The sequence below is a fragment of the Arthrobacter sp. AOP36-A1-22 genome, from assembly GCF_052377615.1.
GTDB lineage: Bacteria > Actinomycetota > Actinomycetes > Actinomycetales > Micrococcaceae > Arthrobacter_H.
The window spans coordinates 1-55,625 of sequence record NZ_JBQSWX010000017.1 but is presented as its reverse complement, the minus strand read 5'-3'; the positions used below and the strand labels follow the sequence as shown (position 1 = coordinate 55,625).

The window sequence follows — 55,625 nt, the reverse complement described above, 5'->3', positions numbered from 1 at the left end:
CACCACTTTGTCGTTGCGGTCGGCGTAGTACTTCTCCGCCATGCGTACCTCCGAGCGAGGCTTCCAATCGCGGTGCCCGACGCTCTGATTCTCACCAACGGCGGCACGGAGACGCTTGAGTTCTCCCTGCTCTTCGCGGTACTGGCGTTCCCACCGCTCCCGAGCGTCCAGTCGGGCATGCAGATAGTCGGTGTAGGTGCCCGTGAAACGAGTGATGCCGATGCCCGCTTCCTCACCGTCCCCGACGAGCGGCCCAGCCACCGCGTGCAGTCTCGGAGCCGGGTCCAGGTCCACGAGGGAGGTCACCGCCTCGTCGAGGAACGCTCGGTCGTGGCTGGCGATCAGCACTGGTCCGGCCCATGAGACGAGCACGCCGCGTAGGTGTTCCGTGGCGGCATCGTCGAGGTGGTTGGTCGGCTCGTCCAGCAGCAGCACCTCCGGGGCGGACAGCAGCAGCCACCCCAGGGCCAGGCGCGAGCGCTGCCCACCCGAGAGGCGCCCGGTCTCGCGTTCGCGCGGCAGATCGCCCAATCCCAGTCCCGTCATCATCGCGTCGATGCGCGCATCGACGTCCCATGCCCCGACCCGTTCGGCGGTCTCCAGAGCGTCGGCGTAGTTGCGTGCCGCGGCCTGGTCATCGGGTGTATTGGCGAGAGCGTGGGCCCTTGCGTCAACCGCGTCGGCGGCCGCGCGAAGTGGAGCGACCGCGGATGCCAGCGCTTCGGCAATCGACATGCTCGCCAGGAATGGTGGTTCCTGGTGCAGTAGCCCGATGCGCGGCGCATGCCCGCCGGGCGCGATGGCACTCACGATGCCACCGTCGGGGCGTGTCAGGCCGGCGATGACGCGCAACAACGTGGTCTTGCCGGACCCGTTCTCACCAATCAAGCCTGTCCGATCCCCGGCGGGGACGGTGAACGACACGTCCGTGAGCACACGCCGGTCTGTGAACGAGATCGAGATACCGTCCACACGCAGATGAGCGGCGGCGCGCGAAAGCGAAGAAGAAGTTGTGATGGCCACAGGTGTCCTCAGAGTCGATCGAACTCCCGCCTGGCACACGCCACGGACGCAGGAGAAGGGCGAGGATCACCAAGTCATGCCACCACTGTAGCCGAACCGGTCCCAACCAAAGCGCGCCCTCAGGTATGCCGGCCTGACCGTCATGGCCAGTGTTGCTAACCCGCACCGCATTGGCCTTGAACGGACAATGAACCTTCATCAGCAACCTCGGCATGCTTTCGAAGAACGACTTCGCCGAGATGGGTACAAGGTCGGGCCGCTGAACGCCCCTCACGGACACCGGAGGTGCGCACCTCGTGAGCATGACGGTGTCGATGCGGGTAATGAGCGCCGGAGACGGCTACAAGTACCTGCTGCGCACAGTCGCCGCCGCTGACGGCGACCGGAGCCTCAGCACGCCGCTGACGAGGTACTACGCGGAGGCGGGAACGCCACCAGGTCAATGGCTGGGCTCCGGTGTCGCCTCGCTCGGGAAGGGTCAGCTCGCGGTGAGTGATCGGGTCTCGGAGGCCCAGCTTCAGCTCTTGATGGGGATGGGTCGTGACCCGATCAGCGGAGATCCGCTCGGTCTGGCGTTCCCGGCCTACAAGTCCCCGGCGGAACGGGTCGAGGCCCGCATCGCGGACCTGGACCCGGCGTTGAGTCCCGGCGCGAAGGGCGAGGCCGTCGGGCAGATCGAGGCTGAGGAAGCCTCGCGGGGGACACGGCGGGCGGTGGCGGGGTTCGACTTCACGTTCTCGGTCCCGAAGTCCGCTTCGGCGTTGTGGGCGGTCGCGGACGCTGGCACCCAAGCTCTCATCGGGGACGCGCATCATCGAGCGGTTGCGGAGGTGGTTGCGTTCATGGAGCGTGAGGTTGCAGCCACCCGCACCGGTGCAACGGCAGGCGGCGGAGCGGTTGCACAGGTCGATGTCTCCGGGGTCGTGGCTACGGCGTTCGATCACTTCGACTCCCGCGCCGGAGACCCCCACCTTCACACCCACGTCGTCATCAGCAACAAGGTCCAGACAGTGCTTGACGGCAAGTGGCGGAGCTTGGACGGTCGGCCGATGCACGCCGCCGTGGTCGCCCTGTCGGAGCTGCACCAGGCGGTGTTCGCCGACCACATGACCCGCACCTTCGGCGTCGAGTGGGAGGCCCGCGACATGGGCCGCGATCGGAACCCGGCCTGGGCGATCAGCAGCGTGCCGGAACAGCTCGTTCAGGAGTTCTCCACCCGTGCCCGGCACATCGACGCCGAGAAGAACCGGCTTATCGCCGAGTACGTCGCCAAGCACGGCCGCCAGCCGTCCACGGCCACGGTCATCAAGCTCCGAGCCCAAGCCACTCTCAGTACCCGACCGGAGAAGGAGGTGCGGTCGTTGGCCGACCTCACCAGCGAGTGGCGCACCCGCGCGACCGATGTGCTGGGTCAGGACGCCACCTCCTGGGCACGCAACGTCACGGACAACGACAAGCCGATGCTGCTGCGAGCCGACGACGTGCCGTTGGACGCGATCGCCGAACTTGGCCAGGCCGTCGTCGGTGTGGTGGGTGAGAAGCGGTCGACGTGGCGGCGGTGGAACCTGGTGGCCGAGGCGTCGCGGCAGACGATGGGCTTGCGGTTCGCCACCATGCAGGATCGTGAGGCGATCGTCGGCATGATCACCGACGCCGCCGAACAGGCATCTCTGCGGCTGACACCGCCCGACCTCGCCACCAGCCCGGTCGCGTTCCGGCGTATCGACGGCACGAGCGTGTTCCGGCCGAAGCACTCGACCGTGTTCTCCTCCGAGCAGTTGCTCGCAGCGGAGGACCGGCTGCTCGTCCGCTCCCGCAGCATGACTGCGCCGACCGCCCGGCTGGGAACGGTGGAGAAGATCACCGCCCGGCCGGATAGGGAGGGGCGGATGCTCGGCGAGGACCAAGCCGACGCTCTGTTGAAGATCGCCGTCTCCGGTCGGATGCTCGATGTGCTTGTCGGCCCGGCCGGTGCCGGGAAGACCACTGCGATGTCGGCGTTGCGCAAAGCGTGGGAGAAGGAGCACGGCACCGGCTCAGTGGTCGGGCTCGCACCGTCAGCGGTGGCCGCGCAGGTCCTCGCTGATGACCTGGGGATCGCGACGGAGAACACGGCGAAATGGTGGCAGAACCACCTCACCCGTGGCACCACCTTCGAGGCCGGTCAGCTCGTTATCATCGACGAGGCATCGTTGGCCGGCACCCTGTCGCTGGACCGCATCACCCACCTGGCTGAGCGGGCCGGGGCGAAGGCGCTCCTGGTGGGCGACTTCGCCCAGCTCCAGTCCGTGGACGCAGGCGGCGCGTTCTCGCTCTTGGTCGGTGATCGTGACGATGCGCCAGAGCTGGTCGACGTCCACCGGTTTGAGAACGAGTGGGAGAAGACTGCCTCACTCGCACTCCGCCACGGTCGAACCGAGGTGATCGACACCTACCTCGACCACGACCGCATTCATGAGGGTGATGCCGAGGCGATGACCGATGCCGCCTACGCCGCATGGCGCGCGCACCACGAGCAAGGGTTGGTGTCGGTGTTGATCGCCGAGACCCGCGACGACGTGACTGCGTTGAACGTCCGTGCCCGCGCGGACCTGATCCTCGACGGCACCCTGAAACCCGGCCGGGAAGTCGAGCTGAACGACGGCACCACCGCCGGAGTGGGGGACACGATCATCACCCGCCGTAACGACCGCCGTCTCCGCAACGGCAAGGATTGGGTGCGCAACGGCGCCACCTGGACCATCATCGGTGTCCGCGACGACGGCTCCCTGACGACCCGCAAGACCGGACGACGGTTCGGCGGCTCGATCGTGCTCCCGGCGTCGTACGTGACCGAGCACGTCGACCTCGGATACGCGGTCACCGCGCACAGGGCGCAGGGTGTCACTGTCGGTACCGCGCACGTCTTGGTCGAACCGACCACGACGCGGGAAAACTTCTACGTCGCGATGACCCGCGGCAAGCAGTCCAACCGGGCGTACGTGATCCTTGACCGCTCCGATGACCACACATACCCGCACCCCGGCGACAACACTGACGCCACCGCCAGAAGCGTGCTGTACGGGGTGCTCCAGCACGTCGGTGCCGAGCTGTCTGCGCACGAGACCATCACCGCCGAACACGAGCAATGGGGATCAATCGCGCAGCTCGCCGCTGAGTACGAGACCATCGCGGCGGCAGCACAACACGACCGCTGGGAGACTTTGATCCGATCGTCGGGTCTCACCGAGGACCAGGTCGACGCCGTAGTCCAGTCGGAGGCTTTCGGGGCGCTCACCACCGAACTACGCCGGGCCGAGGCCAACTATCACGACATCGACCGACTGGTCCCACGCTTGGTCGCCGCACGCGGGTTCGATGACGCCGACGACATCGCCTCCGTCCTGCACCACCGGGTCGCGCGTGCGACCGCACGACCCGCTGGGTCTGGTCGCACGAGGAAGACGCCGCGGTTGATCGCTGGTCTCGTGCCCGCCGCAGACGGGTCGATGAGCACCGATATGCGACAGGCGTTGACCGAGCGGAGGGAGCTGATCGAGCAGCGCGCCGACGTCGTCCTGGACATCGCCTTGGACGCGAAAGCTCCGTGGACGAAGCCACTCGGCATGCCACCCCGCAATCCACGGAAGACAGCGCCGTGGCGGCGGCACGCCCGCACCGTCGCTGCCTATCGGGACCGCTATGGCATCAGCGACGACACAACCCTCGGCCCGGCACCAGAGACCACGGCGCAGAAGATCGACGCCGCCCGCGCACGAACCGCACTCGAACGTGCAAGTGATATTGCTCGTCAGCGCACGAGAGACGCAGAAAGTCGGCCGCTCGAACAGCCCCTCAATCGGAGCTTGTGATCCGAGCCCACGGGAGTGTCGGTGCGGCGACGTAGAATAGTTACATGGATGTAGTTCCCGCAAGTTCGACGGACTCCGGAGCCGAGATGCCAATCGGGCCGGTTGACGTGCCGGGACGGCAGGACGACCCATGGACGACGAACGGGCCAACCGAGCTGCCGACCGATCGCTTCCAGGTTCTCGCTCTCGACGGCGGAGGAGCCAAGGCGCTGTTCACCGCCCACGTGCTTGCGCGACTGGAACAAGACCTCGGTGTCAGCGTCAGGGACTCGTTCGATCTGATCGCCGGTACGTCGGCGGGCGGGATCGTCGCTCTCGGGCTGGGTGCCGGTCTCACCCCGAGCGAGATCGTCGGGCACTACGAGGAACTGGTCATGACGGTCTTCCCGGCCGCGCGGCGGAGCCTTTTGCGGCGGCCGCGCCAACTGGCTGCACCCATCTACGACGGCGATGCATTGCGGACTGCCCTGACGAAGGTGCTCGGAGAGCGGCTGCTCGGCGATAGCACCAAGCGACTGGTCATCCCGGCATGGGATGTGCAACGAGGTGCCGTGCACATCTTCAAGACGCCACATCACACGCGCCTTGCCCGTGACTGGCGCATCCCGATGGTGGACATCGCGATGGCTACTTCGGCCGCGCCCCTCTACTTTCCGGCTGCACGCGTTGACGGACACCGCCTCATCGACGGCGGGGTGTGGGCGAACAACCCTTCCGTCGTCGCGATCGCTGAGGCCGTGAGCATGCTCCACGTACCGCTCAGTTCGATCAGGGTGCTCAACGTGGGCACCATCGATCAGCTCACGAACCACCCCAAGCGCCGCGACCGCGGCGGACTGCTCCAATGGGTGAAGCCGATCACGCCCCTGATCCTTAGCGCCGGTAGCCGCGGCGGGCAGGGCATCGCGGAACATCTGATCGGCAAGTCTGCCTACACCAGGTTCGACGCCTTGGTTCCCGGCGGACTATACGCACTCGACTCAGCGGACCCGAACGACATGGCCGGGCTCGCCGCGTCCGTGAGTCGCGAACTCAGCCCCGTTTATACCGAGCGGTTTGCAGCTCATCGCGCAGCCGAATACACACCGTTGACCGGAGACCGACATCGCGGCCACCGGAACAGCACGTCCCACACGGAGGTCTCCGATGAAGCTCACTGACTACTTCAACGTCCTGCTCAAGGACACCGTCAACCTCAGCCAAGGAAAGCTAGATCTGCTCGACTCTCGCGTCGAGGCGGTCTATAAGGCACTGAAGGCCGATGAGCAGATCGGTTCTCTCATCCTCGGCAAGACGCCCCAGGGCTCCTGGGCACACAGAACCATCATCAACCCGGTCGGCAGCAACGAGTTCGACGCGGACTTCATGCTCGACATGAGCGAGAACCCGGACTGGACGGACAGCCCTAAGACCTACATCGAGGAGGTCTATGCGGCCCTGCACCGCCACAGCAAGTACGGCGACATGCCGCACTCACGCAAGTGCCGCTGCGTCCGACTCGTCTACGCGAACTCCATGCACATCGACATCGTGCCGCACCTGAACCTCGCCGATGGACGCGAAGTCATCGTGAACCGCGACGACAACGACTGGGAGCTGACCGACCCCCAGGGCTTCACCGACTGGATGAAGAAGAAGGACACGCTCGCGAAGGGCAACCTCCGCAAGGTCATCCGACTGATGAAATACCTCCGCGACCACAAGAACTCCTTCATCGGCACGCGGTCAATCCTCCTGACGACACTGCTCGGTGAACAGGTCACCGAACTGCGCACGCTGCTGGACCCCGGCTACTACAGCGACGTCCCCACGACGCTCCTACATATCGTCAAAGACCTCGACACCTGGCTTCAAGCGAACCCAACCACGCCTCCTGTCGCCGACCCGTCCGGGTCAGGTGTCTACTTCGGGCATCGATGGGGTCCTGATCCCGAAAAAGCCCAGGCGACTTACAGCTACTTCCGCGACCGCATCCATGTGCACGCCGCCGAAATTGAGGAAGCGTACGAGGAGGAGGACAAGGAGCGCAGCGTCGAACTGTGGCAGGGCATCTTCGGGAACGGATTCAAGGCGCCAGCCACCACATCGAGCAGCGCGAAGTTCCCGGCAGCAGCCCCAGCCGCCGCCTCCATCGTGGGGCGGTCTGGCCGCGCGGGATGAGCCGCCGCAACAGGGCCAGCCTGTCGGCCTGGCAGAAGCATCTCCTTGGCGAGCTGAGGTCGCTCGTGCGGGAGCGCCCCGACGACGTGCGGGTTATCCAACAGGCCCAGCTCGACGCTAACGGCGACGCCACACTCCGCCTCCGGCTCCACACCGCGGACATCCCGCGGAGCCCAGCGGGGTTGGAACTCGGAGATGACGAGGAGTTCATAGTCCGGATTTGCCCATCGCTGTTCCTGCCCCCGAGCGTTGAGGTTGACCACACCCGCTTTCTCGGCTTCCCGCATGTCCTTCAAGGACAGCGACTCTGCATCTACCTCGACCCCTCGCGCGAGTGGCACCCGTCCGAAGGGGTTGCCGGATTCCTCACCCGGCTCTGGGACTGGCTCACCGATGCCGCCGGCGGAGCGTTCGACCCCTCGACCGCGATGTACCACGCGGTCGGAGGAGTACTGCACCACGCTAACGGTACGACCACGATCGTCGTCCGCGAGGCCGGGCCATCGAAACAGCATCAGGTCGCTCGGCTGATCGCCCGTTCGCCGTACCGCTATGACCTCACCTACTCAACGGACCGCGATGGACACCGCACGCCCGTCTTCGCACTCGCGAGCGACCTTCCGTTTGGCGCCGCGTCCACCCTCGCGCTGTTCCTGACGCTCCTCGATGATCCGTATCTTGACCGCGCGGAAGGACGGTCGCCGCGGGTGTCACCTCAGTCGCCAGCGTTTCTCACGTCGATCCTTGCCAGCGCTCTCCGGAACGCTGACGACACCGAGCAGTACTTCGTCCTGGCCGTACCCCACCCGGCAGGCGGTCCACACCATCTGCTCGGTGGACGCCTGCCAGGGGCAACAGCCAACGTGCTTCGGCGCCTCGCCAAGACGCGCGGCACCGCGGTCAACCTAGACCCCGCGATGGTCAACGCCGATATCCCCATCGAATGGTGCAACATGTCCGACGAACGGCAAGAAGTCACGACCCGACGCGACGACAACCGTCCCGTCAACGGTTTTCAGGGAAAGACAGTTCATGTTTGGGGATGCGGAGGCCTTGGGTCATGGATCGCCGAGTTCATCGCACGGGCCGGGGCCACCACCATTACTCTCTGCGACCCCGGAACCATCACCGGCGGACTTCTCGTGCGACAGAATTACACCGAAGCCGACGTCGGTCAGACGAAGGCGCAGGCTCTTGCCACGCGGCTCGGAGCGATCCGTGACGATCTGACGGTCACCGTCGCCGAAGGAAACGTGCCCGACAACCCAGCATCCTTTCTTTCCGCGGACCTAATCCTCGACGCCACCGTCAGCCACAGCATCACCGCATACCTCGATTCGCTCGTGGGCACAGAACGCAAGGCGCTGATTGCCCAGGTCGCCACCGACGCAAGCTCAGGGACGCTCGGCATCGCCAATATCTGCGCGCCCGCCGCTACGCTCACGCCTTCTGAGATCGACGATCAGGCAGGACGTTCGGTGCTGGCCGATGGCGGGCTTGAGCTGTACCACTCGTTCTGGCAGGAGGCAGCCGATGGTGATGAACTCGTCCCGACGCGAGGATGCTCGGTACCCACATTCCACGGCTCCGCCGCAGACCTCGCAGCGGTCGCTGCGACCCTCGTTAACCTGGTCGGTGCTCACCTCCAGCAGTCACAAGCAGTCGTTTCGGGAACTCACCTCATCGCCCTGCCACACGCCGCAACCGGCCCGCGGCATCACTTCGTTCCGGCCGCGTCCGACAACCTCCAATGACGGGTCATCGCGCGGTTCCCCTCGTCGGGGATCAGGCGTAAAGTTGAGGGCGAAGCGGATTTCTCCTCTGTAACGCGCCGCTCGCGGCAGACCTCCGGGTCACTCTCCAACGCACCGCTTCACCTGACATACCTGTGCGATGGAGAGGAACGAGAGCCATGATCCGTCTGATCTGGGCCGCAAGCGTCCACACCCGCTACTTCATGCGGCGATACATGCCTACGAACATCATGCTGGACGCGATCCGCTCTCGTCGCCGTGGGTTGAAGTGGGGTGTCCCGGCCATGCTGCTCGCGATCCCGTACCTGCTGATCGCGAACGTCTGCATCCAGCTCATCGAGGACGGCATTCCCGGATGGCTGCACTTGGTTGTGTTGTGGGCGATCTGGAACATGCTCAAGATGCTTTGGATCGGGCCGATCAGCGTCGTGCTGCTGAGCCGCGCACGGCTCCGCGAGGCCCGTGAGCGTCGCATCCGGTCAACAGACCACGAAGGCCGGCGCGGCCCGTTGAGCGCTCTCACGTCGTCGTCATGACCGCTTGGAGATTACAGCGCAGAGTCGATCGGCCCGCTCAGCGCATGTTGTGAAACTTGAAGGTCTCTAGCACGACGCGATGATCGATCAGTGCTTGATCGTAGGCGTCTTCTCCTCCGAGAAGACGCACCCACGGCCAGTCTGTGGCGCGCTCTCCGGTGCTGCGGAAAGCGACCTCCGCGAGCGGCTGATTCCGGTCATCCCAGGACCAGGCCCGCTCGCCCACGTACTCACCACTCATCGCGCGGTAGCCCCCTGAGTAGGTGGCATTCGTAATTTCGTGCAGGAGGCTCATCCGGTACTCATAGCCGTGGAAGATGTCCACGTAGTCGGAGTCTTCGGGGATCAGGTCCGCGAAGGTTGCGCGAGCATCGGCTTTGAGTAGGTGGCTCAGCGGATAGGTCCAGTTTCCGGCGTTCCACCTGGGCAGAGCATTCACCGAGTCCTTGTCGAGGACGCGGTAGGGATGGATGACCTGGCAGGCAGGGAGCCGAATCTTCATGCCGGCCTCGACGGTGCCCATCACCTCGATGGCGAGCTTGATGAGCAAAGCGTCCCGTCCGCGTCGCGTCGCAGCGACACCGACGGCAGTCTGAACGAGCAGTGCGGAGTACAACCGCGCCTGTTCGAGCGCTTGTTGGACGGGGACACCCATGCGGGAGGTCGTACCGGCATCGAGCAGGCGTTCAAGGACGTCCATCCAAAGCCGGTCATGGTCGCCGTCCGGGTCGTGCCACACACCAGTCACGAGGAGAGCGCACAACTGCCGGGTCCTCTCCCGATGCGTCGTCAGCACTTCTTGGAGGGATGCTCCGTCGAGTCCATCGATGGAGAGCGGCTGATCCCTCACAGCCTCGACGACCTTGTCTGTTGCTTCCATCACCAGGTCGTGCAGGTCGATGCGACGAATAGGATCGGGCAAATAGCGCTTCAACCGAGCCACCGCCATCGCGGTTGTCAGTGGCGGCTCGGCAAGACGGTCCAGCGCTTCCAATGCGGACGACAGTTCGCTGAACATCTCGTCAGCTCCCGCAGCCGGGACGATCTGACCCGAGCGTGCTGCGAGCAGCTTCTCAGCGTTGACGCCCCTGCCGCTTCGCGCGTCCCAGTACAACGGATACCGACGGCTAGGTATGGACTCAATTAGCCTGACCAGCGCGGTGTCCCACTCCGCTGACCAGCCAGAGATAATGAGGCCGTACTCGTCGAAGACCCGAGCGAGCAGCGTCACCCATTCATCCGGGTACTGGTCCAGTTCGCTCGGAGTGTTCCGGGAACCGAGATCGAGATAGTCCCCGTGGACCTTGATCACTGTTGCCGGAGCGTGTGCGAGCGGCTTCATGCCGTTGACCGCCTCCGGCCGCGCGATCACTTGCGGAGCGATCCCGACCGCGTCGAGCGCCTGCTCCATCAGCCGGTCGAAGTTCGTGGTGACGATGACCCTGACTGATCCCCGCTTTACCAGCTCGGCAATCGCGAGGTGTCCTCTGCTCGGCGTCTTGATCCCTTGCTCTCGTTCCTCATCGGACGGCTCGAAGAAGCCTGCCAGGAGACCCTGCCGAGCCGCGGGCGTGGGTGCGAGCGCTTCAAGAAGCGATGAGTAACCGAGGGGCTCGCTGTGGTGATCGTGCCACCACTTCTCGGGGTTACTGGCGGCGCCTTCTATCGAAGTTGGGTCCTCTACGGCTGCGACCCGGCGCACAAGCTCGGTGACGACACCCCATCCGGTGGGCACGCCGGCGCCCGTGGACACACCGGAGCCCACGAGCAGGGCGTACACGCCGGGTTGTGCCTGCATCGACGTCGCGAGCATCGCCAGCGGTGACAGGGGATTGCTCATGTGCCTTCTTTCAGATGGTTGCTGACGAACCGCTGCGCACCCTGGGGCAGGGACCACCAGTGCCCGCCGAAGCCGAACGACTCGCGCTCTGCACTGGTGAACACCTGTGCCATCGCTTCTGCGATCTTGCGCTCATCGGAGGTGGGGAACATCGCTTCGCGCGCGTCTGCGTCGCTGGCGACGACCTCGAACGCTGGATCAGCTCTGTCTTGGTTCATCGCCGATGCGGCCGGATACCCGCTTCCGTGATGCTGCCCCTCGGCGGCCACGATGAGGCAGTAGAAGATGTCGAACTGACATAGGGAGTTGAGGAGCACATCGTCGTGAGCGAGGTCGCTGGGATCGGGTACCGCGCTGTCGGGGACATCGGGGCGCATGGCTGATTGCTCGCTCATGAGGTTGCGTGCGGCCGAGATCATCAATCCGCCCTTACCTGGCGGAAAGAGGTCAGTTCGGCTTGCGTCGACCTGCCCGTGTCTGATCCAGGAGGAGTAGACGTACACGTCACCGCTGGGCGGGTACGGGCGAAGCGCGAGGTCATGAACGACAGCCCATTGCCGGAGGCGGACGGCGAGGCTGCCGAGTACGTAGACGCGCGTGATGATGTCGAGTCGCGCGGCCGCGTCGCCATGGCCGAGCTTGACGTACGCATCGAAGAGACTGTCGATGGCCTTCTGAGCAACGGCGTCGCGTTCGAAATACATTGCGTGAGCCGCGAGGATCGTGACCTTGTCGAGTGCGGCTCCGCGCTCATCAGGATTGCTCACCAGCGCGGCCGCCTGTCCGAGGAACTGTCGCAGGCGAATGTCGCTGTCGGCTTCAAGGTGGGACACCACACCCTCGCGGAAGGCCTCGTCTGCCATCTGAACCGTCAGCGGAACAAGGGCGGGGCCAGCACCGCCGCCCGCCCGCAGGGCGGCGGCCAGGTCAGCAATCAGCGAGTCGACCTGTGCACGGGTCTCCTCGTGCAGTCGTTGATCGCGACGGCTGAGCAGATCGTTCCAGTGCGCGTGGCGAAGCGGAGAGTTCTTGGCACCTTCACGAACCAGAACATCTCCCTCACGGAACACCACCACCGGTTTGCCGTTCTGACCAGCGAACTGGCCCAGCTTGCTCATAGGCACCGGAAGCCCGTCACGGTGGTGCGGAAAGTAGATCAGAACGACCTCATGCCCATCGACTTCGTGAACCTGCGAGATCACATGGACCTCGCCTTCGATGTACTTCCTGATCAAATCACCAAGCCGGGCACCGTCGAAGAGTGCGCGATCGGTGATCGTGCCGGTAGGAAGAGCCAGGGTTCCGTCGTCGTTGACGCCGACAAGGATGTAGCCACCGGGTGGCCTGTTCGTCATAGAGATCGCATCTTTGACGAAGTTCAACTGGTCCCGATTGTTCGTCAGGTCCAGGACGGCCTTGAACTCCAAGTGCGTCTGCTCCGGCAGTTGGAGCAGCTCCGCCAGCTTCTCTCGGTCAGTGCGCCCATCAACGACGATCACTCCGCGTCACCGTGTCCTTTCAAAGGTGGACACCCAGCGCGCGCCGGTTCCAGTGCGTCGATGCCAGTAAAGACGTAGTAGCTGATCGGGCGCTTTCCTCGCCTTTCCAAAGAGTCCACTTGAAGCAAGCTCCCTGATAAGTGGGACTGCTGCATCGGTCTCTCCTTTGTTTCACGCCTTGTTAGTCTCGCTCGTCGAAGCACCTCCGGTTCGAACGCTCAGCGATCATGGCCCAACTCTACGACGGAGCACTGACAGAGTCGGTGCCTTCACGGCGTTCGATACGCCCAGCGACACTCGCACGGCTGGCGACAGTCGACTCGATGCCGCCGCTGTATGCGATTGCAGTTCCAAGGCGCGCTGCTGCCTAAAGACTGGGAACACGGAGGCGACGGCCGCCGGGGCGGATCGCCCCACCGCACGCAACCACCGCGGACCGGACAGCCTCATTACTGACGCCGAGACGCGCGGCTACCTGCGCGAGCGTCAAGCCGTCGGCATAAACCTTGATCCACCGATCGGCTGTTGCATAAGGCCGTGATTCGAAAAGAGGCGTGGATGGTCACGGTTCGTGCATAAGGGCATGACAACGGGCCCGGCGTCGCATCCGGTGTGTCCACAATTCGGTGTTGCCAGAAGCCTCCTACAACTTCTTCTGGCCGACGAGCCCGGGCCTGGGCGAGATGGTCAGGTCGCCACCGGGACCGGTGGGCTGAACACGGTGTTCCAGAGCCGACCGAACTCGGCCGCCTTGGGCCAGTGGGCTGGCAGGTGAAGAACGATCTTTCGCGCGTGGCAGGCGATGCGGGCCGGGATGCTGATGAGCTTGGCCCGCAGTGTTGGGGCCCTTGACTTCGATAGCCTGCCCCCTGCCAAGAGCGCGCCCGTGCGGGCGAGGTTGTGGGCCATGCAGGCCAGAGCGAGCCAGGCAGCATTGGCGTTAAATGCTCCGGCGGGCATATGCGCGATCGGTCCTGCCTTGAGCTCGGCGTTGACTTGCTCGATCACGGCATGGCGTCGGTGGGCTTTATCGGCTTGGACCGTGTCGAGAACATCGGCTGGAATCGTTGTGAACACGGCGTGGTAGCGCCACACGGTGAACAGGCCCTCTTGTCCGGCTTTGGCGAGTTTCTTCTGGTTCTTCTCCGGGATCCGGCGCACTACCAGACGCCCGGTCACCGGGTTCTTCGTGGTCGTGAACGCGGTATACACGGTTTCGGCGACTTCGGCTTCGGAGATCCATTCCTGGTTGTCTTCGTCCCAGATCGCCTGCGGGTACTGGATGCCCGTCCACGTTGTCTCGTCGATGCTGGTGATGGCTTTGCTAATGGAGGGGTTCATGCGAGCCGTGACCGAAACGTTGGCACCGGCCGACTTCGCCGCGGCGGCGACGTCGGAGGTGTAGTACGCCGAGTCGGCAGCCAACACGACACGCTTACCGGCCACCCCGGGCAGGCGGCCTACCGTCGAGAGTGCGTCTTGGGTGAACTTCTTGGCACCGCGGGCCGAGTGCACGGCTCCTTTACGCAACCGGTTGCCGATGATGACTGGTTGTGACGACGTCGTCGAGGCAACGGCGAGGAGACCGTTGAGCCCGCGCACACCGGTATAGCCGTGTCCGGAGCCTTGTTTGCGGGCGGAGTGGACGGCGATGACGGTGTCGTCGATATCGACAAACACCATCCGGTCGGCCGGATTCGACGAGTCGAGGCGGGTCGGGAAGAAATCGGCCCGTGAAGCCAGGCGTTGCAGGGACTGGTCGCAGGCGGTTTGGAGGGCGCGGACGTGACCGAATGTGAACTTACGTAAGAACTGGCCCAACGTTGACGGGGCGTAGACGCTGGTGGCGAGGTGTTTCATCCCACCGGTACGGTTGCGATTCATGTCGTCGATGCTGTCGGCCCCGGCGAGCATCCCGGCGATCAGGGACATGACTTTCCCGCCCGGGTTGGCGCCCTTGTCGGTGGGGATACGAACGCGGTCGGCCACGGCTGTTGGCAGGCCTGTGTCTTGGGCGAGTCTGACCAACGGGATCAGCCCGGTATCGGCGATGAGGCGTTCGTCGTCGAAGGCGTGGGACAGGCCGGTGGGAGTGTGATTGAATAGCACCTGCGAGGTGCTCCTTCCTTGTGGGTTTGATAGGACTTTAGACATCACTATTTTCCCACGTCAGAAGGGGCACTTCCACTTTATTTAGCCATCAACACCGGCTCATTTATCGGTGGATCAGGGATAAAGCTGAGCGGCGTCATGGCGAATCGCGTCGGGCAACTCCGGTTGGCGTGCGGCCAGTCCCGCCAGCCTGGCTATCTCACGCACCGTGCCGCGGTGCAGCTTGAACCGTGTCGCCAACTCCCGGACAGGCACGCCAGCGGTGTACCCGGCCAGCAGTTCAGCCCGATTGGAGACACTCAAACGGGTTTGAGACTGACGCGAATTTTCTCGTACTGGTCCTCGCTGATCGGTGATCCGAGCGGCCCGGTTACGTGGGCGACGAGTCCGCGATCCCCGTAGAACACGGGATATCAGAGATCCGAGCGGCTTCCGGGGGTTTGAGAAGCTGCTACGGAGGTCCACCCGCATCTCGCCCCGTCCCGCATCAGCGGGGCGGGGCGAGATCCGTTTCGGGGTGTCCCCGGGGTGAACCGAATTGGTCCATCGAGCGAAGATTTCAATACGGCAACGATGCCCAGGCCTCCTGTTTCGTCCAGCGTGGGCTACCGACTGGTAGCCAGATCGCCGGTATCTCGCTGAAGATCGGGCGTGGGGCCGATTCGCCGGTACGGGCCCGCGTCGGATCTCCGGGGGCGGATCGTGCCCAGAAAGCCACAAAGCAGTTCCTGCCGGGGGCCGGACGTCCTACGCTGGTGGGGTGCGTGTCATCAAGAGGGCCCTGGGGGCCGGTCTGCTAGCCGTCGGCCTGACGGCTGCCTCCATGGTGCCTGCGCTCGCCGACGGAGCGGATGCCCCGGACTTCCTGACCCCCGACTATCAGCGCTTCCAAGCCCAGTTGAAGCCCGCGGGAGACTTGGCGGCCCCCACACACGACGGCGCACTGCGAGCCGCCGCGTTCAACTCCTCACTCAGCCGCGGGTACGCCGGCGGGTTGGCCCAGGACCTGTCCCAGCCCGGCGACGAGGCAGCCTCGGCCGTCGCGGAAGTCATCCAGCGGACCAACCCCGATGTCGTCCTGCTCAGCGACTTCGACTACGACGAAGACCAAGAGGCCGCCGAGGGTTTCCGCACCAATTACCTGCAGCAGGACCAGAACGAACGGCATGCCACCGACTACCCGTACATGTACGTGGCACCGACGAACCACGGGATCCCCACCGGTGCCGATCTCGACGGCAATGGAACCGTCGGGGATGCGACCGACGGATTCGGCTACGGCGAGTTCCCCGGACAACACGGCATGGTCCTGTATTCCAAACACCCGATCCAGCGCGACGGGATCCGGACCTTCCAGAACCTGCTGTGGTCATCGATGCCTGACAACGGACTACCCACCGGGGAGTATTCACCGCTGGTCCGAAGCATCCTGCGGCTGAACAGCTCCACCACGTGGGATGTTCCCGTGAAGGTCAAGGGACATACCGTGCACGTCGTGGCCGCAGATCCCAGTGCCCCCGTCGACGAGGAGGGCAACCAGCAACATCTGCGCAACACGGACGAGATCCGGTTGGTCGCCGACTACGTCTCCGGCGGCGAAGATGCTCAATACATCACCGATGATCAGGGGCAGAGCGGCGGCCTGCCCAAGAATGCGCGCTTCGTGGTCCTCGGCGATCTCGGCGTGGACCCGGGCCAAGACGATGCCGCCCGCGGGTCCGTGAACCAGTTGTTGAGCAATCCATCGGTGAGCGATCCGCGTCCGACGTCGGAAGGCGCCGCGGAAATCGGCACCGACGAGTCCGCTACCTCTGAAGCAGGGGAAGCCTCGGCCCCGAAGGCGCGGACGTCGATTGACGATGCTGCCGGCGCCTTGCGCACCGACTATGCCTTGGCCTCGACGACGGTGGACATCGCAGGGGCCGGCGTGTTCTGGCCCTCAGCCAGGCAGTCGGGACGGGCCCTGGTCTACGGCGACCCGGGTCCCAGCGGGAATCACCGTCTGGTGTGGGTCGATATTGACCTCCCCGGCGCGGACTAGGGACGAAATCCACCGATCGGTTGATCACTGATCGGCAGCTGGTGGGAATAGTTGACGGTAGGCAATCAGCCTGAACCATCAACGAAAGGTCACCGAAGTGCTCCGCCTTCTCTACACCTCCTTCACCTTCGCGATCGTTGGCGTCTTTTCCGGACTGTTCTATCGGGAGCTGACGAAGGCCAACGACTTCACGGACCGCTCCGCCACGCAACTACCCCTGGTTCACACCCACTTCCTGGTCCTGGGGTTCATTGTCTTGCTGATCGTGATGGTCCTGGAGCGGGTCCTGCACGTTTCCGCGGCAGCACCGAAGCTCTTTAGCTGGTTCTTTTGGATCTGGACCGTCGGCGTCGCGATCACCGGAGGCCTGATGCTCGTCAAGGGCACCCTGGCCGTGAAGGGTTCAGATGTTTCCTCCCCGGCGCTGAGTGGGATCGCCGGACTCGGCCACATGCTCCTCACCGCGGGTGTCGTTCTACTTTTCCTGGCGCTGCGCAAGGCAGTTCTTTCCGCGCAGCAGGCTCCCCGCGCGTCGGTTTCGCTCTGATGTTCCGGCACGGACGGGCTGTGGCGCCTAAAATCGGGGGATGAAGGAAAAAATTACCGCAGCGGTCCTGGGCCCGGACGGAAAACCCGTAGCCGGTATCCAGGGGGCGATCATCCGGGCCATCGGCGTCCAACGTCCCCTGGTGGTGGCCTACCTGCGCCGATTGCAGCGTAAGCACCCCCGGGCGGACGGCCCGGAAATGGCCCGCCTGCTCCGACGCGACTACCTGGTTGCGGTCACTGGCGGTGGCGCGGCCGTCGGGGCATCGGCGGTGGTTCCCGGGATCGGGACGGCGGCATCGCTGGGCCTCTCGGCCGCCGCTACGGTCGGCTTTCTGGAAGCCAGCGCCCTCTACGCCCAGTCATTGGCCGAATTGCACGGCATCACCACAGAAGACCCGGAAAAGGCCCGGGTGATGGTGATGGCAATCCTGATGGGTGACGAAGGCAGCGCGATGATCGCCGCCCTGACCCACCAGGCGGCAGGGCGTGGTGTCGGCCCGGTGAAGGGTTGGGGGTCGGTCTTCAGCAACGGAAAATCGTCGGGGGCCTGGGGCGCCATCGGCGCCCAGGTGCAGAAACGCTTCCTGCGCAAGATCCTGGCCACCCAGGGTGCCTCGATCATCGGCCGGGCCATCCCCTTCGGGCTCGGTGCCGCCGTCGGCGGGGCCGGAAACCGGTTCCTGGGCCGCAAGGTCGTCGAATCAGCGTCCCTGGCCTTCGGGCCAGTCCCCACCACCATTCCCGGGGAACTGGAACCACGAAAAGTCATCAGCCAGGTGGTGGCGCCGAGCCGCGTCGCGGACGGTGAGGACTTGGAAGCTGCCCGGACCGCCGTCGAACGCGCGATCGAACAGGAGCGGCTCCGCCGCACCTCCGGCACCCCCTAGACGGCCTCAGCCCAACAGCGTGTTGGCGGCAATGAAGATCGCCAGGCCCGCCAGGGAGCCGACGACGGTGCCGTTGATCCTGATGAACTGCAGGTCCCGGCCCACCTGCAACTCGATTTTCCGGCTCGTCTCGGGTCCGTCCCACCGGGCCACGGTGTCACCGATCAGCGCCGAGATCTGCTCACGGTAGGTGTGGATCAGGTAGCCGGCAGCGGTGGTGATCCACCGGTCGATCTTTTCCGCCAGCACGGTATCGGTGCGCAACCGTGACCCCAGGTCCATGACCGCCCGCACGAACCCGGTCCGCAGTTCGGATTCCGGGTTCTCCAGGGCATCGAGCAGCGCCGCCTTGATGGATTCCCAACCGGTGGCCACCGCCTCGTGCAGTTGCGGATCATCCAGAATGCTGTGCTTGAGCCCTTCCACCTTGGCGATCGTGTCCGGGCTGTGCTGCATATCGCGGGCGAATTCGGCCAGCCAGTCGTCGATGTTGCGGCGCAGCCGATGGTCGGGGTCGGTCCGGACGGCGTCGGTGAAAGCCGCCAACTCGCGGTGTAGCCGTTCACCCACGAAGGTATCCATCATCGACGGCAGCCAGGTGGGGGAGCGCTCGGCGACGAGTGTGACCACTGTCTGACGGTTCACCGCCACCCAGTCGGCAACCCGTTCTGCCAGCAGGTCCACGAAGGGGCGCTGGTGTCCGTCGCGCAGGACCAGTTCGAGCATGCGGCCCAGGGTCGGGGACCATTCCGGTGCCAACATGTGCTTGCGGGCCAGGGACTCGGCCAAGGCCAAGACGTCCTCGTCGTTCACCACCGAAAGCAGGGCACGGATCGCCGTCGCCCCTTCCACGGCGACGCGTTGGGCATTCTTGGCCTCGGTGAGCCAGGCCCCGGCGGGCGCGGCGAAGGACAGCGAAGCGAGTTTGCTGCCCACGACCTCATCGGAGAGGAAGTTCTCCTCGATGAAGCCGCCCAGGCTCTCACCGATCTGGTCCTTCTTGCGCGGGATGATGGCCGTATGCGGGATCGGCAGACCCAGTGGGTGGCGGAAGAGCGCTGTGACGGCGAACCAGTCGGCCAGGGCACCGACCATCCCGCCCTCGGCCGCCGCCCTGACGTATTGGAGCCACCCATGGGACTCCTGTAGGGCGAAGGACACGGCGAACAGGACCGCCATCCCGATCAAGAGTCCCGTGGCAATGGTCTTCATGCGCCGCAACGCTGCGGACCGTTCGACGTCGGAGATCAGCTGCATGGTGGTCCAATCGGTGAGGTGTCTCGGTGGCGCGCTTCCACGATAGTTCACCGGCTCGCCAGCGGATCGCAGAAACGAGTCCGGGGCATCGCGTAGCGTATGGAACATGCACCATGTCTACGCACATCGCGGGTCCAGCGCCGCCTACGCGGAAAACACCAGGGCCGCCTATCTACAGGCGCTCGCCGACGGGGCCGATGGGATCGAATGCGACGTCCACCTCACCCGTGACGGCCGGATCGTCTGCCATCACGACCAGACGGTGGACCGGACCTCGAACGCGTCGGGGCGGATCTCCTCGTTCACACTGCAGGAACTGCGCGAGCTGGACTTCGCCTCCTGGAAGGGCCGGGAGATTCCCGCCGACTACGGGACACTGCAGGAACAACTCCTGACCTTGGGCGAACTGGTGGAGCTGGCCGCCTCCGCGGGACGTCCGATCGGCTTGGCCATCGAGATCAAGCACCCCAGCGAATTCGGGCGCCGACTCGAAGACGCCGTATTGGCGGAACTGACCCGGCTGGGTTGGGAGGCGGCCACCTCGAAGATCGGAGATGTCACTCTCAGCTTCATGTGCTTCGATCCCGGATCGGTCCGCCACCTCTCCTCCCGGGTTGCCCCGGACTTCCTGTGCCAACTGGTGACCGGAGCGAACCCCCGAAAGGTCGCAGCCCTCGAAGAGCGCGGGGACCACCTCGGCGCCCAGGTCGCGTCCGTCGTCTACGGGGCCGAGCAGGAAGGCGTTCCGGCCATCGAGGCGGGAACAGCCGGCGTTGCGGGCCCGGGCGTTGCCTGGGTGCGCCGGCACGAGGACACCGTCAGGGCGTGGCTCCATCACGGAACCCGGCTGCGCGTGTGGACCGTGGACCGGGAGGAGGACATCGAATTCCTCGCCGGCGTGGGTGTCCAGGAAATGACCAGCAACGATCCGAAGCACACGCGCGACGTTTTGAATTCACTGGCCCGGGCGTGAACACCGGGTCCGAAAGGGTGCGGGCCGTCGGCATCGACCGGCTGACCGATACCGCGGGCATCCATCAGCTTCGGCTGCCGGCCCCGGAATGTGGGGCCGACCAGGTGGTCCTGGCCGTGGAGGCCGTCGCCGTGAACCACGTCGACACCTTCGTCCGCTCCGGGGTCTACGCCACGGAACTGGACTTTCCCGTAGCGGTCGGCCGGGACGCGGTGGGGACCATCGAGGCCGTGGGCGCCTCGGTGACCGGCCTGCAGGTCGGGCAGCGGGCCTGGACCAACAGCCTCGGTTTCGCAGGCCGGCCCGGAGCGACCGCCGAACGGGTCGGCGTCGACGCCGAACGGGCTTATCTACTTCCCCCTGACGTGGACCCGGTCGCCGCCGCCGCTGCGCTGCATCCCTGCACGACGGCGGCCCTGGCTGTTCAGCGGCAGGGGAACCTCCAGCCCGGGGAGAGTATCTACATTGCCGGGGGTGCCGGGCAGGTCGGCTCGGCGGCCATCGTGCTCGCGGTGGCCCGCGGGGCCCGGGTGCTGGCCTCTGCCTCGGCCGACGATGCAGGCCATTGCCGCGGACTCGGCGCCCAGACGGTGCTGGACTACCGCGACCCCGACCTGGTGCCGCGACTGCTCCAGGCCGTCCCCGAAGGCATCGACGTGCACATCGACACCGCAGGACATAACGACCTGGCGGCGGCGGTGAAACTCGCTGCGCCCCGCGGACGGATCGTTCTCCTGGCCGGGCCCACCACGGAAGCTGTCTTGCCCGTGGGACGGCTCTACATGCGCGACGCGAGCCTGCGCGGTTTCGCGATCAGCAACGCCACTGTCGGCGAACTGGCCGACGCCGCAGAAACCGTCAACATGCTGCTGGCCACCGGGGCCTGGACGCCCCGGCAGGTGAGCCTCGGGTCCTTCGACGACGCCGGGTGGGCCCACGCGCGACTGGAATCGGGGGAGAACCGCGGCACCCGGATCGTTTTGCGGCCGGCACCCTGACTCGGGAGGCCCCGCGCGTGGATAGACTGCCGAGGTGAAGTTCAGCCAGTCCCCGGCCGTGAAGACGGGCCTGTCCATCGCCGTGGCGACGGGCCTCTACGGCATCTCCTTCGGCGCGCTCGCCGTGGCTTCCGGGCTGAGCTTCTGGCAGACCGTGGCCTTAAGCGCGCTGATGTTCACCGGCGGCTCACAATTCGCGTTCATCGGGGTCGTGGCCGGCGGAGGTGCCGGTTCGGCGGCCTTCGGTGCCGCCACCCTGTTGGGGATCCGCAACATCATCTACGGGATGCAGATGAACTCCATGGCCCGCCCCACCGGATGGCGCAAGGCGGCCGCAGCCCACGTGACCATCGACGAATCCACGGCCACCGCCGTCGTCCAGGAGGAGCTGATAGAGGTCCGCCGCGGGTTTTGGACCGCCGGGCTGGGGACCTTCATCCTCTGGAACCTGTTCACGATCGCCGGGGCCCTACTCGGCGACGCGCTGGGAGATCCGAAGGCCTGGGGGTTGGACGGGGCCGCGGTCGCCGCCTTCCTGGCCTTGTTATGGCCCCGGCTGTCCTCGCGTGAACCCGTGGCCATTGCCGTGGTCTGCGCGGCGGCCACCGTGCTGGCCATCCCGTTCGTTCCACCGGGCATCCCGATCCTCATTGCTGCACTCGTTGCCGGGGTGTGGGGTTGGGTTGGACACCAGGGACGGGAGGCCCGCGCATGAGTCTGTGGTGGTGGATCCTGGCCGCCTGCGTGGTGGCCTACCTGTCCAAGCTTTCCGGTTATTTGGTGCCAGCCAGGATCCTGGACAAACCGCGCATGGGCCGGGTGGCCGGGACGCTGACCATCGGGCTGTTGGCTTCACTGACCGCTGTGAACACTTTTGCCAGCGGTCAGGAGCTGGTCCTCGACGCCCGGATCGGCGCCCTGCTGGCAGCGGCGATCGCGCTGCTGCTGCGGGCCCCGTTCCTGCTGGTCGTGATGGTTGGGGCGGTGGCCGCGGCATTGCTCCGGCTGGCTGGAATGCCCTAGGACGACGGAGCAGCAACGTTCAGTCGTGCTGCGCCCGGCGTTGTCGGGCGAGGGACACCAGCACGAAGAACACGGCGATGAATCCCAGCTCCAGCAGGCATAACACGATCAACGGGATCCACGCGGACTGGCCGATGAAGATGATGGCTCCCATCAGCAATAAGAGGGTGGCCATCACCAGCACGAACCAGGCGAAACCCAAGACCGTGCGGGCACTCCGCATGCCGGTGCGGAAACCGAAACCGTCAGGGACGGGCCCGGCGCCGTGGAACTCGGTGGACCCATTGGCGTAGTGGTCTTCGGCCGGCCCGGGCGGCTGCCCTGTTCGGGCTCCGTATCTTGGTTCATCCGGTTCATCCGGTTCATCGGGTTCGTCAGGTGAGCGCGGATGCTCCAGCCATGACGGCATGACGATCGCCTCCTTGGGTGGCGTGCTTCATGGTGCCATCCTGCCTGATTCGCGCCCTGATGGCACGCGCTGTTGCGTTGCTAGTGCTGGGCGGTGGCCAAGGCGGCGGTCTGGGCGGCGATTTCGGACTCCTCGTCGGTGGGGACCACCAGTACGGGGATGGCCGACTCGGGGGCCGAGATGACCCGCGGCTGCTTGCTGCGCTCGATGTTGGCCATCTCGTCGAGCTTGACGCCCAGCGCACCGAGGCCGGAAACGACGCGTTGGCGGAAGAGCCAGGAGTTCTCCCCGATGCCCGCGGTGAAGACGATGGCCTGCGCGCCGCCCACGGCCACGTGGTATCCGCCGATGTACTTCTGCAGCCGGTAGGCGGCGACCTCCAGAGCCAGCTCCGCGCCGTCGTCGCCCTGGGCGGCAGCCTCGACGACCGAACGCATGTCGTTTTCGCCCGAGAGCCCCTTCAGGCCCGAGTCCTGGTTGAGGATGTGGTCCATCTGCTCGGCAGTGTACTCGCCGCGGATGACCAACTGGGTGACGATCGAGGCATCGAGGTCACCGGACCGGGTGCCCATGACCAGTCCCTCGAGCGGGGTGTAGCCCATCGAGGTGTCGATGCTCTTGCCCTGGCGAATGGCGGTGATCGAGGCGCCGTTGCCCAGGTGGGCGATGACCGCACGGAAGCGCTGGCGTTCGATGCCCAGCAGTTCGGCGGCTTTGCCGGCCACGTAGTCGTGGCTGGTTCCGTGGAAGCCGTAGCGGCGGACGCCATGACGCTTATAGAGGTCATCGGGCACGGCATAGCGCCAGGCGTATTCGGGCATGGTGCGGTGGAAGGCGGTGTCGAAGACGGCCACCTGGGGGAGTTTGGGCCACTTCTCCAACAGGGCGCGGATGCCCAGTGCGGCCGCGGGGTTGTGCAGGGGAGCCAACGGTGCCAACCGCTCAATGGCGCGGACGATCTCGTGGGTGATCAGCACCGGCTCGGCGAAGCGCTCGCCACCGTGGACCACCCGGTGTCCGACGGCCTCGATCTGGCGCTCACCCAGAACCCCGCGCAGGTGTTCCTGCACGGTTTCCAAGGCGGCGGCGTGGTCGGGAACCTCCGGACCACCGATTCGTTCGACCAGACCGGCGAGCAGGATCTCATCGGTTCCGGTTTCACGGACCTGGTATTTCAGCGAGGATGATCCCGAGTTGATGACCAGTACGAGCATGGGTGGGGCTCCTAGTGTTCCTGGGCCTGGATGGCGGTGATGGCCACCGTATTGACGACGTCGTCCACGGTGCAGCCGCGGGAGAGGTCGTTGACGGGTTGATTCAGTCCCTGCAGGACCGGGCCGACCGCGACGGCGCCAGCCGATTGCTGGACCGCCTTATAGGTGTTGTTCCCGGTGTTCAGGTTCGGGAAGATGAACACCGTTGCCTGCCCGGCCACCGAGGACCCCGGCAACTTGGAGGCACCGATGGAGGTGTCCACTGCGGCGTCGTACTGGATGGGCCCATCTACTGCCAGCCCGGGTTCGCGCCGGCGCACCAGATCGGTGGCGGTACGGACCTCGTCGACGGATCCTCCGGTGCCCGAGGCGCCCGTCGAGTAGGAGAGCATCGCCACGCGGGGGTCGACCCCGAACTGCCGGGCCGTCTGGGCCGAAGCCAGGGCTATATCGGCCAGCTGGTCCGCATCCGGGTCCGGGTTGACCGCACAATCGCCGTAGACCAGAACGCGGTCCTCCATGAGCATCAAGAAGACCGAAGACACGATATCCACTCCGGGACGGGTCTTGATGAACTCCAATGAGGGGCGGATCGTGTTGGCGGTGGTGTGGGCGGCTCCGGAGACCATGCCATCCACGTGGCCCAGATGGACCATCATCGTGGCGAAATAGGAGCGGTCGAGCAGGCGCTCACGGGCCGATTCAACCGTGACACCCCGGTGGGCGCGCAACCGGGCGTATTCGGCGGCGAACCCCTCCAACAGATCGCTGCGGGCCGGATCGGTGATGGGGATGCCGTCCAGGTCGATGCCATGGGACGCAGCCAGTTCGCGGACCTCGTGGGTATTGCCCAGGATGACTAGATCGCAGATCCCGCGACGGCTGATGATCTCCGCCGCCCGCAGGATCCGCAGATCCTCGCCCTCGGGCAAGACGATCCGCTTACGCTCCGATCGTGCCCGTTCCACCAGCTGGTGCAGGAACCGCAGCGGGGTCATGGTCTCCGGGGCCGGCAGCGAGAGCCGGGCCAGCAGTTCGTCCTCGTCGACGTCCCGATACCAGGCACCCAGGGCGGCTGCCGTCTTACGCGGCTGCCCCGCGGTCAACGCCCCCGAGACCTCCCAGACCCGGTGCGCCGTGGAATAGGTGTCCTCCTCGACGGTGAAGACCGGGAAGGGGGCGGCAGCCAACAGCGGCAGGACCGAGTCCTCGATCGGCCGGGGGCCGGTGAGCAACAACCCGGCGGTGGTGGGAAAACCGGGGGTCCTGGAGGTCGCCACGGCGGTGGCCATGACGTCGGAACGGTCAGCCGGGGCGATCACCAACGAATCGTCCCGGTAGCGGTCGAGCAGATAACCCACGTTCATGGCCGCGACCAGGACATGGTCGATGTCGCGGTCCAGTTCCGGGGCACCGGCGACCAGCCGGGCGCCCAACGCCGAACTCACTTCCCCGACCGTGGGCCGGATGATCTCCGCGATCTCGGGCAGCACATACACCTTGCGGTGCCGCAGTCCCGGACGCACGGACTCCCGGATCTGATCCGCCAGCTCCGGGTCGGCCCGGTTCACGATCATCGACAGGAGGGAGACGTTTTCCTCGTAGAAACCCTTGCGGGCCAGGTCGACGGCGTCCACGGCCTCGGTGACGGTATGCTCCGCCGCGTTGATCACGCCCACCACATGGCAGCCCAGATGGTTGGCCAGCTGGGCGTTGAGCCCGAATTCCAAGGCGGCATCGTGATCGGATAGGTCGGTCCCCTCCACGATGACGACGTCGACATCGCGGGCGATCCGGCTGTAGGTATCCAGGGCCCGGGAATGGATTTCGTCGAGATTCCCGGCGACGATGAGTTCGCGGGCCTGTGCTCGGGTCATCGCGACGCCGACATGGGACTCGTCCAGATCGAAGAGATCGCGGATCAACGCGACAACGGGGTCGGTGTCCACATCGGGGCCGTCGGTGATGGGACGGAAAAAGCCGATCCTGTCGGCGTGGCGGTGCAAGAGGTCCGCCAGACCCAGGGTGACCAGTGACTTCCCGCTGGCGGGGGTGGATGCACTGACATAAATGCCGCGGGCCATGGGTCTCCTTCGAAGGCGGTCGCTGTGCCTGACCCATCGTGCCACGCCGGACGCGGCAATGCCCACGACCCCGATCACATCCGGGCGTGGGCATTGCCGCAATTTTTGGCTCAGGCCGCGGTGGTCTCAGGAGCCGTGAGCCGACCATCGCGCATCGTGGCGACGGCATCGGTCAACGGAACGAATTCGGTGTCGTGGGTGACCATGACGGTGGCGACCTGGAATTCGTCGGTGACCTGGCGCAGCAGCCTCACGATCGAGTCACTGCGGTCGTGGTCCAGTGCCGCAGTCGGTTCGTCCACGAGCAGCACCTTCGGATCCCCCATGAGGGCCCGGGCGATGTTCACGCGCTGACGTTGACCCCCGGAGAGCTGGTGCGGACGCTTATGGGCTGCCTCGTCCAAGCCGACGATCCCCAGCAGTTCGGCGGCCCTCACCCGTGCCTCCTTCACCGATTTGCCGCGTAGGTGGTCCACGATGACCAGTTGTTCCAGCGAGGTCAACGAGGCCAAGAGGTTCGGCTGCTGGAAGACGATGCCGATCTTCTCGCGTCGCAGGGTGGTCAGGTCCTGATCGGAGAGTCCGGTCGCTTCGGCCCCGTCGACGAAGACCCGTCCGGCGGTGGGACGGACCAATGTGGCAGCGGTGGCCAGGAGGCTGGACTTCCCCGAGCCGGAGGGGCCGACGAGGGAGAGCATCTGACCGGGGCGGACGGTGAGGTCGACGCCGTCCAGTGCCTTGACGGTACCCTCGCCGTCCGGGTATTCGAGGGTGACGTCGATCAGGCTCAGCGAGCCGGTGTTGGCGGTGGTGGCGGCGGGGGCGTATTCGGTGGTGATGGTCATGGGGCGTTTTCCTTTAGGCAAAGACGGAGGGGTGGTTCGGAGGGGCCGTGCCGGGACGGCCCGGGGCGTTAGTTGCCGCCCAGGGCGATTAGCGCGTCGACCTTGGTGGTGCGCCGGACGGCCAAGGCCGATCCGGCCAGCCCCAGGACGACGATCCCGAGAATGGGGAGCAGCGTCGTCGTGGCGTCCACCAGGAAGGGCGCGGCTTGGGCGGCAAAGAATCCGCCGGCGACCCCCACGGCGCCACCCAGTGCGGCGCCGGCGATCAGGACGATGGCGGCCTGGGTGATGGCATCGCGGAGGATGTATTTGCCGGAGCCGCCCAGCGCCTTGAGCACCGCGATGTCGCGGGTCCGCTGGACGGTCCAGACGGTGAGGAAGGCGACGATGACCAGGGCGGAGATGCCGTACAGGAAGGCCTGCATCATCAGCAGCGAACCGTGCTCGCTCTGATAGGCACCCAGGGCCTGGAAGGCGCCGGTGCGGGTGGTGGTCACGGTATCGGCGGCGGAGTTCGCTGCCGCCTCGTCAACGGCGGCCCCGTCGTCGTAGGTGATCGCCGTGACGGTGCCGACCTGATCGGGGTTGGACAGATGGGCGATCTTGGTCCAGGTCGGCAGGGCGGTCCAGACGACGCTGGTGTGGGAGTACCACTGGTCCTCGACCACGGAGGCGACCCGGAGCTCGGTCCCGCCCAGGGTGACCCGGTCGCCGGTGGTCACCGAGAGGTCCTCGGCGGCGGTCCGGCTCAGGACCACGGTGTCGTCCTCCACGCTGGCCGGGGTCAGCTGGCCGCCGGGGTCGACGCCGAAGACGGCGACGTTGGTGGTTCCTCCCGCGGTGTCGGCGGAGCCGGACTGCAGCCGGGTCTGGCTGATGCCCAGCGGTTCGGCGTTCTTCACGCCGTCCACGCCCTTCCAGGTGTCGACCTGGGTTTCGGTGACTTCGCTTTCGGTGAAGGACGCCTTGGGTTCCGAGGTGCCGGGGGCGCCGAAGGCGATGCTGTCCACGGGGGCGGACGTGCCGCTTTCGTGGACGGATCCGAGTTTGGCGATGGACGACGTCGATTGGTCTCCCAGGCCGGCGGTCAGGCCCGAGAGCATGACCAGCAGCAAGGTGATCAGGGCGACGACGCCGCCCATCAGGGCGAAGCGGCCCTTGGCGAAACTGATGTCACGGATGGCGAGGAACAAGGTGTACTACTTTCGGGGTCGTGGTGGCCGGATGGCCTATGTATCCACTCTCCCGCGGAGCGTTGCCCGTTCCATCAACCGATCGGTTGATCCTGGTCCAGCCCTAGATTTTGGAGGTCTCCAACTCGATCCTGCGGCGGCCCTCCGGCCCGACGAAACGGTAGGCGACGAGCAGCATGAGGGTCCAGACGGCGCCGACCACCAGCGCAGTCCGTCCGGCTTCGCTGAAGCCCAGGATGAACACGATGAAGACCATGAAGGCCAACCCCAGGTAGCTCAGCACGGGCCAGAACGGCAGGACGTAGTTCCCTGCCGGCTGGCCGGTGGCCCGCAGTTCCAGGCGCATCCGGTGGTGGGCCAGCAGGATGGTTCCCCAGGTGAAGACGGTGGCGAACGTGGCGATGGAGGCGACGATGAGGAAAAGCTGGTCGGGGATCCAGAAGTAGAGTCCCAGACCGATCAGTAGGCACACCGAGATCAGGGCCACCGGCCAGAGCGGGATCCCGTTGCGGGAGAGCCGCCCGAAGGAAGCCGGCGCATTGCCCTGTTCGGCCAGCCCGAACATGGTGCGGGTGGCTGCGTAGAAGATGGAGTTCATGGCGGACAACGCGGCGGTGAGGACGACGGCGTTGATGATGTGTTCCGCGGCCGGGATGCCGAGGCCGGCGAAGACCTGCACGAAGGGGCTGCCCTCGGAGCCGATCTCGTTCCAGGGGAACAGGCAGAGCATCACCCCGATGGAGAGCACGTAGAAGAGCAGGATGCGCATCGGGACGGTGTTCACGGCCTTCGGGATGGCCTGGGCCGGGTCCCCGGTCTCCCCGGCGGTCATGCCCAGGGTTTCGATGCCGCCGAAGGAGAAGACCACGATGCCCAGGCTCATGACGATGCCCCAGACACCGAAGGGGGCGAACCCACCGTGGTCGAAGAGGTTGTGCAGGCCCGGCTGGTAGCCGCCGACCTGGACGGCGAAGATGATGAGGTAGAGGCCGCCGACGATCATGGAGATGATGGTGACGATCTTGACCAGCGTGAACCAGAATTCCAGCTCCCCGAACACGCTGACCCGCAACAGGTTCAATCCGCCGATGAGCAGCATGGCGGCCAGCATCCAGATCCAGCCCGGGGCGTCCGGGTACCACATGCCCATGTATTGGCCCACGGCGGTCATGTCGGCGATCGCGACGACGACCATCTCGAAGGCGAAGGTCCACCCCACCAGGAAACCTGACAGCGGGCTGATGTACCGGTTGGCGTATTGCGCGAAGGAACCGGCCACCGGGTGGCGGACCGCCATCTCGCCCAGGGCACGCATCACCGTGAAGACCACGCAGCCGGCGATGATGTAGGCCACCAGCACCGCGGGCCCGGCCGCCTGGATGGTTTCGGCGGACCCGTAGAACAGGCCGGTACCGATCGCCGAACCGAGGGCGATGAAACGGATATGCCGGAGGGAGAGCTTCCGCTCGAGGGAGGGCCCCGACGTCGTCGGCGGGGTGGAAGTCCGTGATTCTTGCATGGTCCTACCTGGGGTAGCGGCTAAGGGAAGGCGGTCCACGGTGTCGGCGAACCGCATTAACTGTGGCACAGGATGTGCGTCTGAACACAATGCATGGGTGACAACCGTCTCCCGTGGTGGGATCCTGAGGGCATGATCGTTGCCTTCTCTGTTTCCACCAACATGCCGAACACCGACGGGTCGGTCCACGAAGCCGTGGCCGCTGCCGTGCAGGTCGTCAGGGAATCCGGCCTGCCGAACAACACGTCCTCGATGTTCACCGAGATCGAAGGGGAATGGGATGAGGTGATGGATGTGGTCAAGCGGGCCACGGAGGCGGTCGCCGCCTACGGCAACCGGGTCTCGCTGGTCCTCAAGGCCGATATCCGCCCCGGCCATACCGGTGAGCTGACCGGGAAGATCGACCGCCTGCAGAAGGCGTTGGAACGCAGCGACAGCTGATCGGGGGCCGTGGCGGTCCTCGGCGGTGACCCCAGTACGCTGGTGGGGTGCGAATCAACGACTACACCATCCGGAAGGCCACGACCGAGGACATTGCCGGCACCTTGGCCATGAAACTCGCCGCCTGGCGGGAAACCTATGCCGACCAGCGCCCCGAGTCGTTCTTCGAGGCCGAGGAGGCCCGCCGCGAGGCCCAGATCGACTGGTGGACCCGCGGACTGGCGGCCGGGGCCGACCTGTGGATCGCCACCGCCCCGGATGGGCGGGTCGTCGGTTGTGCCGGCGGTGCCCCCGTCCATGACGAGGATGCCCCGACCGGTGCCGTGGCGGAACTGCAGATGCTCTATGTGCTCGCCGAGGCCCACGGGACCGGACTCGGGGCCGGATTGATGCGGGCGACGATCGGGAACCTGCCGGCAGTGGTGTGGATCCTCGAACACAATCCGCGCGCCCAGGCCTTCTACCGCAAGCACGGGTTCGACTTCGACGGCGCCCGTGAGCTGCTCGCCGATGAGTGGGCGGGCCTGGATGAAGTGCGGATGGTCAGGCCGGGTCCCCGTGGCTAAATCCCGCTCCCGCGGAAATTCGTCGGGCAAGACCCGTCCCCGGAAGACGACGGCCGGTCCAGCAGAGAGGCGGGACCCCCAACCGGGGGACTATCCGATCGATACGGGGACGGCGACCCTTGAACGAGACCCCTATGACGACGGCGGCTGGATCCTGAAGGTCAACGGGGTGCCGTCCTCGCATGTCGATGTCGGGGATCCGTTGCGTCTGGATTTCGAATACATGCGCTGGATGGCCGCCCTGGTGGGCGCCCGCTACCCGCAGGAGCGCGACGGCGGTGGGCCGCGGTTGCGGGCCCTGCATCTGGGCGGCGGGGCGTGTTCGATGGCCCGGTGGATCGCTGCCGCCTACCCGGAGGCCCGCCAGGTGGTCGTTGAACTCGACGGACGCCTCGCCGAGTTGGTGCGCGGGTGGTTCGACCTGCCGCGGGCGCCGAAACTGCGCCTGCGGGTGGGGGAGGCGGGCGAGGTCCTGCGCTCGCTGACCGATGACACCCGGGATCTGCTCATCCGTGACGTCTTCGCCGGGGATAAGACCCCTGCGGACCTGACCACCGTGGGCTTCACCCGCGAGGCGGCCCGCGTCCTGGCCGGGGAGGGGCTGTACATCGTGAACTGCGGGGACACCCCGAAATTAGAGACGGCACGCCGGGAGGCCGCCACCATCGGTGCCGTCTTCGCCCACACGGCGATCGTGGCCGACCCGGCGATGCTCAAGGGCCGTCGCTACGGAAACATGGTCATTGCCGGCTCCAACGCCCCCATCCCGGCGGGACCAGGGATGTTGCGCGAGCTGCTCGGCGGTGCAGTGCCCGCCCAGTATTGGGAAGACGCCCGCGTCCGTTCCTTCGCCGGGACCTCGGCGGTCATCGACGATGGACCGGGAACCCCCGGCTAGAAGGCCTGGAAGTCGCCCGTGCGCACATATTCGAGGTAGAGCTCCAGCACCCGGGCCGCGGAACGGCTCATCGGGTGCGGAGGATCCGCCAACGGCCGGAAAGCCACTTCGGTGACCTCGGACTCCTCGGCCCGGACCCGCCCGTGGGCCCCGCGCCAGAGGAAGCACAAGCCGAAGGCATGCAGCCGGTCGCCGTTGGGATAGAGCAGCTCGTGGTATTCGGGATCCGATAATGACGCGAACGGGACCAGCTCCGCCGGTGGGGCGACGAGCCCGGTCTCCTCGGCCAGTTCCGCACAGGCGGCGGCCCGGAAGCCCTGGCCGGGTTCGGCGGCCCCTCCGGGGAACTCCCATTGCCCGGTATCGACCCGGCGCTGGAACAGGGCCCTGCCCTCGTCGTCCAGGGCGATCACCTGGGCGCCGGGCACCAGCAGCAGGCGCGAACCCACGTCCTGACGCAGCTGCCATACATACGAGCCTTCATGTGCCATCCGGTCAGCCTAGACCCTGCCGGCGCGGTGGGCCCGGGGACGCTAGATGCCGATGGCCTGATCGATGACGCCGATCCCGAAGAACACCACGAACGCCGCGGCCACGGCCCACATCAGGGGATGGATCTCCTTGGCCCGACCCTGCACGGCCCGGATGAAGACGTAGGCGACGAAACCGGCACCGATGCCGTTGGCGATGGAATAGGTGAAGGGCATCAGGACGAAGGTCAGGAAGGCCGGCAGCGCCACCCCCCAATCGGTCCAGTCGATCCTGGTGATCTGGGTGATCATCATGAACCCGACCACCACCAACGCCGGGGCCACGGCCTCGAAGGGCACCAGGTGGATCAGCGGGGTCAGGAACATCGCGGCGATGAACAACAGCCCGGTGACGATCGAGGCCAGGCCGGTGCGCGCCCCCTCGCCGATGCCGGCCCCGGATTCGACGAAGATCTGGCTCGACGAGGAGGAGGCGCCGCCGCCGGCGATGGCCCCGAGCGAATCGACCAGCAGCACGCGGTCGACGTCATGGATGTTTCCGTCCTCGTCGACGTTCCCGGCCTCGTTGGCCAGCCCGACCATGGTGCCCATGGCGTCGAAGAAGATCGAGAGCAGGATGACGAAGGCCAGCAGCAGCGCCGAGGTGGCGCCCAGATGCTGGAACGGTCCGACCACGTTGGCCTGGCCGATCAGGCTCAGGTCGGGGGCCTGCCAGTCGGGGGTGGACGGGACCACGAGCGACCAGCCCTGCGGGTTGGAGGTGGTGCCGTCGAAGGACGGGCCGATGTGGAAGACGGCTTCGAGGAGGTTGGCCAGTGCCGAGGCGGCGACAATGCCGATGAGGATCGCCCCCTTGACCTTGCGGACCACCAGGGCCATGGTCAGCAACAGGCCCACCACGAAGACCAGGGTGGGCCAGCCGATGAGTTCGCCGTCGAATCCGAGTCCGACCGGCACCGTGGTCCCGGCCTCGTCGGGGATGCGCCGCACGAAGCCGGCATTGACCAGGCCGATGAGGGCGATGAACATGCCGATGCCCACCACGATGGCGGTCTTCAGGCTCGGGGGCACGGCGTTGAACACCGCGGTCCGGAAGCCGGTGAGAACCAGCACCAGCATGGTGGTGCCGGAGATGACGACCAACCCCATGACGTCCGGCCAGGTCAGGCCGGGGTTCGTCGCGACGGTCACGGCGACGAAGGCGTTCACTCCCAGCCCGGTGGCCAGGGCGAAGGGGTGTTTGGCCCAGGCCCCCATGAGGATCGTCAGGATGCCGGCGACCAGGGCGGTGGCTGCGGCGACGCGGGCCGAACCGAGCTCGGCTCCGGTGGAATCGGCACCGCTGAGGATCAGCGGGTTGAGCACCACGATGTAACTCATGGCGAAGAAGGTCGCCAGCCCGCCGCGGATCTCCCGGGAGTAGTTGGAACCACGTTCAGTGATCTTGAAATATCGATCGAGGGTGCCGAGCCCGTTTTTAGCCATGGGCAGAATCCTAATGTGCCTAGTGGGGCTCAAACGACTTGGAAGTAGGTAGTGTGAGGAAGTGAACCACCCCGGTGGTTTCATAGCCGGAAGAAGCATAGGCCGACTGCCAAGGAGTGACCGTCATGAGTGAGGCAAACGTTCCACAGGAGGCCGCGATGTCGGCGGAGGGCATCGTCGTCGGCGTCGACGGTTCGGACCCGGCGCTATGTGCCCTGGACTGGGCGGCCGTCGAGGCTCGACGGCGCGGGGTGCCGTTGAATGTCGTCACCTGTTACACGATCCCGGTCTTCGCCGCGTCCAGCATGGATGCCGGGTACGCGACCCTGGATGACCAGGTCATCCGGGATGGCGCCCAGGAGGTGCTGGACGCCGCCCGGGAGCGTATCGGTGAAACGGAGGTGGACGTCCGCCTGCGCATCGAATCGGGCGACCCCTCGGGCGTGCTGATGGAACTCAGTGAAGAGGCCGACCTCATCGTGGTCGGGACCCGCGGTCGCGGCGGTTTCGTGGGCCGGCTCCTCGGATCGGTCAGTAGTGCCCTGCCCGCCCACTCCAAATGTCCCACCGTCGTCGTGCCGGTCTGCACCGCCGAACGTTCGGAAGCCGACCCGGAGATCCGCGACGTCGTCGTCGTGGGCATCGACGGTTCGGATCGGGCCCGGCGGGCCGTCCTGGTGGCGGCGGAGCAGGCCATGCTGCGGGCGGTACCGCTGCGGGTGGTGTGTGCACTGCCTCCCGTGAGCGGATCGCTGGCCTGGATGCCGGCCACCGTCGACCAGGAGGCACTGACCCTGGATGTACGCCGCCAACTCAAGGTCGGCGTCCGTTGGCTGACCAGCCACTTCCCTGAGCTGGTCATCGAAACCGAGGTGATCCAAGGAGCCCCGATCGAGGTGCTCATCGAGGAGTCCTCGAGGGCCGAGCTGCTGGTGACTGGTTCACGCGGCCGGGGCGGGTTCGCCGGCATGCTGCTGGGCTCCACCTCGCAGGGCGTCCTCCACCACTCCAAGGGCCCGGTGCTGGTGGTCCCCGATTCCCCGGATCCCCGCTTGGAGGACCGCGCCGACTTCGATACCGACGACGTGGACTGAGCCGGCGGCAACCAATTCGCCCTCCACTGGAAAGGCCCCCGTCCCACCATGGTGGGACGGGGGCCTTTTCCGGCCTTGCGGCGCTGGATCAGTAGCGCACGCCGTAGGAGTAGATGTTGTTGACCCAGCTCAGCGGGGTGGTCGAGATCCCGGCTGAGGGGTTCCGGGCATGGACGACCTGTCCTCCACCGAGGTAGATGGCGACGTGGTAGAACGACGCGCCGCCGTTGCTGGTGGAGAACACCAGGTCACCGCGCTTGAGCTGGCTCAGCGGAACCTTCGTGCCCCCGGCGAAATACTGCTGCGATGAAGTCCGTGGCAGTGAGATGCCGCTCTTGGCGAAGGCCCGCTGCGCGAAACTCGAGCAGTCGTAGGAGTTGGGTCCGTTGGCGCCGAAGACGTAGCCCTTGCTGTTATCGGAGGCGGTCCCCAGAGCCCAGGCGATGGCCGATTCCTTGGACGAGCCGGAGGAGGACTGTGCGGCCTCGGCGGCTGCCTTCTCCTTGGCCCGCTTCGCTGCCGCGGCCTTCTCCCTGGCCTTCTTGTCCGCGGCGGCCTTTTGCTGCGCCCGCCGGTCTGCTGCGGCTTGCGCTCGTCGTTCCGCTGCCGCGGTGGCCTTCTTGTTTGCGGCGGCCTGCGCCGCCTCGGACCGGGCCTTCTTGGCTGCCGCCTGCTCCTGGGCCCGCTTGTGCGCGGCGGCCTTCTTCTGTGCTGTCGTGGGCCCGGAATTCGAGGCGGCAGGAGCTGCCGGCTTGGGCTCCGAGGTCTTGGTGTTGGCTGGCTCCCGGGGGGCGGCCTTCACCGGGGAGGGGGTCGAAGCGGCGACCGGTTTCGGATCCGTGGCCGGGGCCTGGGCGGCCACCGGGGCCTGGCTGGGCTTCGTGGTCTTGGTCTGGGGGGCCAGTGACGTGTTGCCGGTGGCCTCGTCCGGTACTGCCTCCGGGGCAGCGGCGAGGGCCTGCGGCTCTTCGGCCGGCTCCTGTGCCGCCGGTTCCGCCGGTGCTGTGGCCAGTTCGGTCTGGAGGGCCTCTTCGCGTTGGGCATCCTCCATCGCGGTGATGCGTTTGGCTTCGTCGGCGCGTTCGGTATCGCGGAGGTAGGCGAGCTGGTCGATGAGTTCGCTGCGGAGCTTCTTCTGCTCGGTGACGCGGTCCGCGTAGGCCGTGCGGGTGCGCTCGGCCGCCTGGAGGGCGGTCTCGTTCGCGTCGGCAGCCTCGGTGGCTGCCGTCTCGGCTGCGTCGGCGTAGTTCTGCCAGTCGGCCCACAAGGACGCGGCCTGCTGGGCTGTGGTGAGCGTATTCGAACGGTTGGTGGCCAGCGTGTTCATCGTCGCGGCCTTATACAACACATCGTTGTGCTCGGAATCGTTCACCAGGGAGGTGATGCCGGGGTTGACCCCGCCGTTGCGGTAGAGGTCGCTGGCCAGTTGCCCGACCTGCTTCTTCACCGAGTCGTAGTACTTGGTGGCCTTGGCTGCTTCCGTGCTGGCCGCAGCAGCTGCCTCGTTGCGCTTGGCCAGGGTCTGGGAGGTGGTCTCGTAGGCGTCCTGGTCGTTGGCGGCCGACGCCTCGGCGTCGGTCAGCTCCCGGGTCGAATCCCCGATGAGGTCCTCGATGTCGGAGACCATGGCCTTCAAGGCCGCGGGGTCCTTCTTGGCGGCGGTGACCTCGGCCTTGGAGGGAAGGGTGCGGTCCGTGGGGACGGACGCGGCGAACGTGTTACCGAAGGCGGAGCTGTTGATGGTCGTGTCGACCGGTGCAGCGGTCGCTGCACCTCCGGTCATCAGGGTTCCCCCGATCAAGGCGACCGTGCACGTGGCTACGCCCAGAAATTGGCCCTTGGCCATATCGAATCCTCACTGCGAGTGGTGAACCGAACCGAGCGTCCAACGCGGCCCGCCAGGGCGTGCGTCAGGTCACGGTTAGGTTACTGCTTCACCCGAGACTAGAGGAGAATAGGTAACAGTGGCAACACGAGTCACGTCTTCATCATAAATAACATCCGTGTCATTTCGTTGCATATTCCTCGGCGTTGCGCAAACTTTCGACCGGCCGAGAGGGGGTCCCGGCTCGTGAGGAGGTCTCGATCAGCCCCAGCCCCAATGGTGGAGCGCTTCGTCGTCGATGCCGAAATGATGCGCGATCTCGTGCACCATCGTGATCTGGACCTCGGCGATGACCTCTTCGCGGGACGAGCACGCCGCCAAGGTGTCCTGCTGGAAGATGATGATCCTGTCGGGCAGGGCGCCGGCGCCCCAGCCGTCGTCGCGCTCGGTGAGGGGGATGCCGTCATAAAGTCCCAGCAGCGAGGTCTCCGGGTCCTCGTCCGGCAGCGGGATGTACTTGTCCTCGATGAAAACGACCACGTTGTCCATCATGGCCAGCAGGCGTTCGGGGATGTTGTCCAGTGCCTCGGAGGCGGCGTTCTCGAAATCTTCATCCGACATGCTGTAGGCCATGAGGCGACTCTATCCACTGCGCCGTTCCGGCGGTGAAGGCACGGTTTTGCGCGGGGCGAAAGGTGCCTTATAGTTGATGACGTCGCTGAAGGACTCTTATGTTCGACAGTCGTCCGGCCCCCATCGTCTAGCGGCCTAGGACACCGCCCTTTCACGGCGGCGGCACGGGTTCGAATCCCGTTGGGGGTACGAGCAGGTCCTGATTTCACCAGTATGAAATCATCTGGTATTATTTAGGACTTGTGAAGCGAGGGTAAAACCTTGTGAAACTAGGCCCTGTAGCGCAGCTGGTTAGCGCGCCGCCCTGTCACGGCGGAGGTCGCGGGTTCAAGTCCCGTCAGGGTCGCTTTGATTTTCCTTGTGAGGGAAGATCACGGTGATCATCGCCTAGATGATGCCAGGCTCTGTAGCTCAGTTGGTAGAGCGTTCGACTGAAAATCGAAAGGTCACCGGATCGACGCCGGTCGGAGCCACCAGCTAGAACCCCTCGGGTATCCCGGGGGGTTTTCTGCATCCGTGGTCCTTTCCCACTGACGGTAGGCTGGAGGCGGGTCCGTGCGCTTCGAACGAAAGGCCGTCACCGATGAACCAGCCCGAGCACACCGCCGCGCACCCGGCGACCGCGGGAACGACGACGATCACCGATGCCGCGGCGGCCAAGGTCGCGGCGGGTGCCGCCCGCACCGTCGCCGGCGTTCATTCACTCGGGGTTGGTTCCAACCGGGCCCTGGGGGCGCTCCGTGGTGCCGTGGGTGCCGGGGATGTAGCACAGGGCGTCACCGCGGAAGTCGGTCAGGCCGAGGTGGCCGTGGACATCACGCTGACGGCCGAACACGGCCGTCCACTGCAACGGATCGCCGAGGACGTGAGGGCGGCGGTCTATGCGGCCGTCGACGAGCTGACCGGGTTGCACGTGATTGAAGTGAACATCGAAATCGCCGATGTCTGCGCCCCCGAAGTCCCCGAGCAGGCGGTCCCCGGGCCCGTCGTGCCGGAAATGCCCTCGAGGGCGCCCACCACCGGCTCCGCCTCGATCGTCGACCCCGACACCCCCGGAAGGATGGAGCAGCCATGAACCCCACAGTGCTCGGACTCGCCGTCGCCGCCGTGCTCGGCTGGGCGGCCCTGACCCACGGCTTCGGGGGATTCCTGCTGATGGCCGTCTTCCTGGCTGTCGGCATGCTGGTCGGACGGTTCCTGGATGGCCGTCTTGATATGCGTCGGGTCCGTGACGCCCTGACCGGACGGCGTTCCTCATCGTGAGCGCCGAGACCACCGGCCCCGGGCGGCGCCCCCGGGCCGGACACACCCGGATCAGTACGCAGGCCCTGACCAGTTCCGCCCGGATCATCGCCTCCGAGGTCTTCGACGTGCAGCCGGGAAGCATCAGGGTCTCGCTCAATGACGAATTCGGTGCCTTGGCCCTGCGACTGAGCCTGCCCTTGCCCATTGCCCCGTTGGCCTATGACCGGCCCGCGGGCCTGGACGCCTCCGAATCGGTGATGGGCCGGGCCCGTGATGCCCGGTCCACGGTGCGCGACCGGTTCGTGGAGCTCACCGGCTCCCATGTCAGCAGCGTCGACGTCCGGGTCACCGGCGTCGTCCTGCGCAGAAGGAGGACGTCATGAACGACGACGAACGCCGCAAGCTCCAGTCCCACGAACTGCATAGCGCCCGATCGACCGCTTCCATCATCGCCGCGGTGCTGGTCACCGCGATCTGCCTCTACTTCATGTTCGAGGCGGCGATGAAGTCGCTGGGCCAGGAGGTGTGGATCCGTTCCCCGGGCGAATGGGGTGACTGGCTGACCCGCCTGCCGGAGTCGGCCAACTCCCTGGTGCTCGCTGCCGGTTCGCTGGTGGTGCTGGCCCTGGGATTGTTCTTCCTGCTCCACGGGGTGCTGCCTGGCCGCAGGGCCCGGCACGCGATCCCCAACGAGCGGGCGATCGTGGTCATCGACGACGGCGTGCTCGCCTCCACCCTGGCCCGTCGGGCCCGCACCGAAGCCGGGGTGGCCCCCGAACAGGTCGTGGTGATCGTCAGCCGCAACCACGTCGACGTCCAACTGCGCCCGACCTCCGGCATCGGCATCGACGCCGAGGCGGTCCACGCTGCCGTCCGCGATGAACTGGAGGCCAACCGGATCGACCCGTTCCCCGACGTCAGGATCCAGGTCGCCGAGACGGGGGTGGTCGGACAATGAACCGGACCCCGCGCGCGACCAACCGCATCGTGCTCACCTTCCTGGGCCTGCTCATGACCGGGGTGGGCCTCCACGGGCTGCTCCTGGCAGGCTTCCCCGGCTACGCCTCGGGCTGGCGTGGCCTCGCCGACGAGCTGCGCACCGGCTTCATGCAATTACTGGACAACACCACGCTGGAGGGCCAGCGTGATTCCTGGTTGTGGATCGTGGTCTCGGTGGTGATGATCGCCCTGATCCTGTTGATGATCTGGTGGGCCGCCGTCCAGGGGCAGGGCAAGACCGGGATCTTCGCCCGCGAATACCGTGAGGAAGGGACCCGTGGGGTGGTTGAACTCGCCGCTGCCGTTCCCGAACAAGCCTTCAAGGCCTCCCTGGCGGGACGCCCGGACCTGGTGTCGATATCGGTGACCTCCTGGTCCTCGCCACGGTCCAGCGCCGGGCTGCGGATCAAGGTCCAGCCCCGGCTCGGGGCTGCGCCCTACCGGATTGCCGAGGACCTCTCGGCGCTCGCCGTTGACCTGGACCAGGTGCTCGGCGCCAGTGGCCCGGTGGTCATCCACCTGGCCACCGGCGCCCGCACCCGCATGTCACGGGCCGAACGGGTGCGCTGACCTACTGTTCGGGCACCAGCCACAGCGCGGCATCGGGTTTGAGCAGGCCGTCGTCGGTGCACACTTCCGGAGCGCTGGCGGCCAGCACCGACATCCCCGCGGGGACCTCCACCGGCTTGGTGCCCAGGTTGGCCAGCACCTGCAAGGTGCCGTTGGTGTAGGAGAGCACTCCCTCGGACGGGGCATTGGCCGGCGCCCAGTCCAGCTGACCGCGGCCCAGTTCCCGCTCGGCACGGTGGGAGAGCAACGACCGATACAACTCGAAGGCCGAGCCTTCGACGCCCACCTGCTGGTCTGCCGCGTAGCGGGTGTAGCTTTCGGGCTGCGGCAGCCACGGTTCGGCGGCGCCGGATTCCTGCGTGCCGGCATCGTGGTTGACGGGGGAGAAACCCAGCCCCTCTTCACCGGCGGCCCACGGCATGGGGATGCGGCACCCGTCACGGCCCCGTTCGGCCCCCTCGGTGCGGAAGAAGCTGGGGTCCTGGCGCAGCTGATCGGGCAGCGTGGTGTGTTCGGGCAACGTCAACTCATCGCCCTGGTAGATGTAGGCGGAACCGGGCAGCGCGAACATGATCAGGGCCGCGGCCCGTCCGCGGGCGGCGCCCAGGGCCTCGTCGGGCTGTTCATCCTGGGCGGCGATGCCCTTGGGGAACGAGGTCGGGTCGGTCAGGCCGAAGCGTGAGCAGTGCCGGACCGTATCGTGGTTGGACAGCACCCAGGTCGGCGGTGCGGCCACGACGGCGGCCTCGGCCAGGGTCTCGGTCACGTTCTCCACGATGTTCCGGGCATTCCAGCCGGCCAGCAGGAAGCCGAAGTTGAAGGCCTGCTGCATTTCACCTGCGCGGACGTAGCGGAAGATCCGCTCCATCGGCTCGACCCAGGCTTCCGCGACCATCATGCGGTCGCCGTCGTACTCCGCGAGCACCGCGTTCCACTCCTCGTAGATCGCATGGACGCCCTCCTGATCGAAATACGGTGGGGTGGCGCTGGCTGCGGCCTCCTCGTTGCCCTGGACCATGCTGACCTTCTCCGACCAATCCGGCAGGCCCTCGGCCTTGACCATGCCGTGGGCGACATCAACCCGGAAGCCGTCCACCCCGCGGTCCAGCCAGAAACGCAGGACGGAGCGCATCTCGGCGTGGACCTCTTCGTTCTCCCAGTTCAAATCGGGCTGCTTGGTATCGAAAAGGTGCAGATACCACTGCCCCGGGCTGCCGTCGGCGTTGGTAGTGCGGGTCCAAGCCGGTCCGCCGAATAATGACTGCCAGTTATTGGGCTCCACGTCGCCTGCGGGGCCCTGGCCATCGCGGAAGATATAGCGGTCGCGTTCGGGGGAGCCGGGGGCCGCGGCGAGTGCCTGGCCGAACCAGACATGCGCGTCCGAGGTGTGGTTGGGCACCAGGTCCACGATGATGCGGATGTCTTCGGCGTGGGCCCGGGCCAGCATGTCGTCGAAGTCCTCCAGCGTGCCGAACAAGGGGTCCACCTGACGGTAGTCGGCGACGTCGTAGCCGGCATCGGCCTGCGGGGACTTGTAGAAGGGGGAGAGCCAGACGGCGTTCACCCCCAGCTTCTTCAGGTACCCGATCTTGGAGGCCACTCCACGCAGATCGCCCATGCCGTTCGCGTCGGCATCGGCGAAGGAACGCGGATACACCTGGTAGATGACCGCATCCTGCCACCAGGGGGTGTGCTGGGCGTGCTTGGACATGGAACTCCTCAGGGGGTCTTTGCCGGGATCCGGACAGTGGGTATCAGAGACGAATGAATCGTCTCCAGCCTAATGCAGGCCCGGGGGCCGGCAGGTGCCCCGGACCGACGCGGGGCCCCGTTCGGGGACGGGTCTAGAGCAGATGCACCGGCCGCGTGAAGAGCATTGCCTGGATCCTGTCCTCGATCTGGTCCAGAACCACGCTGGAACCCATGGGGACCAGGAGCATGCTGTGCTCGTCGGGCTGTGCCAGCCGGTATTGACCGCGCCGTCCCGCGTGGACGTAGGTCAGGGACTCCAGGCTGCCGTCCTGGCCGACGCCGTCGAAACTCCAAATCATCCACGGTTCCGTCCACGCGTCCCGGAACGCTTCGTTGGCAGCGTCCGGGGCGGGAGGTGGGGCGTTGCGCATGACCTTCGCGTCGAGGATGTCCATGCCCATGGAGTCGGGTTCCAGGGCCAGATTCCAGGCCGGGCCGATACCCAGCCAGCGCAGGATGTGCGTACTGAGATCCGGCAGGGGCACCAGCTCTACGTTGAAAAGCTCGTCGTCAGGCCGCTGCTGAGCTGGATCGAATTGACCGTCGTTCTAGGCGGAGCCGGCAATGACCAGCGCCATCTCGTCGTTGGCCCAGATCTGCAGTAGTTCCTGGCGGCCATCATGGAGCGCCGAGACCCGGAACGTGAAGGGCGAATCACGCATCAAGGCGTTGACCGCCTGTCCGCGTCTGGTCAGCTTGTTGCCGTCGACCAGGGCAGCAGCCTCCAGCTCTTTGACCTCGGCGGCGCGGATGAAGCGCTGGAGGAGACCGATGACTGGATCCTGCCCGCGGCCCGACAGGAACTCGATCGATTTTCCGTTGAGCCATGACCCCTCGTAGTGGAAAGGCTGGTGTGAGGCCACGGCGGTCAGGTCCGGCAGAGGGGTTCCGTAGCTGGTTGCCGTGGCCGCATCGGGGACGAAGGTACTCATACGGCGGCCTCCATCGCCGTGGTCGACCGGGCGATCTGCTCGAAGATCTCGGAGAAGGCGGGCCAATCGGAGACGGCACACGTCGTGGTGACCTGGAGTGCGAGCCCGTTTTGGATGGTGAGGAAGTCGCAGGCCCGAACCCGCAGCCGGTCGTCAGGGGATTGGTGCGTGTAGTGGATCACCCGGCCGGGGACGTCCCATAGGCGGACGTCGACGATGAAGGAATTCACCAGGTGGTCCGTGAGGCCATCGATGGCCCGTACTGCGAGCTTATCCAACGTGTCGTCGAACGGGGCCACGGTTACTACGAGGTTCGGTGCGAACCGTCCGGCCGGGCCAGGCAGGTAGGCCAGGAGCTCGGTTCCCTCCCGGACCGATCCGCTGACCCATGCCGCAGGGATCCTGAATGAAGCTCTACCGGTTCGACCGGTGATCGGCTGATCGGATGTCATGATTCCGTCATGTCCTGATCTTGGCGATCCTTCCATGGCGGCACGAAAGCGTTCTGGCGCCCGGAAGCGTACAGCCGGCACGCCCTGACATTGCGGAGGCGACGACGGCGCAGGCTACTGTCGGCAGGCATTGCCTCAAAGGCAGCAATCTCTTCATCCGTGAAGGGGATGGCGCGCGATTCATCCTCCCGTCGACGTTCCCAATCGCGGTTCCAGCGGGGGGTCGCCCGGAGCGGCCACCAGAGGAACGACACGATTCCTGCCAGCCACGGGCCCCAAAAAATCGGGAGGGTCCACCACAGCTGGCGCATGCGCTCGTCATTGGCCGCTTCGAAATAAATGGTCGGCAACATCATCGTCAGGGCAGTAGCGAAGCACAACAACATATAGGGCCACTTATGCCTGGTCTGGAACCACGTCAGCGGAACGTTGATGACGCCGGGAGCCAATACCCACGATCGCCAGTTTCCATGCAGTGCCTTCAGTGCCGGGTATGCCAGGCCGAAGATGATCAACAGGATCATCACGGTGCCGATGATCAGATTGGGGGTATAGATGAAGTTGAGCCAGACTTCTGCCGGGTCGGTGGTTACTTCCATGATTATGCTGTCTCCTCGGACAAATCCCCGTGACACGTTTCAGCGGCTCCTCCGGGCGTCGGGAGCCCACGGAGGATTTCCGCGCAGCGCTCGATGTCAGCCAGTTGCTTTGCCCGCTTCTTCGACGGCTCCTTGGCCTGCACGATGGCCACTTCCTCTTCCATCCAGGGATTGGTTTCTCGGGTGCCACCGGCCTGGCCCCAGGAGCGGTACCACCGCGGGCTCAGCCACAGGGGCCACCAGGCAAAGGAGAGGATGACGAACGCCCAGGGAGCGAAGAATAGATCCCACACGGTTTGGCGGGCCCGTTCCCATCCCAAGACTTCCGCGGGGAGGGAGAGCAGCGCGATCCCCAACGATACGGAGGCGGCAGCAAACATGAAGGGCCAGGCGTTGCGCGAGGATATCTGGAAGGGGATGCTCGGAGCCAACACCCAGCTGCGCCATCTACCGTTTAACGCCTTGCGGGCGACCTGGGTCGGAATCCACCACAGTGCCAGCACGACGAGCACGAAAACCCAAAAAGCCGGCCAAAAGAGCAAATGCCAGTTGGCGTCTTCAATCATTCAAGGATCCTATCGTTTTGGGCCCCGTCAGGGCAGGACGGGGTCTCGTTGGAACACCATGGCCTGGAGGCGGTCCTCGATTTGGTCGAAGACATAGGTCGAACCAGTGGGGATCAGCATGACCGACTCGCTTTCCTGCTGGGCCAAGCGGTGCTGGCCCCGACGACCGGCCGTCAGGTAGGTCAAGGGGTCCAGATCGCCGGCCGGGCAACTGCCCTCGAGACTCCAGAGCATCCACTTCTCCCGCCACGCATCCTGGAGTACATCGTTGGCATCGTCCGGGACAGCCGAGGACCCGTTCATTTGGTCTTCTATCGCGGTCATGGGGATTTCAACGGGGAGGAGGTCGAAGTTCCATGCCGGAGCGAGGCCCACCCACTTGGCCATCAGCGTCGAGAGATCCAGCAGGGGGACCACACGGATGTTGACGTGGGCCGGGGTCGGCTGTTCAACGAATTCCGGGTTGCCGGCGGCATGATACCCAGGCTGGGTGATGATGAGGGCCATCTGCTCCGAGGCCCAGCATTGGAACAGGTACTCGTGATTCTCGATGAGCCCGGAGAGACGGAAGGAAGCCTCGGCTTCATTCATGACCGCGACGAGAAGCTGCCCACCGGAGGTGAGTTCGTTTCCCGAGACCAGCTCTGCCTCCCGCAGCTCTTCCAGCTGGGACCGCTGGAGCCTCTGCTGCAAGCGGCCGGGACGATAACCGCCCACCATCTTCATCAGAAGCTCGACGGCACCGCTGTGGACCCATGCTCCATCGTAGGAAAAGGGCTGCTGGGTACCGATTTCGCCCAGATCGGGCAGGGGCGCCCGTAACGCTGCTTGGGCAACGGGGTCGGTGCCGCTGAAGTAGATGGTGTCTTTCCCGGTCATGATGCGCCTTCTGTTGAGGTGGACACGGAACGGGCCATGGTTCCAAGCGTGGGTTCGAAGATCGGCCACTGGGCGGTGGTGGTCGTTCCAGTCACCTGGATGGCCAGACCCGAGTCGATGAACAGCCACTCCGCGGAGCGCAGGGTTGCTCTCGTTTGGGTTGATTCGTGGGTGTAGGCGATGGTTCGACCCATCGACAGTACGTCCAGATCATCGACGGACGGGACGGAGTCATCGTCAAGGGATTGTTCCTTGTCCCAGATCCTGACGTCGAACAGGTAGGGCTTCTGGAGGGTCGTCGTGAGGCCGTGGACGGCGCGGTCGAGGAACTCGTCGTTGGTGCCGTCGAACGGGTTCACGGTCACGATCAGGTTGGGCGCGAAGGTCCCTTCAGGACCAGCCAGGTAGGCGAAGAGTTCGAATTCGTCGCGGATGGATTCTGCTTGCCAGGGTTCTTCGAGGACCAGCGTCGCACGTCCGGTGCGGCCCGGGATCTTGGTTTCCATGATGGTGGCTCCTGCCTAGCGGGGGACGGGTTGGTCGGAGGCCTGTGCGCTGTAGCTGCGGCAGGCCTCGATGTTCTTTTCCAGCCGGCGTCGACGCTTGCCTTCGGGTAGACGCCGGACAGCGGCGATATCGGATTCGGTGAACGCCATGATGCTTCGCTTGCCTCCGGCCCGGCGCCAGGTGCGGTACCAAGCGGGTCCGAATGATTTGGGCCACCAGAAGATTCCCACGATGGCTCCGATCCAGGGGATCCAGAAGGGGCCGTTCCACATGAATTTCCGGGCTGCCTCCCAACCCAGTGCCTCGAAGACCAGGGATGGCATGACCACGACGATGGCCAGGCCCATGGACAGCAGGATGAAGGGCCACGTATTGGTCAACGAAGCCTGCCATGGCAGGTATGGGGGAGCATTGACCCAGGAGCGCCAGCTGCCTTTCAACGCGCGGTAGGCCGGATAGATCAAGCACTAGGCAAATGCGCCGATCAGGGGAATCCCGAAGACGATCGCGTCGCTGTACATCCAGGCGGTCCCGGAGCCCCCCGTCATACGCGGGCACCCGTGGAAAATCGGTTCGTTTGAATAAACACGGGGTTAGCCTATCGAAAGTTTTCCGGCGGCGCGTCAGTTGGCGCGGGCGAGCTGACGGACCTTCAGCCACCTGTTGGTCAGGCGACGGTAGGCGGCGGCCGCCCCGAGCATGTCCTGCTCGGACAAGGATTCGATGCCATGCCGCAGGTCCTGGGGGGAGTCATCGGGCCATACGCGTTCGGCGATCGATCCGTAATCCAACTCGATGATCGAGTCCTCGTGGAAGAGGTGCAGCCATTCATCCAGGGCGGTGAGCTCGTCCAGGATCTCCAGTTCCGGTGCGTGGAGGGCCAGCGAGGCCGCCGCATGGCGGGTGCGCTCCAGGACCTGGACGGCCGGGGCGCTGAGCCGGACCGTCAACAAGGTGGTGCCGTCCTCTTCGAGTTCACAGTGGTCCTCGTCCGTGATCAGGACGAACCACCCCAACGGGATGCCCCAGGTCGCGCTGCGGGTGTGGAGCGAAGCGACGTCCCCGGCGAAGGCTTCGGAGCCGATGCGGCCGGCGTTCGCCCCCCGGGCGGCGTCGGGGACCAGAAGTTCCAACAGGGCCGGGCGCATGCTGGAATCGAGTTGCTCGGCAGCCAAGGTCGCCCGGGTCGGTAGCTGGTCCGGGCAATAGTACGGTGCCGTCAACCCGTCGGCCCCGGGGTAGTGCAGCTCCCGGTACCGTTCGGCCTGTTCGTGGGGGAACGGGTCGGGAACACCGCGGGTCAACCGTTCCAGGGCTTCGGCGGCCGCCCGTTCCTCGAAGGCGGTGCGTCCCACGCCGCGTTGGGCCGCAATGGCCAGTTGGGCTTCGTCGTCGTAGGCGCGTAATGGCTCGAAGACCCGCAGATACGACGTCGGGGGAAGCCGACGCCGCGCCTGTGTCCCCGTCTGTGTCATCTAATCCAGCTCCACGACCACGGGGGCATGTTCGGAAGCGCCCTTGCCCTTGCGCTCCTCGCGGTCGATCCAGGCCCCGGTCACCCGTTGGGCCAGGGCCGGGGAGGCCAGGGTGAAGTCGATGCGCATGCCCTCCTTCTTGGGGAAGCGCAGCTTCGTGTAGTCCCAGTAGGTGTAGACGCCCGGGCCGGGGGTGTGCGGGCGGACGACGTCGGAGAAGCCGGCCTGAACGAAGGCCTCGAAGGCTGCTCGTTCGGGGCCTGAGACGTGGGTCAGCTCATTGTCGTGGAAGTAGTCGATGTCCCAGACGTCCTCGTCCAAGGGGGCGATGTTCCAGTCACCCATCAGGGCGACCTGCGCCTGGGGATCATCGGCGATCCAGCCGGCGGCGTTTTCCTTGAGCCGGCGCAGCCACTCGAGCTTATAGGGCATGTGTTCGTCCTGCAGGGCGCGGCCGTTGGGGACGTAGAGGCTCCAGATTCGTACGCCGTTGCAGGTGGCGCCGATGGCCCGGGCCTCCTGGACCGGATCCTTGCCGCCCTTGCCGAAGGTCGGCTGGTCGGGGAACGTCCGCTCGACGTCGTCGAGTCCGACCCGGGAGGCGATGGCCACCCCGTTCCACTGGCTGAACCCGAAGTGGGCGACTTCGTAGCCGTTGTTCTCGAACAGTTCCCACGGGAAGTTCTCGTCCTTGCATTTGGTCTCCTGGATGGCCAGCACGTCGGCGTCGGTGCGGCGCAGCCAGTCTTCCACGCGGTCGGCGCGGGCTCGGAGGGAGTTCACGTTCCAGGTAGCAATCTTCACGACTCCAACCTATCAATCCGGGGCCGTTCCGGGCGCAGGGGTTGACGAGCGGAAAACGAGGTGCTTTGGTTAGTTACATGACCAATGAACCAACCAACGGGCGGTGAGCGCGATGGACGATTCCAAGCCGATCTTCATCCAGCTCGCCGAGGAGATCGAGGGCCGGATCCTCGAAGGAACCTACCCGGAGGGGACCCAGGTCCCCTCGACCAACGAATTCGCGGCATTCATGCGGATCAACCCGGCGACCGCCGGAAAAGGGCTGAACCGGCTCGTCGACGCCGGGATCCTGCACAAAAGAAGAGGTATCGGCATGTTCGTAGCCACCGGGGCCCTCGACCGGCTCAGGTCCGTCCGGCGCGAGGCCTTCGGGGACCAGTACCTCTCACCACTGATCGACGAGGCCGCACGACTGGGCATCGATTCCGACGAACTCATTGCGATGATCGGCCACCGTGCCGCCGTCGCGGGAAAGTGAGGCGCGATCATGAGTCTCGCCATTGAAACCACCGACCTGACGAAGGTCTACCGTCACACCGCCGCGCTGGATCATGTCAGCCTCGGCATCGAAAAGAACACCATCTGTGGCCTGCTGGGCCGCAACGGAGCCGGGAAGACGACCTTGATGTCCATCCTGGCCGGCCAGGAACTCAAGACCTCGGGCCAGGCCCGGGTGCTGGGAGCGGACCCCTTCGAAAATGCCGCGGTGCTGGCCCAACTCAGCTTCGCGCGGGAGAACCAGAAATATCCCGAGGAGTTCAAGGTCTCCCACGTGTTGCGCACGGCCCCCTGGTTCTACGCCGGCTGGGATGCCGGGTTTGCCCGGCGCCTGATCGGGGAATTCCGGCTACCGCTGAAGACGCCGATCAAGAAGCTCTCCCGCGGGCAGCTCTCCGCAGTGGCCATCGTCGTGGGCCTGGCATCCCGGGCACCTGTCACCTTTTTCGACGAGCCCTACCTCGGGCTCGACGCGACGGCCCGCGGCATCTTCTACGACCTCCTGCTTCAGGACTACATGGAGCATCCACGCACCATCCTCATGTCCACGCACCTGATCGATGAGGCCGCGAACCTGCTCGAGCACGTCGTGGTCCTGCAGGATGGCCGCAAGATCCTGGACTCCTCCGTGGAGGAGGCCACCGCCTCGGCCTTCACCCTCTCCGGTACGGCGACTGCCGTCGCCGAGGCGACCGGGCCCCGGAAGGTCCTGCGCACCCAGGCCCTGGGAGGCCTGCGCTCGGTGACGATCGCCGGGATCCCCGACGAACGTCTATACGCCGATGCGCGGGCCGGCGGGCTAGAGGTCGGCCCGGTGAGCCTGCAGGAACTCGTGGCTGCCCACGGGCTCCTTGAAGGCGGGGAGCCGGCCGCCGTGGCCCACCCAGCAGAGAAGGACCAGACCGAGGCCAAGGAGGCCCTCCGATGAGCATCACCCAGCCGCGCCCCGTGGCGGGCGCACCGTCCGCGCAGCCCACCCTGCCCACGCAGCGACCCGTCGGGGCCCTGATGAAGATCGTGCGCCTGCATTTTGCGGACCCGATGCGCATGATCGGGGTCCCGCTGTTCATCTTCGGCAGCATCATCGTGCTGTGCATCGTCGTCATGGGCTTATTGCGTTCCTTTGCGCCGGCTTCCCCTGCGGAACTGACCGAGGGGTTCGGCTACAACCAGGCGACCTTGTGGTGCTTTGCCGGGTACTTCGTGAGCATCGGCGTCATGGCCTACTCCCGTACCATGCCCTTTGCCCTGGGGATGGGTTCCACGCGGCGGCAGTACTTCGTCGGCACCTGCCTGGCACTCCTCCTGGAGTCCGTCTTCATCGGGGTGACGATGACCGTGCTGCTGGCGCTGGAGAAGGCCACCGGCCACTGGTTCAATGGGGCCCGGGTCTTCGATGTGGTGGCCATCGGGAACGGGAGCTATTCGAGCACCTTCCTGATGGGGTTCGGGCTCAGCGCCGCGATGTTGTTCATCGGGGCGATGTTCGCCGTCGTATTCCTGCGCTGGAACCAGAAGGGCGTCATCGCGGTCATCTTCGGCACGGTGGCGGTCCTCCTGGCGTTGATCTGGTTGCTTCTGGCGGCCGGGGTGAATCCCTTCGGCTGGTTCGAGGGGGCGACCTTCGCGAAGATCGCCCTGATCATGATCCTCGTGGCGCTGATCAGCGCCACCGGCAGCTGGCTGATGCTACGCCGGGCCCCGGTGGGACGATAGCCCCCGGCGGATGGGTGCTCCCTAGAAATTCCTAGGATGTCCGAGTACCTTGGAGTCCGAGTGACCTGGACCATGGTCGATTATGCCGGTCCGGGTCAACGAACTGCCACCCGACGCTGGGCCGGAGGAAGACCGCCGCACCAGCGCCGCACCGCCGGAAGGACAACCATGAGCGACGCCCCCACCGAACCCGAGGTCCTGTTCGAGGTCCGAGGAACGCTGGGCATCATCACCCTGAACCGACCGAGGGCCGTCAACGCGCTGACCCACGGGATGGTCGAAGCAACCCTGGCCCAGCTCACCGCCTGGAGCGACGACGACGCGGTGGTGTCCGTGATGATCGCCGGCGCCGGTGACCGCGGCCTCTGCGCAGGGGGCGACATCGTGGCCATCTACCGTGACATCCCCGAAGGCGGGGCCGGCACCGCAGCCTTCTGGCGCACCGAATACCGGCTCAATGCGCTGATCCGCAACTACCCCAAACCCTTCATCGCCTTCATGGACGGACTGGTCCTCGGTGGCGGGGTGGGTATCTCGGCGCACGGCAGCCACCGGATCGTCACCGAACGCACCCGCAGCGGGATGCCCGAAACGACCATCGGCTTCGTCCCCGACGTCGGAGGGCTCCACCTGCTCTCCCGGGCCCCGGGGGAAGCGGGAACCCACGCCGCGCTGACCAGCTCCCACCTCGATGCGGCCGACGCCCTGTTCCTGGGGTTGGCCGATTCCTACGTCCCCTCCGGCCAGCTCGACGAGTTGGCCACCGCACTGGAAACCGCAGGCCAGGGGGACGACGTCGATGGGATCATCGGGCGGTTCGCCCAGGCGGCGCCGGATTCGGCGCTCGCCGGCGAATCCACCTGGATGGCCAAGGACTACGCCGGGGACTCGATCGAACGGATCCTGGGACGCCTGCGCATCCGTGGAGGCCACGGCGCCGAAGCCGCCGAATTGATCGCCGCGAAGTCGCCGACGGCCGTGAAGACCACGTTGGCGGCACTGCGCCGGGCCGTCGGGCTGTCGAGCCTGGAGGAGGCCCTGGACCAGGACTACCGGGTCGGTGTGCGCATGCTCGCCTCCCCTGACTTCCTCGAGGGCATCCGGGCCCAGGTCATCGACAAGGACCGCCAGCCGAAGTGGAGTCCGGCCAACTTCGAACAGATCAGCCCGGAAATGATCCGGGACTACTTCGAGCCGCTCGGCCCGGACGAACAAGGCGGTGAGCTCGGACTCGCCGCCGACGCGAAGGAGCGTGCATGATGACCACGGAAACCGGAACGATTGCCTTTCTCGGGCTCGGGCACATGGGTGCTCCCATGGCGAAGAACCTGGTGCAGGCCGGCTACGACGTCCGGGCCTTCGACGTGGTCCCTGCCGCCGTCGAGGCCATCTCCGCCTCCGGGGTGCCGACCGCCTCCTCGGCGATCGAGGCCGTCCGCGGGGCCTCGGTGGTCCTGACCATGTTCCCCGGTGGACAGCAGCTGCTCGACGCCTATCGTGGGGTCGACGGGCCCGGCCTGCTCGACTCCGTCGACGCGGACACCGTGTTCCTGGACTGCTCGACCATCAATGTCGACGACGCCCGTGAAGCCGCCGGGCTGGCCGTGGAGGCCGGACACCGCAGTGTCGACGCCCCGGTCTCCGGTGGGGTGGTCGGCGCCGAAGCCGGGACCCTGACGTTCATGATCGGTGCCCTGGAAGCGGACCTGGAATCGGTTCGTCCGCTCCTGGAGGTCATGGGCGGGAAGCTGGTCCACTGCGGGGATCATGGGGCCGGGCAGGCGGCGAAGGTCTGCAACAACATGATCCTGGGCGTGAGCATGATCGCCGCCTCGGAGGCCTTCGTCCTGGGCGAGAAGCTGGGGCTGAGCAACCAGGCGCTCTACGACGTCGTCTCCACGGCCTCGGGCCAATGCTGGGCCGTGACGACGAACTGCCCGGTCCCCGGTCCGGTGCCGACCAGCCCGGCGAACCGCGACTACGAACCCGGATTCGCCGGGGCGCTGATGGCCAAGGACCTGGGCCTGGCGATGAGCGCCATCGAAAGCACCGGGGTCGCCGCCGAACTCGGGCCGATGGCCGCACGGATCTACGAGCGATTCCGCGACGAGGGTGGTGCCGGCCGTGATTTCTCCGGCATCATCACCGGGATCCGCGACCGCTCCCACGGGTCCGACTGACCCGCGGGTCCCGAGCGCGACGATCACGGCCCTCTGACAGCAACTGTCAGGGGGCCGTTTCCGCCTCGAAGTCACCGGCGTCGCGACGGAAGCGGCCGAGGATCTCGATCAGTTCGTTGATATCCGCGGCCGACATCCCCGGATTCGAGAACACCACGGAGTTCAGTTGCGCCGTCGACTGCGCTGCCACGTCCCGACCGCGATCGGTCAGCGAGACCAGGGTCGTCCTGCCGTCGGTGGGGTGCGGGCTGCGTTCGACGAAGCCGGCCCGCTCGAGCCGGTCCACTGCGTTGGTGACCGACGTCGGGTGGACCTGCAGCAGGGCACTGACCTTGACCATGGGCAGGGAACCGGTCCGCGAGAACCACAGCAGGGCCAGCAACTCGTAGCGGGCGAAGGTCAGCCCGAAGGGCTTGACCACGGCCTCGCAGCGGTGCAGCAGGATCTGCTGGGCGCGCATGACCGCGGTGAAGGCGGCCATCGGCGCCGCCTCGACGGTCCACCCCTGGCCCTCCCAGTTGTGTTGGGCCGTGGCAATGGGGTCGAACGGGAGTGGAGGCTTCATCCCCGCGCCTTCAGGGACGGGAAATCGGTGTCCGTGTATTCCACTCCCAGCCCCTGCGGAGGGGTGTCCGAGCCGTGGCGCAGCTCTTCGTTGCGGCGCAGCTCGACCCGGCGGATCTTCCCCGAGATGGTCTTGGGCAGTTCAGCGAATTCCAGCCGGCGGATCCGCTTGAACGCCGGGAGATGCTCCCGGCAGTAGCCCAGGATGTCCTCCGCCGTCGTGGCGTCGGCGGCGTAACTGGCCGCCAGGACGACGTAGGCCTTGGGCACGTTGAGCTTCATCGGCTCCGGTGAGGGCACGACGGCGGCCTCGGCGACCGCGGGGTGCTCGATGAGCACCGACTCCAGTTCGAAGGGGCTGAGCCGGTAGTCGCTGGACTTGAAGACGTCATCGCCGCGGCCGACGTAGGTGATGATCCCGCGCTCATCCCGTTCGGCGACATCCCCGGTGTGGTAATACCCGTCGCGGAAGGCGGCTGCCGTCTTCTCCTGATCGCCGTAGTAGGCCTTCATCAACCCCAACGGCCGGGGGTCCAGGCGCAGGCAGATCTCCCCGAAATCGCCTTCTTCGCCGGTGGCCTGGTCGACCAGGACGACGTCGTAACCGGGCAGGGGGGTGCCCATGGCACCGATCTTCATCGGCTGGCCCGGGCAGTTGGCGATCTGCACGGTGGTCTCCGTCTGGCCGAAGCCATCCCGGATCTGTTGGCCCCAGGCGCGGTGGACCTGGTCGATCACTTCGGCGTTGAGCGGTTCCCCGGCGGAGACGACCTTCGTCGGCGGGGTCTTCAGCCGGGTCAGATCCGCCTGGATGAGTAGACGCCAGACCGTGGGCGGGGCGCAGAAGCTGGTGACCTGCTCGGCCTCCATCTGATCCATCAGGGCCGCCGGGTCGAATTTGTCGTAGTTGTAGATGAAGACGGTCGCCTCGGCGATCCACGGGGTGAAGACATTCGACCACGCATGCTTGGCCCAACCGGGGGAGGCGACATTGAGGTGCACGTCGCCGGGTTCCAAGCCGATCCAGTACATCGTCGAAAGGTGCCCGACCGGGTAGGAGGTATGGGTATGCTCGACCAGCTTGGCCTTCGAGGTGGTCCCGGAGGTGAAATACAGCAGCAGCGTCTCGTCACCACGGGTGGGTACGTCAGCGGTGAAGCCGGTCGGCGCCGTGGTCGACGCCGAATACGGCAGCACCTCCGGGGCTCCCGCTGCGGTGGGGGCGGGGGCGTCCCCGATGGCGATCAACCGGTAGTCCCCGGGCACGTCGGCGAATTTGGGCAGATCGGTGGTGCCGGCGATGGCCCAGCTGGCGCCACCGCGTTCGACCCGGTCCGCCAGATCGGCAGGCCCCATCTGGGTGGTGGTCGGGATCATGACGATGCCCAGCTTGATGGCCGCCAGCATGATCTCCCACAACTCCACCTGGTTGCCCAGCATCAGGATCGCCTTGTCGCCGCGGGAGAAGCCCACGCTGCGCATCCAGTTGGCGACCTGGCCGGAGCGTTCGGATAGCTCGGCCCAGGTCCTGCGGGTGGAGGAGCCGTCCTTCTCGACGATGATCAACGCCGGGGTGTCGGCCCGTTCCCTGGTGGCGGCGACGGCGTCGAACCAATCCAGCCCGAAGTTGAATTCGGCGAACTCGGGCCAACGGAATTCCTTCCGGGCCTTGGCCTGGTCCCCCCGCAGGGAGACGAGGCGGTCGCGGGCTTCACGGAACTGGTCGGTGACGGTCATGTTCCACCTTTCGTCGGGGCGCCGGGGCCATCCCCGACGAGGCGTTCCCCAAAATATACGTGGACATCCTACTGCTTGGAAGGGTTGTGGAGGATCCGTCCTTCAGTCGGCGCCTCGGGTCCACCAATCATCGAGAAGTGACACGGGGGTGGTGCGTTTATGACGGCTGCGCAGGAACCGGGTCTCGATGGCTTCGGCGACGGCCTCCGGCACCGGACGTCCTTCGAGGTAGTCGTCGATGTCGTCATAGGCCAGGCCCAATTCGTCCTCGTCGGTGCGCAGCGGGGTCCCGTCCAGCAGATCCGCCGTCGGGGGTTTGGCCCAGAGCCGCTCGCTGGCCCCCAGATGGCGCAGCAGTTGGCGGTTCTGCCGCTTATCCAGTCCGTACAACGGCAGGAGGTCGGCCGCCCCGTCGCCGAATTTCGTGAAGAACCCGGTGACCGATTCGGCCGCATGGTCGGTGCCGATGACCAGATGCCCGTGTTGGCCGGCCAACGCGTACTGGGCGGTCATGCGTAGCCGGGCCTTGATATTGCCCTTGGTGAAGTCGCTGATCGTTTCGCTCGTGGTCTTCACATATTCCGCGGCCAGGGCGTCGACCCCGGGCTTGATGTCATAGGTCCAGGCGGTCTTCGGGGCGATGAACTCCATCGCCGCCGCGGCGTCGTCCTCATCGGTCTGGGTGCCGTAGGGCAGGCGGACTGCCACGAAATCCACGTCGTCCCCGTCCCGGGCCGCGGCCTCTACGGCCAATTGCGCCAAACGTCCGGCGAGGGTGGAATCCAGGCCTCCCGAGATGCCCAGCACGAAGCCCCTGGTGCCGGTGGCCTCCAGGTAGTCCCGCAGGAACGCCACCCGCCGCGTGACCTCTTCCTGCGGGTCGATGGTGGCCTTGACGCCCATTTCACTGATGATCCGTGCCTGCATATCGCGCATGGAATCAGCCTAGC

General features: G+C 66.0%; 56 protein-coding genes and 3 tRNA genes (1 of these 59 running past the window's edge). 29 read left to right on the top strand and 30 right to left on the bottom strand.

Annotated elements, in window-relative coordinates:
- Window positions 1-924 carry the 5' portion of an ABC-F family ATP-binding cassette domain-containing protein gene (locus ACT3S2_RS11105; protein WP_444561708.1) on the bottom strand. The gene continues 717 nt to the left of window position 1, outside the view, so 924 of the gene's 1,641 nt are visible here — the first part of the coding sequence; its start codon is at window positions 922-924; the stop codon falls past the left edge of the window.
- Between the two features lie 401 nt (window positions 925-1,325).
- Between ACT3S2_RS11105 and mobF the strand changes: the two genes are divergently transcribed.
- The 5 genes from mobF (at window position 1,326) to ACT3S2_RS11080 (ending at window position 9,324) form a co-directional block, all read left to right on the top strand.
- Window positions 1,326-4,874: a MobF family relaxase gene (mobF, locus tag ACT3S2_RS11100; protein ID WP_444554759.1), complete on the top strand. Its 3,549-nt coding sequence runs from the start codon at window positions 1,326-1,328 to the stop codon at window positions 4,872-4,874.
- 44 nt (window positions 4,875-4,918) lie between these two features.
- Window positions 4,919-6,034 carry a CBASS cGAMP-activated phospholipase gene (locus ACT3S2_RS11095; protein WP_444554713.1) on the top strand — a complete coding sequence of 372 codons (1,116 nt, stop codon included), beginning with the start codon at window positions 4,919-4,921 and terminating at the stop codon, window positions 6,032-6,034.
- A complete protein-coding gene (locus tag ACT3S2_RS11090) occupies window positions 6,021-7,034 on the top strand; it encodes an SMODS domain-containing nucleotidyltransferase (RefSeq protein WP_444554714.1) in 1,014 nt (337 codons plus the stop codon). The genes ACT3S2_RS11095 and ACT3S2_RS11090 overlap by 14 nt, the downstream gene beginning before the upstream one ends.
- Window positions 7,031-8,788, top strand: a complete 1,758-nt coding sequence (locus ACT3S2_RS11085; protein ID WP_444554715.1) for a ThiF family adenylyltransferase — start codon at window positions 7,031-7,033, stop codon at window positions 8,786-8,788. The genes ACT3S2_RS11090 and ACT3S2_RS11085 overlap by 4 nt, the downstream gene beginning before the upstream one ends.
- 158 nt (window positions 8,789-8,946) lie before the next feature.
- Window positions 8,947-9,324 carry a hypothetical protein gene (locus ACT3S2_RS11080; protein WP_444554716.1) on the top strand — a complete coding sequence of 126 codons (378 nt, stop codon included), beginning with the start codon at window positions 8,947-8,949 and terminating at the stop codon, window positions 9,322-9,324.
- Window positions 9,325-9,361: 37 nt separating this feature from the next.
- Here the strand turns inward: ACT3S2_RS11080 and ACT3S2_RS11075 are convergent, their stop codons facing one another.
- The 4 genes from ACT3S2_RS11075 to ACT3S2_RS11060 all read right to left on the bottom strand — a co-directional run bounded on the left by ACT3S2_RS11075 (window position 9,362) and on the right by ACT3S2_RS11060 (window position 14,772).
- Window positions 9,362-11,164 carry an SIR2 family protein gene (locus ACT3S2_RS11075; protein ID WP_444554717.1) on the bottom strand — a complete coding sequence of 601 codons (1,803 nt, stop codon included), beginning with the start codon at window positions 11,162-11,164 and terminating at the stop codon, window positions 9,362-9,364.
- Entirely contained in the window at window positions 11,161-12,663 is a 1,503-nt protein-coding gene (locus ACT3S2_RS11070; RefSeq protein WP_444554718.1) for an AlbA family DNA-binding domain-containing protein, read from the bottom strand. Before ACT3S2_RS11070 ends, ACT3S2_RS11075 begins: the two co-directional genes overlap by 4 nt.
- Before the next feature lie 367 nt (window positions 12,664-13,030).
- On the bottom strand, window positions 13,031-13,174 hold the full coding sequence (locus ACT3S2_RS11065; RefSeq protein WP_444554760.1) for a sigma factor-like helix-turn-helix DNA-binding protein: 144 nt from the start codon (window positions 13,172-13,174) through the stop codon (window positions 13,031-13,033).
- A 176-nt stretch (window positions 13,175-13,350) separates the two neighbouring features.
- On the bottom strand, window positions 13,351-14,772 hold the full coding sequence (locus ACT3S2_RS11060; protein ID WP_444554719.1) for an IS1380 family transposase: 1,422 nt from the start codon (window positions 14,770-14,772) through the stop codon (window positions 13,351-13,353).
- Window positions 14,773-15,535: 763 nt separating this feature from the next.
- Here ACT3S2_RS11060 and ACT3S2_RS11055 point away from each other — a divergent pair.
- The 3 genes from ACT3S2_RS11055 (at window position 15,536) to ACT3S2_RS11045 (ending at window position 18,252) form a co-directional block, all read left to right on the top strand.
- Complete coding sequence (locus ACT3S2_RS11055; protein ID WP_441380719.1) at window positions 15,536-16,816, top strand: endonuclease/exonuclease/phosphatase family protein; 1,281 nt, start codon at window positions 15,536-15,538, stop codon at window positions 16,814-16,816.
- 97 nt (window positions 16,817-16,913) lie between these two features.
- On the top strand, window positions 16,914-17,363 hold the full coding sequence (locus tag ACT3S2_RS11050; RefSeq protein ID WP_441380718.1) for a DUF2871 domain-containing protein: 450 nt from the start codon (window positions 16,914-16,916) through the stop codon (window positions 17,361-17,363).
- A gap of 40 nt (window positions 17,364-17,403) precedes the next feature.
- Window positions 17,404-18,252, top strand: a complete 849-nt coding sequence (locus ACT3S2_RS11045) for a hypothetical protein (protein ID WP_443411959.1) — start codon at window positions 17,404-17,406, stop codon at window positions 18,250-18,252.
- A 6-nt stretch (window positions 18,253-18,258) separates the two neighbouring features.
- On the opposite strand, the gene ACT3S2_RS11040 is transcribed toward ACT3S2_RS11045, so the two are convergent.
- A complete protein-coding gene (locus ACT3S2_RS11040; RefSeq protein ID WP_443411960.1) occupies window positions 18,259-19,617 on the bottom strand; it encodes a DUF445 domain-containing protein in 1,359 nt (452 codons plus the stop codon).
- Here ACT3S2_RS11040 and ACT3S2_RS11035 point away from each other — a divergent pair.
- Genes ACT3S2_RS11035 through ACT3S2_RS11020 form a run of 4 tightly spaced genes read left to right on the top strand, consistent with a single transcriptional unit; the run spans window position 19,616 to window position 22,503 of the window.
- Window positions 19,616-20,482, top strand: coding sequence for a glycerophosphodiester phosphodiesterase (locus ACT3S2_RS11035; protein ID WP_086997578.1), 867 nt, complete (start codon window positions 19,616-19,618; stop codon window positions 20,480-20,482). The two genes, ACT3S2_RS11040 and ACT3S2_RS11035, sit on opposite strands and share 2 nt — an antisense overlap.
- Window positions 20,479-21,480 carry an NADPH:quinone reductase gene (locus ACT3S2_RS11030; RefSeq protein ID WP_443346310.1) on the top strand — a complete coding sequence of 334 codons (1,002 nt, stop codon included), beginning with the start codon at window positions 20,479-20,481 and terminating at the stop codon, window positions 21,478-21,480. The genes ACT3S2_RS11035 and ACT3S2_RS11030 overlap by 4 nt, the downstream gene beginning before the upstream one ends.
- A 34-nt stretch (window positions 21,481-21,514) precedes the next feature.
- A complete protein-coding gene (locus tag ACT3S2_RS11025; protein ID WP_086997576.1) occupies window positions 21,515-22,195 on the top strand; it encodes an AzlC family ABC transporter permease in 681 nt (226 codons plus the stop codon).
- A complete protein-coding gene (locus ACT3S2_RS11020) occupies window positions 22,192-22,503 on the top strand; it encodes an AzlD domain-containing protein (RefSeq protein WP_086997573.1) in 312 nt (103 codons plus the stop codon). The genes ACT3S2_RS11025 and ACT3S2_RS11020 overlap by 4 nt, the downstream gene beginning before the upstream one ends.
- 19 nt (window positions 22,504-22,522) lie before the next feature.
- On the opposite strand, the gene ACT3S2_RS11015 is transcribed toward ACT3S2_RS11020, so the two are convergent.
- The 6 genes from ACT3S2_RS11015 to ACT3S2_RS10990 all read right to left on the bottom strand — a co-directional run bounded on the left by ACT3S2_RS11015 (window position 22,523) and on the right by ACT3S2_RS10990 (window position 29,767).
- Entirely contained in the window at window positions 22,523-22,912 is a 390-nt protein-coding gene (locus ACT3S2_RS11015; RefSeq protein WP_443346312.1) for a hypothetical protein, read from the bottom strand.
- A gap of 80 nt (window positions 22,913-22,992) precedes the next feature.
- Window positions 22,993-24,126 (bottom strand): acetate/propionate family kinase, encoded by a 1,134-nt coding sequence (locus ACT3S2_RS11010; RefSeq protein ID WP_443346314.1) that lies wholly within the window; start codon window positions 24,124-24,126, stop codon window positions 22,993-22,995.
- Window positions 24,127-24,137: 11 nt separating this feature from the next.
- On the bottom strand, window positions 24,138-26,210 hold the full coding sequence (gene pta / locus ACT3S2_RS11005) for a phosphate acetyltransferase (RefSeq protein WP_441380466.1): 2,073 nt from the start codon (window positions 26,208-26,210) through the stop codon (window positions 24,138-24,140).
- Window positions 26,211-26,320: 110 nt separating this feature from the next.
- The gene (locus ACT3S2_RS11000) at window positions 26,321-27,055 is read right to left on the bottom strand and encodes an ABC transporter ATP-binding protein (RefSeq protein WP_443346316.1); all 735 of its coding nucleotides are present in this window, start codon (window positions 27,053-27,055) and stop codon (window positions 26,321-26,323) included.
- Between the two features lie 68 nt (window positions 27,056-27,123).
- Window positions 27,124-28,248, bottom strand: coding sequence for an ABC transporter permease (locus ACT3S2_RS10995; protein WP_444561707.1), 1,125 nt, complete (start codon window positions 28,246-28,248; stop codon window positions 27,124-27,126).
- Between the two features lie 103 nt (window positions 28,249-28,351).
- Window positions 28,352-29,767, bottom strand: a complete 1,416-nt coding sequence (locus ACT3S2_RS10990) for an amino acid permease (RefSeq protein ID WP_444561706.1) — start codon at window positions 29,765-29,767, stop codon at window positions 28,352-28,354.
- 132 nt (window positions 29,768-29,899) lie between these two features.
- On the opposite strand from ACT3S2_RS10990, the gene ACT3S2_RS10985 reads away from it, so the two are divergent.
- From ACT3S2_RS10985 to ACT3S2_RS10975, 3 genes are read left to right on the top strand one after another with little or no spacing between them, the layout of a single operon-like run.
- Window positions 29,900-30,208, top strand: coding sequence for a thiamine-binding protein (locus tag ACT3S2_RS10985; RefSeq protein WP_444554723.1), 309 nt, complete (start codon window positions 29,900-29,902; stop codon window positions 30,206-30,208).
- Between the two features lie 47 nt (window positions 30,209-30,255).
- Entirely contained in the window at window positions 30,256-30,774 is a 519-nt protein-coding gene (locus ACT3S2_RS10980; RefSeq protein WP_444554724.1) for a GNAT family N-acetyltransferase, read from the top strand.
- A complete protein-coding gene (locus ACT3S2_RS10975; protein WP_444554725.1) occupies window positions 30,767-31,672 on the top strand; it encodes a spermidine synthase in 906 nt (301 codons plus the stop codon). Before ACT3S2_RS10980 ends, ACT3S2_RS10975 begins: the two co-directional genes overlap by 8 nt.
- On the opposite strand, the gene ACT3S2_RS10970 is transcribed toward ACT3S2_RS10975, so the two are convergent.
- Together ACT3S2_RS10970 and ACT3S2_RS10965 are read right to left on the bottom strand one after the other, a co-directional pair.
- Window positions 31,669-32,163, bottom strand: coding sequence for an NUDIX domain-containing protein (locus ACT3S2_RS10970; protein ID WP_444554726.1), 495 nt, complete (start codon window positions 32,161-32,163; stop codon window positions 31,669-31,671). The genes ACT3S2_RS10975 and ACT3S2_RS10970 overlap by 4 nt on opposite strands.
- Window positions 32,164-32,205: 42 nt before the next feature.
- A complete protein-coding gene (locus ACT3S2_RS10965; protein ID WP_444554727.1) occupies window positions 32,206-33,648 on the bottom strand; it encodes an NCS2 family permease in 1,443 nt (480 codons plus the stop codon).
- Between the two features lie 125 nt (window positions 33,649-33,773).
- Here ACT3S2_RS10965 and ACT3S2_RS10960 point away from each other — a divergent pair, with 125 nt between their 5' ends.
- Entirely contained in the window at window positions 33,774-34,742 is a 969-nt protein-coding gene (locus ACT3S2_RS10960; protein ID WP_444554728.1) for a universal stress protein, read from the top strand.
- Window positions 34,743-34,830: 88 nt separating this feature from the next.
- Here the strand turns inward: ACT3S2_RS10960 and ACT3S2_RS10955 are convergent, their stop codons facing one another.
- Together ACT3S2_RS10955 and ACT3S2_RS10950 are read right to left on the bottom strand one after the other, a co-directional pair.
- Window positions 34,831-36,588, bottom strand: coding sequence for an NlpC/P60 family protein (locus ACT3S2_RS10955; RefSeq protein WP_444561705.1), 1,758 nt, complete (start codon window positions 36,586-36,588; stop codon window positions 34,831-34,833).
- 240 nt (window positions 36,589-36,828) lie between these two features.
- Window positions 36,829-37,200 carry a metallopeptidase family protein gene (locus ACT3S2_RS10950; RefSeq protein ID WP_444554730.1) on the bottom strand — a complete coding sequence of 124 codons (372 nt, stop codon included), beginning with the start codon at window positions 37,198-37,200 and terminating at the stop codon, window positions 36,829-36,831.
- A gap of 116 nt (window positions 37,201-37,316) precedes the next feature.
- Between ACT3S2_RS10950 and ACT3S2_RS10945 the strand changes: the two genes are divergently transcribed.
- The 8 genes from ACT3S2_RS10945 (at window position 37,317) to ACT3S2_RS10910 (ending at window position 40,014) form a co-directional block, all read left to right on the top strand.
- Window positions 37,317-37,389 (top strand) — tRNA-Glu (locus ACT3S2_RS10945).
- An 83-nt stretch (window positions 37,390-37,472) separates the two neighbouring features.
- Window positions 37,473-37,546 (top strand) — tRNA-Asp (locus ACT3S2_RS10940).
- A gap of 54 nt (window positions 37,547-37,600) precedes the next feature.
- Window positions 37,601-37,676 (top strand) — tRNA-Phe (locus ACT3S2_RS10935).
- 107 nt (window positions 37,677-37,783) lie between these two features.
- Entirely contained in the window at window positions 37,784-38,275 is a 492-nt protein-coding gene (locus ACT3S2_RS10930; protein ID WP_444554731.1) for an Asp23/Gls24 family envelope stress response protein, read from the top strand.
- On the top strand, window positions 38,272-38,463 hold the full coding sequence (locus ACT3S2_RS10925) for a hypothetical protein (RefSeq protein ID WP_444561704.1): 192 nt from the start codon (window positions 38,272-38,274) through the stop codon (window positions 38,461-38,463). The genes ACT3S2_RS10930 and ACT3S2_RS10925 overlap by 4 nt, the downstream gene beginning before the upstream one ends.
- Window positions 38,460-38,828: a hypothetical protein gene (locus tag ACT3S2_RS10920; RefSeq protein WP_444561703.1), complete on the top strand. Its 369-nt coding sequence runs from the start codon at window positions 38,460-38,462 to the stop codon at window positions 38,826-38,828. Before ACT3S2_RS10925 ends, ACT3S2_RS10920 begins: the two co-directional genes overlap by 4 nt.
- Complete coding sequence (locus tag ACT3S2_RS10915; RefSeq protein ID WP_444554734.1) at window positions 38,825-39,403, top strand: DUF6286 domain-containing protein; 579 nt, start codon at window positions 38,825-38,827, stop codon at window positions 39,401-39,403. Before ACT3S2_RS10920 ends, ACT3S2_RS10915 begins: the two co-directional genes overlap by 4 nt.
- Entirely contained in the window at window positions 39,400-40,014 is a 615-nt protein-coding gene (locus ACT3S2_RS10910; RefSeq protein ID WP_444554735.1) for a hypothetical protein, read from the top strand. The genes ACT3S2_RS10915 and ACT3S2_RS10910 overlap by 4 nt, the downstream gene beginning before the upstream one ends.
- 1 nt (window position 40,015) lies before the next feature.
- On the opposite strand, the gene ACT3S2_RS10905 is transcribed toward ACT3S2_RS10910, so the two are convergent.
- The 11 genes from ACT3S2_RS10905 to ACT3S2_RS10855 form a co-directional block, all read right to left on the bottom strand.
- A complete protein-coding gene (locus ACT3S2_RS10905; protein WP_444561702.1) occupies window positions 40,016-41,725 on the bottom strand; it encodes a glycoside hydrolase family 13 protein in 1,710 nt (569 codons plus the stop codon).
- Between the two features lie 133 nt (window positions 41,726-41,858).
- Window positions 41,859-42,251 carry a hypothetical protein gene (locus ACT3S2_RS10900; RefSeq protein ID WP_444561701.1) on the bottom strand — a complete coding sequence of 131 codons (393 nt, stop codon included), beginning with the start codon at window positions 42,249-42,251 and terminating at the stop codon, window positions 41,859-41,861.
- 63 nt (window positions 42,252-42,314) lie between these two features.
- Window positions 42,315-42,698: a hypothetical protein gene (locus ACT3S2_RS10895; protein ID WP_444561700.1), complete on the bottom strand. Its 384-nt coding sequence runs from the start codon at window positions 42,696-42,698 to the stop codon at window positions 42,315-42,317.
- A complete protein-coding gene (locus tag ACT3S2_RS10890; protein WP_444554738.1) occupies window positions 42,695-43,150 on the bottom strand; it encodes a hypothetical protein in 456 nt (151 codons plus the stop codon). Before ACT3S2_RS10890 ends, ACT3S2_RS10895 begins: the two co-directional genes overlap by 4 nt.
- The gene (locus ACT3S2_RS10885) at window positions 43,147-43,749 is read right to left on the bottom strand and encodes a hypothetical protein (RefSeq protein WP_444554739.1); all 603 of its coding nucleotides are present in this window, start codon (window positions 43,747-43,749) and stop codon (window positions 43,147-43,149) included. The genes ACT3S2_RS10890 and ACT3S2_RS10885 overlap by 4 nt, the downstream gene beginning before the upstream one ends.
- A gap of 2 nt (window positions 43,750-43,751) precedes the next feature.
- Window positions 43,752-44,315 carry a hypothetical protein gene (locus tag ACT3S2_RS10880; protein ID WP_444561699.1) on the bottom strand — a complete coding sequence of 188 codons (564 nt, stop codon included), beginning with the start codon at window positions 44,313-44,315 and terminating at the stop codon, window positions 43,752-43,754.
- A 27-nt stretch (window positions 44,316-44,342) separates the two neighbouring features.
- Complete coding sequence (locus ACT3S2_RS10875; protein ID WP_444554741.1) at window positions 44,343-45,194, bottom strand: hypothetical protein; 852 nt, start codon at window positions 45,192-45,194, stop codon at window positions 44,343-44,345.
- Entirely contained in the window at window positions 45,191-45,700 is a 510-nt protein-coding gene (locus ACT3S2_RS10870) for a hypothetical protein (protein WP_444561698.1), read from the bottom strand. The genes ACT3S2_RS10875 and ACT3S2_RS10870 overlap by 4 nt, the downstream gene beginning before the upstream one ends.
- Window positions 45,701-45,715: 15 nt before the next feature.
- Entirely contained in the window at window positions 45,716-46,165 is a 450-nt protein-coding gene (locus ACT3S2_RS10865; RefSeq protein WP_444561697.1) for a hypothetical protein, read from the bottom strand.
- A 159-nt stretch (window positions 46,166-46,324) separates the two neighbouring features.
- Window positions 46,325-47,176: a hypothetical protein gene (locus tag ACT3S2_RS10860; RefSeq protein WP_444554744.1), complete on the bottom strand. Its 852-nt coding sequence runs from the start codon at window positions 47,174-47,176 to the stop codon at window positions 46,325-46,327.
- A complete protein-coding gene (locus ACT3S2_RS10855; RefSeq protein WP_444561696.1) occupies window positions 47,177-47,980 on the bottom strand; it encodes an exodeoxyribonuclease III in 804 nt (267 codons plus the stop codon).
- 112 nt (window positions 47,981-48,092) lie between these two features.
- Here ACT3S2_RS10855 and ACT3S2_RS10850 point away from each other — a divergent pair, with 112 nt between their 5' ends.
- From ACT3S2_RS10850 to mmsB, 5 genes are all read left to right on the top strand, one after another.
- Window positions 48,093-48,458, top strand: a complete 366-nt coding sequence (locus ACT3S2_RS10850; RefSeq protein ID WP_444554746.1) for a GntR family transcriptional regulator — start codon at window positions 48,093-48,095, stop codon at window positions 48,456-48,458.
- Window positions 48,459-48,467: 9 nt separating this feature from the next.
- Window positions 48,468-49,406, top strand: a complete 939-nt coding sequence (locus ACT3S2_RS10845) for an ATP-binding cassette domain-containing protein (protein WP_444554747.1) — start codon at window positions 48,468-48,470, stop codon at window positions 49,404-49,406.
- Window positions 49,403-50,194 carry a hypothetical protein gene (locus ACT3S2_RS10840; RefSeq protein WP_444554748.1) on the top strand — a complete coding sequence of 264 codons (792 nt, stop codon included), beginning with the start codon at window positions 49,403-49,405 and terminating at the stop codon, window positions 50,192-50,194. Before ACT3S2_RS10845 ends, ACT3S2_RS10840 begins: the two co-directional genes overlap by 4 nt.
- A gap of 168 nt (window positions 50,195-50,362) precedes the next feature.
- On the top strand, window positions 50,363-51,454 hold the full coding sequence (locus ACT3S2_RS10835; RefSeq protein WP_444554749.1) for an enoyl-CoA hydratase/isomerase family protein: 1,092 nt from the start codon (window positions 50,363-50,365) through the stop codon (window positions 51,452-51,454).
- Entirely contained in the window at window positions 51,451-52,374 is a 924-nt protein-coding gene (gene mmsB / locus ACT3S2_RS10830) for a 3-hydroxyisobutyrate dehydrogenase (protein WP_444561695.1), read from the top strand. Before ACT3S2_RS10835 ends, mmsB begins: the two co-directional genes overlap by 4 nt.
- 46 nt (window positions 52,375-52,420) lie before the next feature.
- Here the strand turns inward: mmsB and ACT3S2_RS10825 are convergent, their stop codons facing one another.
- From ACT3S2_RS10825 to nadE, 3 genes are all read right to left on the bottom strand, one after another.
- Window positions 52,421-52,939: a MarR family winged helix-turn-helix transcriptional regulator gene (locus tag ACT3S2_RS10825; RefSeq protein ID WP_444554751.1), complete on the bottom strand. Its 519-nt coding sequence runs from the start codon at window positions 52,937-52,939 to the stop codon at window positions 52,421-52,423.
- Complete coding sequence (locus tag ACT3S2_RS10820; protein ID WP_444554752.1) at window positions 52,936-54,675, bottom strand: AMP-binding protein; 1,740 nt, start codon at window positions 54,673-54,675, stop codon at window positions 52,936-52,938. The genes ACT3S2_RS10825 and ACT3S2_RS10820 overlap by 4 nt, the downstream gene beginning before the upstream one ends.
- 102 nt (window positions 54,676-54,777) lie before the next feature.
- Complete coding sequence (nadE, locus tag ACT3S2_RS10815; RefSeq protein WP_444561694.1) at window positions 54,778-55,611, bottom strand: ammonia-dependent NAD(+) synthetase; 834 nt, start codon at window positions 55,609-55,611, stop codon at window positions 54,778-54,780.
- Between the last annotated feature and the right edge of the window lie 14 nt (window positions 55,612-55,625).

What these genes read in the sequence shown, in the direction of transcription:
- nadE (WP_444561694.1), bottom strand. Translation starts at nt 55,611, where the DNA reads ATGCGCGATATGCAGGCACGGATCATCAGTGAAATGGGCGTCAAGGCC.
- ACT3S2_RS10930 (WP_444554731.1), top strand. Translation starts at nt 37,784, where the DNA reads ATGAACCAGCCCGAGCACACCGCCGCGCACCCGGCGACCGCGGGAACG.
- ACT3S2_RS10970 (WP_444554726.1), bottom strand. Translation starts at nt 32,163, where the DNA reads ATGGCACATGAAGGCTCGTATGTATGGCAGCTGCGTCAGGACGTGGGT.
- ACT3S2_RS11075 (WP_444554717.1), bottom strand. Translation starts at nt 11,164, where the DNA reads ATGAGCAATCCCCTGTCACCGCTGGCGATGCTCGCGACGTCGATGCAG.
- ACT3S2_RS10905 (WP_444561702.1), bottom strand. Translation starts at nt 41,725, where the DNA reads ATGTCCAAGCACGCCCAGCACACCCCCTGGTGGCAGGATGCGGTCATC.
- ACT3S2_RS10910 (WP_444554735.1), top strand. Translation starts at nt 39,400, where the DNA reads ATGAACCGGACCCCGCGCGCGACCAACCGCATCGTGCTCACCTTCCTG.
- ACT3S2_RS10835 (WP_444554749.1), top strand. Translation starts at nt 50,363, where the DNA reads ATGAGCGACGCCCCCACCGAACCCGAGGTCCTGTTCGAGGTCCGAGGA.
- ACT3S2_RS10915 (WP_444554734.1), top strand. Translation starts at nt 38,825, where the DNA reads ATGAACGACGACGAACGCCGCAAGCTCCAGTCCCACGAACTGCATAGC.
- ACT3S2_RS10875 (WP_444554741.1), bottom strand. Translation starts at nt 45,194, where the DNA reads ATGACCGGGAAAGACACCATCTACTTCAGCGGCACCGACCCCGTTGCC.
- ACT3S2_RS10885 (WP_444554739.1), bottom strand. Translation starts at nt 43,749, where the DNA reads ATGGAAGTAACCACCGACCCGGCAGAAGTCTGGCTCAACTTCATCTAT.
- ACT3S2_RS11085 (WP_444554715.1), top strand. Translation starts at nt 7,031, where the DNA reads ATGAGCCGCCGCAACAGGGCCAGCCTGTCGGCCTGGCAGAAGCATCTC.
- ACT3S2_RS10965 (WP_444554727.1), bottom strand. Translation starts at nt 33,648, where the DNA reads ATGGCTAAAAACGGGCTCGGCACCCTCGATCGATATTTCAAGATCACT.
- ACT3S2_RS10840 (WP_444554748.1), top strand. Translation starts at nt 49,403, where the DNA reads ATGAGCATCACCCAGCCGCGCCCCGTGGCGGGCGCACCGTCCGCGCAG.
- ACT3S2_RS10925 (WP_444561704.1), top strand. Translation starts at nt 38,272, where the DNA reads ATGAACCCCACAGTGCTCGGACTCGCCGTCGCCGCCGTGCTCGGCTGG.
- ACT3S2_RS10960 (WP_444554728.1), top strand. Translation starts at nt 33,774, where the DNA reads ATGAGTGAGGCAAACGTTCCACAGGAGGCCGCGATGTCGGCGGAGGGC.
- ACT3S2_RS11020 (WP_086997573.1), top strand. Translation starts at nt 22,192, where the DNA reads ATGAGTCTGTGGTGGTGGATCCTGGCCGCCTGCGTGGTGGCCTACCTG.
- mobF (WP_444554759.1), top strand. Translation starts at nt 1,326, where the DNA reads ATGACGGTGTCGATGCGGGTAATGAGCGCCGGAGACGGCTACAAGTAC.
- ACT3S2_RS10950 (WP_444554730.1), bottom strand. Translation starts at nt 37,200, where the DNA reads ATGGCCTACAGCATGTCGGATGAAGATTTCGAGAACGCCGCCTCCGAG.
- ACT3S2_RS10820 (WP_444554752.1), bottom strand. Translation starts at nt 54,675, where the DNA reads ATGACCGTCACCGACCAGTTCCGTGAAGCCCGCGACCGCCTCGTCTCC.
- ACT3S2_RS10895 (WP_444561700.1), bottom strand. Translation starts at nt 42,698, where the DNA reads ATGAGTACCTTCGTCCCCGATGCGGCCACGGCAACCAGCTACGGAACC.
- pta (WP_441380466.1), bottom strand. Translation starts at nt 26,210, where the DNA reads ATGGCCCGCGGCATTTATGTCAGTGCATCCACCCCCGCCAGCGGGAAG.
- ACT3S2_RS11090 (WP_444554714.1), top strand. Translation starts at nt 6,021, where the DNA reads ATGAAGCTCACTGACTACTTCAACGTCCTGCTCAAGGACACCGTCAAC.
- ACT3S2_RS10845 (WP_444554747.1), top strand. Translation starts at nt 48,468, where the DNA reads ATGAGTCTCGCCATTGAAACCACCGACCTGACGAAGGTCTACCGTCAC.
- ACT3S2_RS10850 (WP_444554746.1), top strand. Translation starts at nt 48,093, where the DNA reads ATGGACGATTCCAAGCCGATCTTCATCCAGCTCGCCGAGGAGATCGAG.
- ACT3S2_RS10870 (WP_444561698.1), bottom strand. Translation starts at nt 45,700, where the DNA reads ATGGAAACCAAGATCCCGGGCCGCACCGGACGTGCGACGCTGGTCCTC.
- mmsB (WP_444561695.1), top strand. Translation starts at nt 51,451, where the DNA reads ATGATGACCACGGAAACCGGAACGATTGCCTTTCTCGGGCTCGGGCAC.
- ACT3S2_RS11045 (WP_443411959.1), top strand. Translation starts at nt 17,404, where the DNA reads ATGAAGGAAAAAATTACCGCAGCGGTCCTGGGCCCGGACGGAAAACCC.
- ACT3S2_RS11015 (WP_443346312.1), bottom strand. Translation starts at nt 22,912, where the DNA reads ATGCCGTCATGGCTGGAGCATCCGCGCTCACCTGACGAACCCGATGAA.
- ACT3S2_RS11000 (WP_443346316.1), bottom strand. Translation starts at nt 27,055, where the DNA reads ATGACCATCACCACCGAATACGCCCCCGCCGCCACCACCGCCAACACC.
- ACT3S2_RS10860 (WP_444554744.1), bottom strand. Translation starts at nt 47,176, where the DNA reads ATGACACAGACGGGGACACAGGCGCGGCGTCGGCTTCCCCCGACGTCG.
- ACT3S2_RS10990 (WP_444561706.1), bottom strand. Translation starts at nt 29,767, where the DNA reads ATGCAAGAATCACGGACTTCCACCCCGCCGACGACGTCGGGGCCCTCC.
- ACT3S2_RS10890 (WP_444554738.1), bottom strand. Translation starts at nt 43,150, where the DNA reads ATGACATCCGATCAGCCGATCACCGGTCGAACCGGTAGAGCTTCATTC.
- ACT3S2_RS10985 (WP_444554723.1), top strand. Translation starts at nt 29,900, where the DNA reads ATGATCGTTGCCTTCTCTGTTTCCACCAACATGCCGAACACCGACGGG.
- ACT3S2_RS11040 (WP_443411960.1), bottom strand. Translation starts at nt 19,617, where the DNA reads ATGTTCCATACGCTACGCGATGCCCCGGACTCGTTTCTGCGATCCGCT.
- ACT3S2_RS10880 (WP_444561699.1), bottom strand. Translation starts at nt 44,315, where the DNA reads ATGATTGAAGACGCCAACTGGCATTTGCTCTTTTGGCCGGCTTTTTGG.
- ACT3S2_RS11010 (WP_443346314.1), bottom strand. Translation starts at nt 24,126, where the DNA reads ATGCTCGTACTGGTCATCAACTCGGGATCATCCTCGCTGAAATACCAG.
- ACT3S2_RS10955 (WP_444561705.1), bottom strand. Translation starts at nt 36,588, where the DNA reads ATGGCCAAGGGCCAATTTCTGGGCGTAGCCACGTGCACGGTCGCCTTG.
- ACT3S2_RS11035 (WP_086997578.1), top strand. Translation starts at nt 19,616, where the DNA reads ATGCACCATGTCTACGCACATCGCGGGTCCAGCGCCGCCTACGCGGAA.
- ACT3S2_RS10825 (WP_444554751.1), bottom strand. Translation starts at nt 52,939, where the DNA reads ATGAAGCCTCCACTCCCGTTCGACCCCATTGCCACGGCCCAACACAAC.
- ACT3S2_RS11080 (WP_444554716.1), top strand. Translation starts at nt 8,947, where the DNA reads ATGATCCGTCTGATCTGGGCCGCAAGCGTCCACACCCGCTACTTCATG.
- ACT3S2_RS11095 (WP_444554713.1), top strand. Translation starts at nt 4,919, where the DNA reads ATGGATGTAGTTCCCGCAAGTTCGACGGACTCCGGAGCCGAGATGCCA.